This window comes from Bartonella sp. B17 (genome assembly GCF_053795755.1).
Genome location: NZ_CP200032.1, coordinates 1365274 through 1422944 on the forward strand (window position 1 = coordinate 1365274; position 57671 = coordinate 1422944).

Below are 57671 nucleotides of genomic sequence, written 5' to 3' on the forward strand. Positions count from 1 at the left end.
ATATTGCAAATTCTGTATGAGGTTATTTAAGCTTCTTAAACTTAGCTTTCTAACATACAAAAAAATTTTAACATACAACCCACTTTATAGATAATGAAAACAAATTTATCAAATTAAGTATCGTGACACACTTAACAAGATATCACATTAACTGCGAGACCTGCTTTACTTGTTTCTTTATAGCGCTCACTCATATCGTGTCCTGTTTGACGCATTGTTTCTATACAAGCATCCAAAGAAACAAAATGCTCTCCATTTCCGTATAACGCAAGAGAAGAAGCTGTCACTGCCTTAACTGCTCCCATTGCATTACGCTCAATACAAGGAACCTGCACAAGACCTGCAACTGGATCACATGTCATTCCCAAATGGTGTTCAAGAGCAATCTCTGCTGCATTTTCAATTTGAGCTGGTGTCCCACCCAATGCTGCTGTCAACCCTGCTGCTGCCATTGAAGATGCAGCTCCAACCTCTCCCTGACAACCAACCTCTGCACCAGAGATAGAAGCATTATGTTTTATGACACCACCAATGGCTGCTGCTGTTAACAAAAAAGTACGTATTCCTTCTCGATCTGAACCATCATTAAACTGAAGATAATAACGCAAAACAGCAGGTACAATACCAGCTGCACCATTTGTTGGCGCAGTAACAACACGACCACCCGCTGCATTCTCCTCATTCACTGCGATAGCGTAAACAGAAAGCCAGTCATTTGCCAAAAATGGATAATTATGATTCTTTTTTCGATTTTCTATAAGTTTATCATACAATTTTTTAGCACGCCTTTGAACATGCAATTCACCCGGCAATTCACCTTCTTTTGACAGTCCTCTATCAATGCAATTAGTCATAGCTGAAAAAATTTCATCAAGCCCATTATCAAGAGCAGAACGTTCCATCTTTGTCTCTTCGTTTATGCGCTTCATTTCAGCAATCGATAGCCCTGATTTTTCCGCCATCAATAGCATGTTCTTTGCAGAATCAAAAGGATAAGGCACCTCAGATACGTCTGGTTGTACATTACGATTTATAGTATTTAACTCATTCTCGGTTACAACAAAGCCACCGCCAATAGAATAATAAACTTGCCTTAAAAGAACATTTCCATCAGAATCAAGTCCTTCAAACGCAAGTCCATTAGCATGTCCAGATAAAGTGATTTTCTTTTCAAAAATAAGATCACTGTACAAATTAAATTGATAAGCAGGATGACCTTCTGGTTGTACCTTCTTTTCGCACTCAACCTTTTCCAACAGTAAACCTATGCGATCAGGATCCACAGTAGAGACCTTTTCTCCCAAAAGCCCTAATACAATGGCTCTATCTGTAGCATGACCAACTCCTGTAAAAGCCAATGAACCATAAAGATAGACACGTATACGAGAAACTTCCCCATGAGATGACTGAGAAAAATTTCGTGCAATAATCTCTTGCAAAAACATATTAGCAGCAGTCATTGGCCCCATCGTGTGCGAGCTGGAAGGGCCAATACCAATTTTAAAAAGTTCAAAAACGGATAGAAACACCAAACACCTCAAAATTAAATATAAACTTTGAGTATATGCTTTTTTATCACTTTTGTCTCACTTAAAATCAAACTGTTAGATAAATTAAAAAAATAACAGCAATAAATATAAATGTTGCTCGTCGTGCTACCAGCCAACATTTCTTTTCTATAATGCTTTCCATAGCCAACCTTTGAAAAACTAATAATGATCTTTGAATAATCATTATTTCAATGGGCTAAACGTAGTAAAATAAATATTAACATGCAATATTAAAATTAAATGGAAACAAAAAATTTTTACTTAATTATTTTTCGCAAAAAATGGAACTATTAAGACTTTATTCAATGATAAAAAGTACAGTTTTAATAAAATGTACAAAAATTTTCGATTGATTCACGTTCAGTTTCTATATTATTTTCTGGTGCGTTTACATCACGATAACCAAGTGACATACCACAAATAATCTGTCGGTCAGAAGGTATTGATAAAAGCGTATGGATTTGTTCGTAATAATCAGCAAAAGAAGCCTGAGGACAAGTATCTAACCCGAACCCACGTGCAGCTAACATAATGGTCTGCATAAACATACCTAAATCAAGCCAACTGCCAATTTCCATATCGCGATCCATTGTAAACAAAAACCCTACAGGTGCACCAAAAAATAAAAAATTCCGTGCCTTCTGACGAAGCATTTTTTCTTGTTCACCTTTTTGAATCCCAAGACTCTTATAAAGATCTAAACCTACTTTTTTACGTCGAGAAAGATAAGGTTCCCGCCACTCTCGTGGATAATAATGACGTTCCCGTTTTCCTTCCACTCCAGATAGTACTAATTGAGAAAGCTCTTGTCCTACTTTTTTCAATATTTTTCCCGTAAGAACAATCACTTGCCATGGTTGAATATTTGTTCCAGATGGAGAGCGTGCTGCAAGCTTCAAAATTTCTTCAATTGTTTCTTGTGGAACCGGTTTATCAATAAAAGCTCGAATTGACTTTCGTGATAAAATAGATTGAAAAACATTAATAGAAGAATTTTTCATTTTTTACTTTCTTTTATAGTTTGCTTTTTATTAATAGACTCAGTACGCAATTAAAAAATTTCACATTTTTTTCTCTGATCTACTTTTACAGAATAATTTATGTACTCCTCCTTCAATAGTACTGAGAATTAAAGATTGATAAGCCTATTCTTTAATGAAAAAAACAATCATTAATGATAAAAAATGAAATAAATTTAAAATTAGATTAATGGTTAATTTCCTAATTTAACTAAATTTTCAAAAAATTTTATCCATGTTTTGTATATCAGGTAGAAGACCATTACTATCGCGCTGTATTTTCTGTAAATAAATATTTTTTTATTAATCTTCGCACTTAATTTTTTTATTTATAATGGTCTATCTACGTATAAAATCATGTAACTTCTACACTATAAAGATACAAAAAGCTCCGTCTTGTTCATAATAATGTAAAGCTTGAGCAATAACTGATAATTTTTGCATCATCTCACTGATTGAGTAATATCAAAATATTTGATCATTCTATTCTTACAAGATGCACTATCACCAAAAGTGTGTATATCTTTTATAAAATCTTAATTGATACATTCTTCTCCCCCTTCATACATTTTGAAAGCAATGAAATTTTTTAGTATCATTGAAAAAGATTTTTTGTCATTTTATAAAAAATATTAACAAAAAAAATTTCTTTAATAGCTCACTCTCTTTTCTTACAGTAAATTAGTTAGTATATTTATTTTATATGTCTTCATATATTTAAAATAAATTTTTAATCTAACTGCATAAATGAAAAATTTTATACTTAAGCAAAAAATACTGATACCATAATAAATAAAACACAAATATAATAAAATGTTGAAAATACTTAAATCAAATAGCTTATTATTCTTATAAGAATGTTTTTCAAAAAATAGTTATTTTTGTATTTTATTATAGTTACCAAAACGTCTGAATTTTATATTCAGACGCTTTTTGTATTGTTTTACGCGTATTCAGATTATTCAGCAGCTGCACCAGTTGCCATATTTGTCAACATAATATTCGCCGTCTCGTTATTATTAGATTTGCACCGCTCATCTACAATTAAATCATCACGCACTGAAGCAATGCGGCGAATTTGAGCAATCGTACCACCTGTACCTGCAGGGATAAGACGACCAACAATAACATTTTCTTTAAGCCCTTGCAAAGTATCAATTTTTCCAGAAACAGCTGCCTCAGTAAGCACCCGAGTCGTCTCCTGAAACGATGCAGCAGAAATAAAGGATGGTGTTTGAAGAGATGCTTTTGTAATTCCAAGAAGGATAGGATTACCAGACGCAGGTTTTTTCCCTTCAGCAATCAAACTATCATTAATTTCATCTAATTCAATACGATCAACATGATCACCTGGAATATAACCAGAATCTCCAGATTCAGTAATTTCAACTTTTTGCAACATCTGACGGACAATCACTTCAATGTGCTTATCATTAATTAAAACACCCTGCAAACGATAAACTTCTTGAATTTCATTAACAAGATAAGATGCCAAAGCTTCAACACCCTTAATAGCCAAGATATCATGAGGTGCTGGATTACCATCAAGGATGTAATCTCCTTTTTCAATCTGATCACCTTCTTGAAAATGAAATAATTTTCCCTTTGGAATTAAATATTCTACTGGCTCCAGAGATTCATCATTTGGTTCAATGATAATACGACGCTTATTTTTATAGCCACGACCAAACCGTATCGTACCACTAACTTCGGCAATGATAGCATGATCTTTTGGACGTCGTGCTTCAAAAAGCTCAGCTACACGCGGCAGACCACCTGTAATATCTTTTGTTTTAGCACTTTCCATTGGTAAACGTGCAATAACATCACCCGCCTTCACATGAGCTCCAAGCTCTACAGAGAGAATGGTATCCACTGACATCATGTAACGCGCTTCTCCACCCTTATACAATTTGGCTATAGTCTCACCTTTCTCATCCGTATGGATAACAATAGCTGGCTTTAACTCAGCACCACGTGGATTAGCGCGCCAATCAACCACCAAACGCTTTGTAATACCTGTAGATTCATCAGCTGTTTCAGTAACTGATAAACCATCAATCATATCTTCAAAACCTACATAGCCATCAACTTCAGTTAAAATTGGACGTGTATAAGGATCCCATTCTGCTATACGCTGACCACATTTAACAACATCACCATCATCAACAAAAATATGTGCACCATAGCTAATACGATGCACAATACACTCTTTTCCAGTTTCATCCTTAATAACAACAGCTACATTACGCCCCATAACAACCAAACGACCGTCTGAATTGCGAACAATATTGCGATTGCGAATCTCTACTGTACCTTCATAAGATGCTTCTAAATGAGATGAATCAACAACTTGCGCAGTTCCTCCTAAGTGAAAGGTACGCATAGTAAGCTGTGTTCCAGGTTCCCCAATAGACTGAGCCGCAATAACACCAACAGCCTCACCTTGATTAACTGGAGTCCCACGTGCTAAATCACGACCATAGCACTTAGCACAAACACCAAGGCGCGTTTCACATGTTAAAGCAGAACGGATCTGAACAGACTGAATTCCAGCTTTTTCAATTTCTGCAACATCCGCTTCCTCAATCATAGCACCACCTTCGAGAATAACTTCTCCAGAAATTGGATGCAAAATATCAATAAGAGCTGTACGACCAAGGATTCTCTGACCAAGTGACGCAACGATTTGTCCTGCATCGACAATCGGTTGAATGGTAAGACCCTTTGCAGTACCACAATCGACTGCTGAAATAATCGCATCTTGTGCAACATCAACAAGACGTCGCGTTAGATAACCAGAGTTAGCCGTTTTTAACGCAGTATCAGCAAGCCCTTTACGCGCACCATGAGTCGAGTTAAAATATTCGTTAACAGTTAGACCTTCCTTAAAATTTGAAATGATTGGTGTTTCAATAATTTCACCTGATGGTTTTGCCATCAGACCACGCATACCAGCCAACTGCTTCATCTGATTAGCAGAACCACGCGCACCGGAATGTGACATCATATAGATTGAATTCATTTGCCTCTGACGACCTGTTTTAGGATCAAATTCAACAGTCTGAATACGTTTCATCATCTCATACGCAACGCGATCAGTACATTTTCCCCAAGCATCTACAACCTTGTTATATTTTTCACCCTGCGTAATTAAACCATCGTTATATTGCTGCTCATACTCTTTAGCCAATGCTTCCGTTTCTGCAACTAAACGTGACTTGCTATCAGGAATAACCATGTCATCTTTACCGAATGAAATCCCAGCACGACAAGCATGAGAAAAGCCAAGTTGCATAATATGATCACAAAAAATAACTGTCTCTTTTTGCCCACAGTGTCTATAAACCTGATCAATCATTTTAGAAATGTTCTTTTTAGTCATTTCCTGATTAACAATATCAAAAGAGATATTTGGATTTTTCGGCAAAAGTTCACCAATAATCAAACGACCAGGAGTTGTATCATAAAGTTTAGAAACTTCTTTTCCATCTTTATCTACATTTTTAAAACGACCTTTAATTTTTGTATGAAGAGTTACCACCTTATTTTCTAAAGCATGATGCAACTCTCCCATATCGGCAAATGCCATCCCTTCACCCGGTTCTTTTTCAAAAACAATCGAAAGATAATAAAGACCAAGAACCATATCCTGTGAAGGAACAATAATTGGTGCCCCATTAGCTGGATGAAGAATGTTATTGGTTGACATCATCAAAACACGTGCTTCAAGCTGCGCCTCAAGAGAAAGCGGAACATGAACTGCCATCTGATCACCATCAAAATCTGCATTAAAAGCAGTACACACCAATGGATGAAGCTGTATAGCCTTTCCTTCAATCAAAACAGGCTCAAAAGCTTGAATTCCTAAACGGTGCAATGTTGGTGCACGATTCAATAAAACAGGATGCTCACGAATAACCTCATCCAAAATATCCCAAACTTCTGGATGCTCTTTTTCAACAAGCTTTTTTGCTTGCTTTACAGTTGATGAATAACCCTTTGCATCAAGGCGAGCATAAATAAATGGCTTAAATAATTCAAGCGCCATTTTTTTAGGGAGACCACATTGGTGCAATTTTAATTCAGGACCTGTAACAATAACAGAACGACCTGAATAATCGACACGCTTACCTAACAAATTCTGACGAAAACGCCCCTGCTTTCCTTTTAGCATATCCGAAAGAGATTTTAATGGACGCTTATTTGCTCCAGTAATCACACGTCCACGGCGACCGTTGTCAAATAATGCATCGACGGCCTCCTGTACCATACGCTTTTCATTCCGCACAATAATCCCAGGAGCACGTAATTCAATTAGTCGTTTCAATCGATTATTACGATTTATAACCCGCCGATAAAGATCATTTAAATCTGATGTTGCAAAACGTCCACCATCAAGCGGCACGAGTGGACGTAAATCCGGAGGAATAACCGGAATTGTTTTCATAATCATCCACTCTGGTTTATTGCCAGATTCAAGAAAATTTTCAACAATCTTGAGTCGTTTAATCAATTTTTTTTGTTTTAATTCTGAAGTTGTTTCAGATAACTCGACGCGCAAATCATCTGCGATTTTCTCTAACTCCATACCAGCTAAAAGCTCGTATATAGCCTCTGCACCGATCATAGCTGTAAACTGATCTTCTCCAAATTCATCAACAGCAAGCATATATTCTTCTTCAGAAAGAAGTTGGTGCAGCTTAAGAGAGGTCAACCCTGGCTCTGTTACAATATAATTTTCAAAATAAAGGACTCGTTCAATATCTTTTAGAGTCAAATCTAAAAGAGTGGAAATACGACCAGGTAAAGATTTAAGAAACCAAATATGAGCAACTGGTGCTGCAAGCTCAATGTGCCCCATACGCTCACGACGCACACGTGAAAGAGTAACTTCCACACCACATTTTTCACAGATAATGCCCTTATACTTCATGCGTTTATATTTGCCACATAGACATTCATAATCTTTAATTGGACCAAATATACGAGCACAGAAAAGCCCATCACGCTCTGGCTTAAAAGTCCGGTAATTAATAGTCTCAGGCTTCTTGATCTCACCGTACGACCAAGACAGAATCTTCTCAGGACTCGCAATTGAAATACGAATAGAGTCAAATGTCTGCGTTGGCGCCTGAGGATTGAAAAGATTCATGACCTCGTGGTTCATGCCGTTCTCCTTCAAAGATTCTTAAAACCTGTTGTAATAACTCTTTAATTTTATCACAGATCTTAATTTAAAACCTGTTTTTACTTTTTAAACCGTCTGCGTTATTTTAATAGAAATTTCTTTGTCTAGTCTTTCAAGACAATTAGAGCGCACTATTAATGCGCTCTATGAATTTACTGTTCTGTTGTATCAGATGATTCTCGTTGTGCAATAAGCTCACGCGCATCATCAAGTTCTACATTAAGAGCAAGTGAACGCATCTCTTTTACCAACACATTAAAGCTTTCGGGTATACCCGCCTCAAATGTATCGTCACCACGCACAATCGCCTCGTAAACTTTCGTTCGGCCTGCCACGTCATCCGATTTAACGGTCAACATCTCCTGCAAAGTATAGGCAGCACCATAAGCTTCAAGTGCCCAAACCTCCATCTCACCAAAACGTTGACCACCAAATTGTGCCTTACCACCTAATGGCTGTTGCGTAACAAGAGAATAAGGCCCTATCGAACGAGCATGAATCTTATCGTCAACTAGGTGATGCAATTTAAGCATGTAAATATACCCTACCGTCACCGGACGATCAAAAGGCTCTCCAGTACGGCCATCATAAAGCGTAACCTGTCCTGAACTATCCAAACCTGCATCTTCTAACATCATGTTAATATCAACTTCATGAGCTCCATCAAAAACAGGCGTCGCAACCGATACACCTTTTCTCATCTGCAACGCCAATTTATAAAGACTTTCATTGTCATACTGACGTACTGGCTCATTACGGTCGTTATCAGGAATGAAATCTTCTATACGCTGACGTAAAGGGAGGATGTCTCCAGTTTCTTGGTAAAAATCTACTAATTCACCAATTTTTTTTCCCATACCTGCACAGGCCCAACCAAGATGCGTTTCAAGAATTTGACCAACATTCATACGACTAGGCACACCAAGCGGATTCAATACGATATCAGCATGTGTTCCATCTTCAAGAAACGGCATATCTTCTATTGGAAGAATACGCGATACAACACCTTTGTTACCGTGACGTCCCGCCATTTTATCGCCTGGTTGAATTTTGCGCTTCACAGCCACAAAAACCTTTACCATTTTCATCACGCCGGGAGGCATTTCATCACCCCTTTGAACCTTTTCAACTTTGTCCATAAAACGGCGTTGCAATGCTTCTTTTGATTCATCATACTGTTTGCGTAAAGCCTCAATTTCATTCTGTAGCTTTTCGTCTTCAACAGCAAATTGCCACCATTGTGAACGTGGATAGTGCCCCATAACTACACTATCAAGCTTTTTATCCTTTGAAAATCCTTTTGGCCCCTCCACAGCAAACTTGCCTGTTAACATATCAGTAAGACGTGCATAAACATTACGGTCAAGAATTGACTGCTCATCATCACGATCTTTAGCCAAACGTTCAATTTCTTCACGCTCAATCGCCATCGCACGCTCATCTTTTCCAACACCATGACGATTAAAAACACGAACTTCAACAACAGTTCCAAAAGTCCCAGGAGGCATTCGCATAGAAGTATCACGAACATCTGAAGCTTTTTCCCCAAAAATCGCACGCAAAAGCTTTTCTTCCGGCGTCATGGGACTTTCACCTTTTGGTGTAATTTTACCAACCAAAATATCACCAGGTTGAACTTCAGCACCAATATAAATAATACCAGCTTCATCAAGATTCCTTAACGCCTCTTCCGCAACATTAGGAATATCGCGCGTAATTTCTTCTGGTCCAAGCTTTGTATCACGCGCAGCAACTTCGAATTCTTCAATATGAATTGAAGTAAAAACATCATCTGCAACTATGCGCTCAGAAAGCAAAATAGAATCTTCATAATTGTAACCATTCCAAGGCATAAATGCCACAAGAACATTCCACCCAAGAGCTAAATCACCAAGATCTGTAGATGGACCATCCGCAATAATATCACCCTTTTCTATTCGATCACCAACATGCACAAGAGGACGTTGATTAATGCAAGTAGATTGATTCGAACGCTGAAATTTTTGCAGACGATAAATATCAACACCAGATTTTGAAGGATCTAAATCCTCTGTAGCACGAATAACAATACGTGTTGCATCAACTTGATCAACAATACCACTACGCTTTGCAGCAATAGCAGCTCCCGAATCGCGTGCAACTATTGATTCCATACCTGTACCAACAAATGGAGCTTCGGCACGTACAAGTGGAACTGCCTGACGTTGCATGTTTGACCCCATCAAGGCACGATTCGCATCATCATTTTCTAAAAACGGAATAAGAGCAGCGGCTACTGAAACTAACTGTTTTGGGGAAACATCCATCAAATCAACAAGATCTCGCGGCGTCATCAAAACTTCACCTGCATGACGACAAACAACAAACTCTTCCGTAAAACGACCTTCTGCATCCAATGACGAATTAGCTTGCGCTACATAATGCTTTGCTTCTTCCATAGCAGAAAGATAAATAACTTCTGTTGTTACCTTACCATCAATAATTTTGCGGTATGGACTTTCAATAAAACCGTATTTATTGACCCGTGCAAACGTTGCCAAAGAATTAATCAGACCAATATTAGGACCTTCAGGTGTTTCAATCGGACAAATACGACCGTAATGCGTAGGGTGTACGTCACGAACTTCAAAACCTGCACGCTCTCTGGTCAAACCACCCGGACCAAGAGCTGAAAGACGACGCTTATGGGTAATTTCCGATAGTGGATTGGTTTGATCCATAAACTGTGATAATTGCGAAGAACCGAAAAATTCACGAACAGCTGCTGCTGCAGGTTTAGCATTAATCAAATCTTGTGGCATAACTGTGTCAATTTCAACCGATGACATGCGTTCTTTTATCGCACGCTCCATGCGAAGCAAACCAATGCGATATTGATTTTCCATCAATTCCCCGACCGATCGAACGCGACGATTGCCAAGATTATCAATATCATCGATCTCACCACGACCATCACGCAACTCAACCAACATTTTAACAACAGCAAGAATATCCTCTTGACGTAAAACACGCACTGTATCTGGACAATCAAGCTCCATACGCAAATTCATCTTAACACGCCCAACAGCTGAAAGATCATAACGCTCCGGATCAAAAAATAATGAATGGAACATAGCTTCTGCTGTATCCATTGTCGGTGGTTCACCTGGACGCATCACTCTATAAATATCAAATAATGCATCTTGCCGGCTCTCATTTTTGTCTACTTTTAAAGTATTACGAATATACGCTCCAACATTCATGTGATCGATATCAAGAATGTTAATTTGATCAGCTTTAACATCGAACAAAATCTTTAATGTCTTTTCATCAATTTCATCACCAGCTTCAAGATAAATTTCACCCGTCTGATAATTAACTATATCTTCCGCTAAATAAGACCCTAACAAATCATCTTCACTGATTTTAACCGCTTTTAGACCTTTTTCTGCCAAAGACTTTGCAGTACGAACCGTTAACTTTTTACCAGCCTCAGCAACAACTTCACCGTTATCTGCGTCAATAAGATCAGAAATAAGCGTTATTCCTTTAAAACGATCAACCGAATAAGGAATGCGCCATCCATCTCCATCCCTCTCATAAGTAATTTTATTATAAAAAGTTGACAAAATATCTGATGCATCCATGCCTAATGCCATCAAAAGACTCGTAACTGGAATCTTACGCCGTCTATCAATACGAGCATAAATAATATCTTTAGCATCAAATTCAATATCAAGCCAAGATCCACGATATGGAATCACACGTGCAGCAAAAAGCAACTTTCCTGATGAATGCGATTTTCCTTTATCATGATCAAAAAAGACGCCTGGAGAACGATGCATCTGTGAAACAATGACACGCTCAGTACCATTAATGATAAAAGTCCCATTTGTCGTCATTAAAGGCATGTCGCCCATATAAACGCCCTGCTCTTTAATGTCTTTAATATCCTTTGAACCAGTATCTTCATCTACATCAAAAACAATTAAGCGTAATATAACCTTTAATGGTGCCGCATAAGTTAAATCGCGCTGACGGCATTCTTCAACATCAAATTTTGGTAAATCAAATTCATAGCCAACAAATTCAAGCATGGCCGTACCAGAAAAATCTGAAATAGGAAATACTGATTTAAAAACAGCTTGTAAGCCTTCATTTGGACGCCCACCTTTCGGTTCCTCAATCATGAGAAACTGATCGTATGACGCTTTTTGAACCTCAATAAGATTCGGCATCTCTGCTACTTCAGGGATTTTACCAAAAAACTTGCGTACACGCTTACGACCATTGAATTGAGATGTCATCGCTAGGGTTTGAGCCATCGTCGCTCCTCGATCTTTACTCTTCAAGGTAGACTAAACCTTGAAAGCCTTACATCATTAACCTGCATATGCAGACCTGTTCACTTGACACCCGATAATGAGCATCACTAAATTATCCCATTAACCACCAGCCATTTACTTAGGCTTAAAGATAAGGGATATAAAAATAAAATCACATTCACCACAATCATTAAACTATTGATGAAAGAATTTTATCTATCTCCTTCTTTTTTTTTTCAAAAAAGAAAGAAATTGGCGAACATAAATGCTCGCCAATAAATTTAAATTTATTTAAGTTCAACTTTAGCACCAGCAGCTTCAAGTTGAGATTTAATTTTTTCTGCTTCATCTTTAGAAGCACCCTCTTTAATAGGCTTAGGCGCTCCTTCAACAAGATCTTTAGCCTCTTTAAGACCAAGCCCTGTAAGAGCACGGACTTCCTTAATAACATTAATCTTTTGAGCGCCACCTTCAACAAGAATAACATCAAATTCTGTTTTTTCTTCAACAGCTGGGGCAGCAGCACCACCAACAGCAGCAACTGCAACAGGAGCAGCTGCTGAAACTCCCCATTTTTCCTCAAGCAACTTAGAAAGCTCCGCAGCTTCCAAAAGAGTTAAATTAGAAAGGTCTTCTACGATCTTCGCTAGATCAGCCATTTTTAAATTCCTTCAATTAAAAAGTTTTAACCACAGTTTAAATTTATTCAAAAAATAGAAAAACATTAAGGCCTTTCCATCAATATGAATACAAAACAACCTTAAGCAGCCTTGCCCTCCTGAGCATATGTACCAATAACACGTGCAACTTGGCTAGCAGGTGCATTAACAACCTGAGCAATACGAGTTGCAGGAGTAGAAACCATACCCACGAGTCTTGCTCGCAATTCATTCAATGAAGGCAATGAAGCCAAAGACTTCACAGCATCTACACTCAAATTGACTGCCCCCATCGAACCGCCAAGAATGACAAATCGATCATTATTTTTTGCAAAATCAACAGCAACTTTTGGTGCTGTAACTGGATCTTCTGAATAAGCAATAAGAGTCTGTCCAGTAAACAAATTCATTATTGATTCAGATTCCGTGCCCTGAAGAGCGATTTTAGCAAGACGGTTTTTGGCTACCTTAACAGCACCACCAGCTTCATTCATTTTTGAACGAAGATCGTTCATCTGCGAAACTGTCAAACCAGAATAATGCGCAACAACAACAGAACCCGACTTTCTAAAAGCCTCATTCAGCCATGTAACAAATTCGCGTTTTTCCGCTCTATTCACTTGTCTCTCTCCATTTAACAGATTTATTAAAATAAATCTGTTGGTTACCTTTGATAGTACAAATATTTATACTATCGATGAGGATCCTGTCCCCTTTTTCACGCATAGCGATCAAAGGTAACCTTGGCTCAAACTTTTTAAGTCTTTTAACTCTACAGTTTTTACCCCAGTCTCATGCAGGCTTTTATATTAAGATACTCAATGTATCACCCACAATCTCGGACAGGATATCCGGATTTTTCTTCCGGTATAACCTAAGCTCAACAAAGCTTAGATAACAAAATACCGATAAAAATCGATACCCTAAATAAAATTTTGATATTCATACACCAAAAACAAACTTATAAACCAAACTCATACTTACTCTGAACGAATCGTTGCAGGATCAACTTTAATTCCAACCCCCATCGTTGAAGAAACCGCAACACGCTTAATATATTCACCTTTTGCACCTTGCGGCTTAGCTTTAACAACCGCATTAGCAAAAGCTTTAATATTTTCTACTATTTTCTCAACTCCAAAAGAAGCCTTACCTATACCAGCGTGCACGATACCAGCTTTTTCTACCCGAAATTCAACAGCGCCACCTTTAGAAGCTTTAACAGCACCGGAAACATCAAGTGTCACAGTGCCAACTTTTGGATTCGGCATCAAACTCCGTGGACCGAGAATTTTACCAAGACGACCGACTAAAGGCATCATATCAGGCGTTGCAATGCACCGATCAAAATCAATCACACCATTATTAATGCTTTCAAATAAATCTTCAGCTCCCACAACATCTGCACCAGCATCCTCAGCTTCTTTAGCTTTATCCCCACGTGCAAAAACAGCAACACGAACATTTCTCCCAGTTCCATTAGGCAAATGAACAACACCTCGAACCATTTGATCTGCATGACGAGGATCAACACCTAAGTTCATTGAGACCTCAATTGTCTCATCAAACTTCGCAACTGCACGCTCTTTAACCATAGAAACAGCATCTACCAAAGCATAAAGCTTATTAAACTCAATACCTTTACGAATATTTTTTATTCTCTTTGCTACTTTCACCATAACATTAGCCCACCACTTCTAAACCCATAGAGCGAGCAGAGCCTTCAACCATACGCATCGCCGCCTCAATGTCATTTGCATTAAGATCTTTCATCTTTATTTCTGCAATCGAATGAATTTTATCACGAGAAATGCTCCCTACAGAAACTTTCCCTGGTTCCTTTGAACCAGATTTTAAATTTGCTTCCTTTTTTAATAAAAACGATACTGGAGGAGTTTTTAAAGAAAACGTAAAAGATTTATCTTGATAATAAGTAATAATAACAGGTATCGGTGCACCTTTTTCCATTTCTTGCGTTGCCGCATTAAACGCTTTACAAAACTCCATAATATTAATACCACGCTGACCAAGAGCTGGACCAATCGGTGGAGATGGGGTAGCAGCCCCTGCAGGAACCTGCAATTTTAACTGACCTATACTTTTTTTTGCCATAATAATCCGCCTTCAATTTAACAGTATACTGACAACTGATCTTGCCAGCTACCTGTAGCAGTTGTGTGGTCTGGATCATAAAGCCGACAAAAGCCAAAAATCACCTCCCACTGATTACTTAAAGTGACTAACCCACTCTAAACCTAATCAAAGTTTTTCAACCTGACTAAACTCCAAATCAACAGGTGTAGGACGTCCAAAAATTAATACCTCGACTTTAAGACGAGAACGCTCTTCCTCAACCTCTTGAACAATACCATTGAATGAGACAAATGGCCCATCAGCAACTCGAACTTGCTCACCGACCTCAAATAACACAGAAGATTTCGGAGATTCTACACCTTCCTGAACTTGTTTAAGAATTTGCTCAGCTTCCCGATCAGAAATTGGAACAGGACGTGAATCCGAACCTAAAAAACCCGTTACTTTAGGAGTATTTTTAATGAGATGGTAAACCTCATCTGTCAACTCAGCACGAATAAGAACATAACCAGGAAAAAATTTACGCTCAGTATCAACTTTACGACCACGACGTATTTCAACAACGCGCTCAGTTGGAACAAAGATCTTTTCAAATAGATGATCAAATCCTTTTTGCTTAGCCTCTTTACTGATAGCTTCCGCTACCTTCTTTTCGAAATTTGAATACGCCTGAACGATATACCAACGAGCAACCACAATCACACTTCCCTGCACTATCAACTAAAAAGATATTTCAGAAGATCAATACTCCACCACACACTAAAATGCATAACCTGATCTACGACAAAAAAGAATACTGAAGCCAATGCAGCAACCAATAATACCATAACAGTAGAAATCACCGTCTCACGACGCGTGGGCCACTTCACTTTAGCTACTTCTGTATAAACCTGTTTTAAAAAGGTAATTGGATTGGTTTTAAATGCCATCAGTCACACTATATTCTTTTTAGCCCTGTTATGATTAATACAATAAAATGAACGCAATGAAAACGTAAAAAACGATCTTAAACCTCATGTGGCTCTCTTATTTTTCTACTCAATAACGATTCACGCACAAAAAAACAAGCCCCATACGAAAAAAAGCAAAGAAGGCAGTTAATGCCCACCTTCTTATTAGCAAAATTCATACTTCATTCTTGGCAGGGGCAGCAGGACTTGAACCCGCGACCTGCGGTTTTGGAGACCGCCGCTCTACCAACTGAGCTATACCCCTATCTTTAATGATCTAAAATAGCTCCTCAACAATCATTATTTATTCAATAATTTTAGAAACGATACCTGCACCAACAGTACGGCCACCTTCACGAATAGCAAAACGAAGCTTTTCTTCCATTGCAATCGGAACAATCAAAGAAACATCCATAGCGACGTTATCACCAGGCATAACCATTTCAATTCCTTCTGGAAGCGAAACAATACCTGTCACATCCGTAGTGCGAAAATAAAACTGTGGGCGATAATTCGTGAAAAAAGGCGTGTGACGGCCACCTTCATCTTTCGTTAAAATATAAGCCTCGGCTTTAAACTTAGTATGCGGGGTAACCGAACCGGGTTTTGCCAAAACTTGACCACGTTCAACACCTTCACGATCAACACCACGAAGAAGCGCACCTATATTATCACCTGCTTGCCCTTGATCCAAAAGTTTGCGGAACATCTCAACCCCTGTAACCGTCGTTTTAGAAGTTGGACGAATTCCAATAATCTCAATTTCTTCACCAACTTTTATAACACCACGCTCAACACGACCGGTGACAACTGTTCCACGACCAGAAATTGAAAAAACATCTTCAATCGGCATCAAAAATGGCTGATCAACTGGACGCTCAGGAGTTGGGATATAATTATCAACCTCACTCATTAAAAGGCGAACTGCATCTTCACCAATGCTTTTATCTGTATCTTCAAGAGCTGCCAATGCAGAACCTTTAACGATTGGTATATCATCTCCTGGGAAATCATACTTTGATAAGAGCTCACGGACTTCAAGCTCAACAAGCTCCAAAAGCTCAGCATCATCAACCTGATCAACCTTATTAAGGAAAACAACAATTGCAGGAACACCAACCTGACGTGCTAACAAAATATGCTCACGCGTTTGAGGCATTGGACCATCAGCTGCAGAAACAACCAAAATCGCACCATCCATCTGAGCAGCGCCCGTAATCATGTTCTTAACATAATCCGCGTGCCCTGGACAATCAACGTGTGCATAGTGCCGATTTTCCGTTTCATATTCAACATGCGCTGTAGAAATGGTGATTCCGCGCGCACGTTCTTCTGGCGCCGCATCAATTTGATCATAGGCTCGAAATTCACCAAAATACTTCGTAATCGCTGCCGTTAATGAAGTCTTCCCATGATCAACGTGACCAATCGTACCGATATTAACATGCGGCTTCGTACGTTCAAATTTGCTCTTTGCCATCGCTGTCAATCTCTTGTTTATAGCGCCATAAGGAACAGGCTTACATAACTCAAATTAACCGAACTAATACATAAATTCGATAATAAAAACTGTTAGACGAAAAAATCTCGCCAAATTTATGATAGAACACCCGTTGACCATGTTCATTCATACAATTGTCAACAACTCACTAAAGCTATCAACAACTCACTGGAGCGGGTAGCGGGAATCGAACCCGCATATTCAGCTTGGAAGGCTGCTGCTCTACCATTGAGCTATACCCGCACGTTCATTTCACATGTTATCTTTTGATGCATGGTGGAGGGGGTTGGATTCGAACCAACGTAGCATACGCAACGGATTTACAGTCCGCCCCCTTTAACCACTCGGGCACCCCTCCATTACATCAACAAAACTGTGCGACGAAACATCATCCACAACCATTTTTGACCACCTAATCAATACTGGCTGCGAAGCGGTTATGACGGTTAGTATCGTATCTGTCAACAAGATAAATACAATTTTGCGCAATTTTTTAAAGAATAATTAAAATTATAATTTTTTATCCACTTTATATTGTTAACAAGCTATAAAAAGGTATGAAAGAAAAAATATCTAAAGATTCTCATTACGCTCGTTTACGTCGAAGATACCGCAATACAAAAAATTCATTATCTTCGTCTACAACACATTTGAAACAAAAAAACTTTCCCTTAAAACAAGGAGTAATTTTTCTTTATGGTATTCACGCGGTTTATGCAGCTTTAAAAAATCAAAAAAGAGTTTTTAAACGCCTCTATGCCACACAAAATGCTTTAAAACGATTAAGCATATCAGAATCGGATTTGTCCTGTCCCATTACTTTATGCTTACCAAAACAACTCGATGAACTTGTTGGAAATGATGCAGTTCATCAAGGTGCTGTTTTAGAGGCTGAACCCCTAAAATCATACCGGTTATCTGAATTAACAAATACAGATCTTGTTATTGTAATGGATCAAATTACCGATCCGCATAATGTCGGGGCTATTATGCGTTCTGCAGTTGCGTTTAAAGCTGGGGCACTCATCACCACTTGTCGCCATTCACCCCAAGAAAATGGTGCTCTTGCTAAAGCAGCTTCTGGAGCTTTGGAACTGATTGATTATATCACTGTAAAAAACCTTGCCGGAGCACTTCAAGAACTCCATAAAGCAGGCTTTATCAGTTTTGGACTCGATTCAGAAGGTGACCTACCGTTAGAAACAGCGCTAACAGGACAAAAAATTGCTCTTGTTTTAGGAGCAGAAGGAAAAGGCTTACGCAAAAAAACACGTGAAACTGTTTGCGCATTAACACGCCTTGATATGCCTGGGAGTATAAAATCATTAAACGTCTCAAATGCAGCAACAATAGCGCTTTATGCAGCTCATAAATATCTTAGATCATAATTTTCACTTTGCCTTTTGCCTTGCGATATATCAAAAAAACCAACTAATAGAAAACCTGAAAAAAGCCCGCCAATATGCGCCTCCCATGCTATTAAAATCTTATTTTCTTCAAACAAAGAAGAGGAAATACCTATGATAAAATTACTAATCAGCCACACACTAACATAAACAAGTACAGTCCTCGAACAAAGCGCTTTTCTAATAGATAACAAAGAGCCGAAACGTCTTCTATTTTGTACATTTCTATCAAAGTGGACAAAGGAAAAATCATACCGTGCAAAAGCTCCCATCATTCCAAAAACCACACCTGATGCTCCTACAAGCGGCATCGCACTATCTTGATTAAATACAAGATAAGTTAACGCAGAAATAACCGCCGTCACTACCCAAAAAATTAAAAAACGTAAACCACCAAAATGGCTTACCAAAGGAGAACCAAAAATCAAAAACCAAATCATGTTAATAGCAATATGTTCAAAATTACTGTGCATGAATGAATAACTGACAATGGTATAACAAAACCCTAAAGGATCGGTCTTGAACAACACTGGTATAAATGAAAAAAATTCAAAGCTTTCAATATAAAGCTGATAAGGAAAAAAATATTGAAGAATGAAATAAATACAAAAACAAAATACGATCAAAACAACTATAATAAATGGAATATTCAATAATGATTCTTTAGGTCGTTTTGGCAACAATGGGCTATTATCGTATTGGTGATCAACATTTCTCATTGTTGAGAATCTCATATTCTTTATAAAATTAATAATTTTTGTATAAAATAGACGTGCAAATTTTAATAATAAAAATTTTTACACTTAACATTCTTTTAGTTTCTATTCCCAAATATTGAATGATTTTATATAAAAATATTTATGACCTATACAAAGTACAAAAAGAGAAATATCGAAAACATTATTCACAAAGTTACTATATCATAGATACCATAGCAAACTCAAATTGATATCATGCAAATCAGACAAAATTTTTATTATATTAATAGTATAGATCTTATTGCTAATACCTTTAATCTACCTTTCAATTAAAATGAAAAAGCAACTTGCCATTAAATAAAAAACTTAATATCTATTTATATATTCTATGTATAATAATGATAATTATAGTTTATAAATCTAGCATTTAACACTCTTATAAAACCTATTAACAAGTGCAAAATAAATGATTTACTTACAAAATAAAAAGTAACAACGTTAAGCGCTTATTTAATTTTAGCATTTTATTTTTACAACTTTAAGAAACAATTTTAAAAGTTTATTTGCAATCTTTTAACCAGACATCATAAATAGGGTGTTCTACAGCATTTAAGCCAGGACTATCTGCAAACATCCAACCTGTAAAAATACGCCGCACTTTTTTATCTAATGTTATCTCATTAACTTCAACAAAACCAGTTGTATGAGTTGGCTCATCTTTAGAACTTGTATAACATGCTCGTGGTGTCACTTGTAAAGCTCCATATTGGTAAACTTCACCAAGAGAGACTTCAAAACGAGTAGTCTGACCACTAATTTTATCAAGACCTGCAAAAACAGCAATTCCATTACTAATACGCTCAGCCTTCACTTCATTAACGAAAGACAAAGCTATTATTCCTATAAAACAAGCACAATAAATGTGCCTTAATCTTGGCATGATAAAAGAATTCATAACATCAAATCAATTGTGTCTAAAAAAATAGTTTTTATTATAGCTTATAGCAAAATAAAAAAATACATTCACCCGCTTAATCAAAATACCTTATGCTTTCGGTGACCATGCATCATAATCTTCATGCACATAAAAACGTTCACCGTCGTGAGCAATAGATCCCTTTGGTCTATAAGCTGCACTCGTCCCTGTCATATTTGCAACATGAGGTTTCTCCCATTCATATGATTGGTAATTTTCCTGCATGGGTGATATATCACAACGATGATGAATCCAACCATGCCATCCTGGTGGAATAGTAGAAGCCTCAGAGTAATCTTTATAAATCACCCAACGGCGCGGATAACCGTCTTTATGATAGCCTCCTTCATAATAAACATTCCCAAACTGATCTTCCCCTATACGCTTACCTTTGCACCAAGTAAAGAAGCGTGTATTGATGGTATTGCCATTCCACCATGTAAAGACTTGCTTTAAAAAACCAGCCATCCTCTATTCCATTTCTTAGATACCCGTAAAATAAACCTATTATAATGCTTAAAATTTGTAAAAACAAAAAGTATTAGTAAATTTGCGAATGATCCTGATTAACAAAAACTCTTAATTCTTATTTCTCAGCTAAAAAGAAAATATCATATTTATGAATTTTTCTTTATCTCATAATTAATCTATGCCAAGCTTCATCTTAACCAATTCATTAACAATTTGAGGATTTGCCTTACCACCTGTTGCTTTCATCACTTGTCCAACAAACCAACCAGCTAATGCAGGCTTTTGTTTTGCTTGCGCAGCTTTATCAGAATTATTGGCAATAATTTCATCAACAGCTTTCTCAATAGCTTTTGTATTGGTTACCTGTTTCATATTGCGCTCTTCTACAATTTGATGCGGATCTCCCCCCTCATCCCAAATAATCTCAAAGAGATCTTTAGCAATTTTTCCAGAAACAGTTCCTTCTTTTATAAGATCAATAATAACCCCTAATTGACTTGGCGTCACTGGTGCATCCTTAATCTCACGGTTATTTTTATTTAAGGCACCCAAAAGATCATTAATCACCCAATTAGCCACTATTTTCCCATCACGCCCACATGCAACCTCTTCAAAATAATCAGCAATAGCTTTTTCTGTCACAAGAATGGAAGCATCATACGCTGTTAACCCCATCTCATGAATAAAACGCATTTTCCTTTCATCAGGCAATTCTGGTAATTCCACCGCCAAAGCGTCCACAAACGCTTGATCAAATTCTAATGGCAAAAGATCAGGATCAGGAAAATAACGATAATCATGCGCTTCTTCCTTTGAACGCATCGATCGCGTTTCACCTTTAGCAGCATCAAAAAGTCGAGTCTCTTGATCTATTACACCACCATCCTCTAAAATCGAAATTTGACGACGCGCTTCATAATCAATCGCTTGACCAATGAATCGAATAGAATTAACATTTTTAATTTCACAGCGCGTGCCAAATTTTCCACCAGGACGACGAACTGATACATTAACATCTGCACGCATGGAACCTTCATCCATATTACCATCACAGGTACCCAAATAGCGAACAATTGTACGTAACTTTGTCATATAAGCTTTAGCTTCATCAGATGAACGCATATCTGGTTTAGATACAATTTCCATAAGAGCAACACCAGAACGATTAAGATCTACAAAAGACATAGTTGAGTGCTGATCATGCATTAATTTTCCAGCATCTTGCTCAAGATGCAACCTTTCAATTCCAACTTCAATGTCTTCAAACTGACCCTTTGAATCTGGACCAACAGATATGATAATCTTCCCCTCACCTACAATTGGATATTGAAATTGCGAAATTTGGTATCCCTGCGGTAAATCTGGATAAAAATAATTTTTACGATCAAAAACAGATCTTAGGTTAATTTTAGCCTTTAAACCTAAACCAGTGCGAACTGCTTGACGTACACATTCCTGATTAATAATGGGTAACATTCCCGGCATAGCAGCATCAACGAGCGACACATTATTGTTTGGCTCAGCACCAAATTTTGTCGATGCGCCTGAAAAAAGCTTTGAATTTGATATGATCTGCGCATGAACCTCCATGCCAATGATGACTTCCCAATCACCTGTAGTTCCAGAAATAAAACGCTTAGAATCAGGAATACGCGTATCAATGATTTTCATTGCCAATCCACTATCAATATAAAAAACATACCCGATGGCTAATCTAAAAACACAACAAGTGCAAGCCTAGAATATAATTAATATAAAAGCCCGACTTTATCGAGCTTATTTTATTGGCATAAATATTAATTTTTTTTAGACGCTTTCTTTTTGGCTGAAGCTTTTTCTGCACTTTTTTCTTTTACTGTAGATTTTTTCTTTGCTGGTTTTGCTTCCGTTAAATCTAATTCAGCTTGCTCTTTCATCAATTCTTCAACTGTCACTTCTTTATCTATAACTTTTATCCGTGCCAGCAAATGATCAATAACCTTTTCTTCAAAAATTGGAGCACGTAAATTTGCAACAGCCTCTGGAGTATTACGAAAAAACTCCATAATCTCCTTCTCCTGTCCAGGATACTGTCTAACCTGATCAAAAACTGCCGCCCTTAACTCATCCTCACTTACTTTAATGCCAACCCTCATTCCAATTTCAGAAAGCACCAAGCCAAGGCGGACACGACGCTGTGCAAGCGCACGGTATTCTTCCCGTGCTTGCTCTTCCGTAACACCTTCGTCTTCAAAACTTTTACCAGCCTTTGTTAAATCATTATTAACCTGAGCCCATATATTGTTAAATTCAATTTCCAAAAGTCCTTCAGGAATTTCAAAGCTATAATCAGTATCTAAAGCATCAAGAATTTGACGCTTAATTTTTTGACGCGTCATTGAACCATACTGACTCTCAATTTGCTCACGAACAACTTCTCGTAAACGATCCAAAGATTCTAAGCCAAGTTTTTTGGCTGCTTCATCATCAATTTTCAATTCATCTGGCTTAGAAACAGCTTTAACAGTTATATCAAACTCTGCATCTTTACCAGCTAAATGTACAGCACCGTAATCATTTGGAAATTTAACAGAAATTGTTTTGGTATCGCCTGCTTTTACACCAACCAACTGCTCCTCAAAACCAGGGATAAATTGCTTTGATCCTAAAATCAGTTGCGCATCATTATCTGCGCCACCTTCAAATGGAGCACCTTCAATTTTGCCCAGATAATCTATCGTAATACGATCACCCTCTTCAGAAGAAGAGTCTTTTAGAGAATAATTACGCGTGGAAGAAAGAACGCGTTTCACCTGCTCATCAACTTCTTCTTCAGGAATGGTTGCAATCTCACGAATAATCTCAATATGCTCAAAATCTTTAATTTCAAAATTTGGTAAAATCTCATATTTTAAACTGAAAACAAAATCGACTTTACCATCCAGAACCTTTTCATTTTCATCTATATCGATTTGCGGCTGCATTGCTGAACGTTCATTACGGTCAGCTAAAATAGAGCGGGGAGCATCACTGACAATCTCATTAAGAATTTCTGCCATAAAAGACTTGCCGTACATTTTGCGCAAGTGTCCAGCAGGCACTTTACCAGGACGAAAGCCATTAATCCTGACCTTACCCTTAGTATCATCCAACCGTTCATTCAATTTTTTTTCTAAATCTCTCGCCGGAACCACGATCTTAATTTCGCGCTTCAGTCCTTCATTAAGCGTCTCGGTAACCTGCATCAAACAACCTTCATATTTTAAAAGGAGAGGGATAACCCCACTCTAACAATAATAACATTTTCAACACTATAAGCGTTAAATCACTATAACACAGATTTCAAAATACGTAGAAATCTGTAATATCAAAAAAATTTGTTTTGGTGCGGATGGAGGGACTCGAACCCCCACGGTTTCCCGCCAGAACCTAAATCTGGTGCGTCTACCAATTTCGCCACATCCGCTCAATTTTACAAACCAATAATCTCATGTAAGCGGCGTTTCTATATCATTAATTAAAGAAAAAAAGCAAACAAATATATTTAAAAATCTCAATATCCGTTTTTCTTACAAAGAAAAAAACAAAATCTATGCTTTTCAGACGGAGTAACTTTCGCTAAAAGCAGATTATGTCAAACACATTTAATATCCCAATTCATATCATCGGTGGTGGTCTTGCAGGCTGTGAAGCAAGTTGGCAAATTGCCCAATTAGGGATTCCTGTTATTTTGCATGAAATGCGGCCACAAAAAAAGAATGATGCACATAAAACAGATAAGCTTGCAGAACTCGTTTGTTCTAATTCGCTTCGTTCTGACGATTCATCAACAAATGCTGTAGGCCTTCTACATGCAGAAATGCGATTAGCAAAATCCCTGATCATGAAGACTGCAGATGCTAATAAAGTACCTGCCGGAGGTGCACTTGCAGTTGATCGCGATGAATTCTCAAAAACCGTTACAGCTACACTTGAAAGTCATCCTCTTATAACTATAAAACGTGAAGAAATTCAAGAAATTCCTGAAGATTGGCATCACATTATCATTGCAACGGGGCCCCTTACCTCACCAGCACTAGCTCAAACAATACAAGCAATAACTGGGACAGAAGCGCTTTCTTTTTTTGATGCTATCGCGCCTATTATCCATACTGAAAGTATCAATATGGACATCTGCTGGTATCAATCACGTTATGATAAAATCGGCCCTGAAGGAACAGGAAAAGATTACATTAATTGTCCTCTTGATAAAAGACAATATGAAGCATTTATTCAAGCATTAAAAAGTGCGAAAAAGATAGAATTCCGCGATTTTGAAAAAGTACCCTATTTTGATGGATGCTTGCCAATCGAAGTTATGGCTGAGCGCGGACTTGAAACCTTAAGACATGGTCCCATGAAACCCATGGGGTTAACGAATGCTCACAATCCCGAAATTAAAAGCTACGCTGTTGTTCAATTGCGTCAAGACAATAAACTTGGAACCCTTTATAATATGGTAGGTTTTCAAACAAAACTGAAATACGGTGAACAAATTCGCATTTTTAGAATGATTCCCGGTCTTGAAAAAGCAGAATTTGCACGCCTTGGTGGGCTTCACCGCAATACTTATCTTAACTCACCAGTGCTTCTTGATAAAACTCTTCGTTTAAAACAAAGGCCTAAATTGCGTTTTGCTGGACAAATTACGGGTTGTGAAGGTTATGTAGAATCATCCGCAATAGGGCTTCTCGCTGGGCGTTTTGCTGCTGCTGAATATAACCATAACTGCCCCTCTTTACCACCACCAACTACAGCATTTGGAGCTCTTTTAGGCCATATCACTGGTGGTCATATCGTAATTGAAGAAACAGAAAGACGATCGTTTCAACCAATGAATATCAATTTTGGACTTTTTCCACCAATTGTTTCTATTAATAACTCAAAAAAAGGCTCATCGAATAAAGAAAAAAAATTAGAAAAAAAACAAGCTATAACAACCAGAGCTCTCACTGATTGTCTTCAATGGTTAACAAATGGAGAAAAAAACACCTAACCAATCGTCACTTTCATTTTTTTATGAAATATATATCGCTCATTTTTTGTTTAATAGCTGAATATCGTAATATAACAAAAGGAACTCTAAAACTTTTATAATGTTAGTATAATGCTGGATATTTTTAATCAACAAACATTAAATACAATATAATTATATTGAAGCACCTATTAAGCAATATAAAAATTTCAAAAACCTCTGTTGGTGTTAAAAAAGAGATATAAAGTACACTTCAAACCTTAAAAAAACTAATAACGATGTGAAATATACTGCGATAGTAACAACCATTACATATATACTAAATATACATCCATACAAACAATATTAACACAACATCAGCACTTTGATCATAATTTATCCCCCCCCCTCAACCCAAAATAAAAGTACCGTTACCACCACAAGCATAGTAAAAGCAAAAATCCTATTTACAATCTACATTCTTCTCTACAGCTAAATAGTTTATAAAGTACTGAGATAAACATATTCACATACAAAACATATAATAAAAACCCTAGAATACCCTCCTGAAAGTACTCATGAAATTTATGCAAGCACACGCTGAAAAATTTATAGAGACATCTCTGAAAAAACCCGCTTATCAATAAATCGGGTTTTTTTAGTGCAACTTAAATTACTTTTTATTAACAGCTTCTTTAAGACTTTTTCCTGCAGAAAATTTAGGTACTGAACGCGCAGGAATCTCAATTTCAGCACCAGTTGAAGGATTACGCCCTTTTGTAGCAGCACGATGAGAAACTTCAAAAGAACCAAAACCTGGAAGACGAACATCATCTCCGGAAGCCAAAGCTTCTGTTATAGAAGCAATAAAAGCATCAACCATAGAACCAGCTTGCGCTTTCGAAATACCTGCCTTTTCAGCAACGGAGTTAACTAATTCACTTTTATTCATTGAACATTTCCTTTCCCTATATTATCAGGTGATATAATCCAACCAATCATTGATTAGTTTATTTAAAAGTACAACAAACAGAAGTCTTATTTTTATCCAAAACACTGTTTTCTTAGTAAAAATCATAGTTATTCACGGAATTTTTCATTTTTTTCACAATAAAAAAACAAAAAATACGAAACAGTCTCTGCAATTTTAAAAATACAGCTACAAACTTAAATCAATGAGCAATCTGCATTCCTCCATTGTCATTCTCTGTCTTGACAGTAGCAGTCACAGTATGAGGTTCTGTCCATTCAATCGCTTCAGGAAAACGAACCAAAGCATGTTTGAGAACTTCACTCACATGATTTACCGGAATAATTTCCATATTATTTTTTACATCATCGGGAATATCGATTAAATCTTTTGCATTTTCTTCAGGAATAAGCACTTTCTTTATTCCTCCCCGAAGAGCTGCAAGAAGTTTTTCCTTTAACCCACCAATTGGCAAAACACGTCCGCGTAAAGTAATCTCTCCAGTCATCGCAATATCTTTGTGCACAGCAATCCCTGTTAATATCGAAACAATTGCCGTAACCATTGCAATCCCAGCAGATGGTCCATCTTTTGGTGTAGCACCTTCTGGAACATGAACATGAATATCACGTTTTTCAAAAATCGGCGGCTCAATACCAAAATCAATCGCACGAAAGCGCACATAAGATGCAGCTGCAGAAATTGATTCTTTCATAATATCACGCAAGTTCCCAGTAACCGTCATCTTACCCTTGCCTGGCATCATAACACCCTCGATAGTCAGCAATTCTCCACCCACCTCGGTCCATGCAAGCCCAGTAACAACACCAATCTGATTTTCGCCTTCAATTTGATTACAACGGTAACGCTTAACACCTAAAAAATCGCCAATATTATCTTCTGTAATCTTTACGGATTTTTGATGAGTCTTAAAAATTTTTGTAACCGACTTACGCGCCATTTTCATCAATTCACGCTCAAGATTACGGACACCTGCTTCACGTGTATAAAATTGAATAATTGACCTTATGGCATCATCGGATACACTAAATTCTCTCTTAGATAAACAATTATCCTTCAACGCCTTTGGTAAAAGATGCCGCTTAAAAATTTCTACCTTTTCACGTTCAGTGTAACCAGCAATACGAATAATTTCCATTCGATCCATTAACGGCCCTGGGATATTAAGTGTATTTGCTGTTGCAACAAACATGACATCAGAAAGATCGTATTCTACTTCTAAATAATGATCAACAAAAGTGCCATTCTGTTCAGGATCAAGTACTTCTAGTAAAGCTGAGGAAGGATCTCCACGAAAATCTTGTCCCATTTTATCAATTTCATCGAGCAAAAAAAGCGGATTAGACTTCTTAGCCTTTTTCATAGACTGAATAATTTTACCAGGCATAGACCCAATATAAGTTCGACGATGCCCACGAATTTCCGCTTCATCTCGCACCCCGCCTAATGATATACGGACATACTCACGACCTGTCGCTTTCGCAATAGAACGCGCAAGAGATGTTTTTCCGACACCTGGAGGCCCTAACAAACAAATAATAGGACCTTTTATTTTTGATGCTCGACTTTGTACCGCTAAATATTCAACAATCCGCTCTTTAACTTTTTCAAGACCAAAATGCTCGTTATCCATAACTTTTTCAGCAAAACTCAAATCATTTTTAATTTTTGATTTTTTATCCCAAGGTATTGCTAAAAGCCAATCAAGGTAATTACGCACAACGGTTGCCTCTGCAGACATAGGAGACATATTGCGTAATTTTTTTAGTTCTGCGGTAGCCTTTTCACGTGCTTCTTTTGAAAATTTGGTCTTTGTGATACGTTCTTCTAATTCAGATAATTCATCACGACTATCATCACTCGCTCCTAACTCCTTCTGAATAGCCTTCATCTGTTCATTAAGATAATATTCCCGTTGATTCTTTTCCATTTGCCGTTTAACATGCGAACGGATACGCTTTTCAACCTGCAAAACAGAAATCTCTCCCTCCATGAAGGATAGAATGCGTTTAAGACGATCGCGTATAGGCAATAAAGCCAACATTTCCTGTTTTTCTGAAAGTTTAGTCACCAAATGTGAAGCAATCGTATCAGCAAGCTTAGAGGGATCATCGATCTGACTAATCGCATTGACAACTTCAGGAGAGATTTTCTTATTAAGCTTTACATAATTTTCAAAATAAGCAATCACAGAGCGAGAAAGAGCTTTAATCTCAACGATATTTTCCTGAAATTCTTCTGGAATAATTGCAAAAGCTTGATGATAATCTTCATTTTCAGTAAATTGATTAATTTTTGCACGCGCGGTTCCTTCAACCAAAACCTTTACGGTTCCATCAGGAAGCTTTAAAAACTGAAGAACATTAGCAAATGTACCAATATCATAAATATCTTCTGACTTTGGATCATCATCAGAAGCATTTTTCTGCGTAACCAACAATATCTGTTTATCAGATTCCATCGCCTTCTCAAGGGCACGAATTGATTTCTCTCGTCCCACAAAAAGCGGCACAATCATATGCGGGAAGACAACAATATCGCGAAGAGGCAAAACAGCATAAAGCTCTTCTCTTACCTCACTCGTCTTTTCATCAATATATTGCATAACTCTCCTTTCTGGAGCCTATGATCTATCCACTACACAAGCCCGCCTTTATAAAATCCTCCAGTCTTTTACAACGCATGAAATGATAACTGCAAGCATATAAATCAAATACTCTATGTCTGTAATATCCCAAAACATCCACTCTTAATGATACTGTTGTTATTTTCGTTATTTTCATACCGAACAATGTTATGCTGATACGTTTTCCTTATCTTCCACACGTTCTGAATATAGGTAAAGAGGACGCGCTTTTCCATCAACAACATCACTTGAAATTACCACTTTTTGAACACCTTCAAGAGCCGGTAACTCAAACATAGTTTCAAGAAGTATTTTTTCCATAATAGAACGTAAACCGCGTGCACCAGTTTTCCGTTCAATAGCCTTCTTAGCAATAACCCGTAAAGCATCTTCGTGAAATGTCAATTCAACATTTTCCATTTCAAAAAGACGCTGATATTGCTTCACCAACGCATTTTTTGGCTGTGATAAAATTTGAACAAGCGCATTAACATCCAAATCCTCTAGGGTAGCAACAATAGGAAGGCGACCAATAAATTCTGGTATCAAACCAAATTTTATAAGATCTTCAGGCTCTAAATCACGAAAAATCTCACCTACACAACGCTCATCAGGAGCCTTAACAGTAGCGGCAAAACCAATAGAAGTTTTTTCACCACGTCCAGAAATAATCCGTTCCAAACCAGCAAAAGCACCTCCACAAATAAATAAAATATTTGTTGTATCAACCTGAAGAAATTCTTGCTGCGGATGTTTACGCCCCCCCTGTGGAGGCACAGAAGCAATTGTCCCTTCCATAATTTTTAATAATGCTTGTTGAACACCTTCCCCTGAAACATCTCTTGTAATGGAAGGATTATCTGCTTTACGAGAGATCTTATCAACCTCATCAATATACACAATGCCACGCTGTGCACGCTCAACATTGTAATCTGCAGCTTGAAGAAGTTTCAAAATAATATTTTCAACATCTTCACCAACATAACCTGCTTCAGTCAACGTAGTCGCATCAGCCATAGTAAAAGGTACATCGATAATACGTGCCAATGTCTGTGCTAAATATGTTTTACCACATCCCGTTGGACCAACAAGAAGAATATTGGATTTTGCCAATTCAATATCATTGCTCTTAGACTGATGCGCAAGCCGCTTATAGTGATTATGGACAGCAACAGAAAGAACGCGCTTTGCATGCCGCTGACCAATAACGTAATCATCAAGAACTGTTATAATTTCCTGTGGAGTAGGAACACCATCACGTGCCTTAATCCCAGAAGATTTATTTTCTTCACGAATAATATCCATGCAAAGCTCTACGCATTCATCACAAATGAACACAGTAGGCCCCGCAATGAGCTTACGCACTTCATGCTGACTTTTGCCGCAGAATGAGCAATAGAGAGTATTTTTTGATTCGCTCCCGCTATTGCCAATTTTGCTCATTTTACTTTCCTTTCACCACGGTATATGAAGACTTCATCTGTTCAAAGGAAGTTTTTCATCATACCAACTATAAAGACATATACAAAACCACGCGTCGCGCATCACAATAGTTTAGGTATTTTCTATTATTTTACGATATCCTTACAAAACTCTTTATTTAAAGTAGCTCTTTTTTATAAAAAATCTTAATCTTTTTCTTCTTTTTCAGTCTCTGCACGATATTGTATAACATCATCAACTAAGCCAAATTGCTTTGCTTCTTCTGCTGTCATAAAATGATCACGATCGAGAGTTTTTTCAATAATTTCATAATCTTGACCTGTATGTTGAACATAAATTTCATTTAAACGTTGCTTCATTTTTATGATATCTTGCGCATGCCGTTCAATATCTGAAGCCTGACCTTGAAAACCACCTGATGGCTGATGTACCATAATACGTGCATTTGGCAATGTAAAACGGTGACCTTTTGCTCCAGCTGTTAAAAGCAATGATCCCATAGACGCTGCCTGTCCCATGCAAAGTGTAGAAACAGGAGGACGAATAAACTGCATGGTGTCATAAATTGCCATACCAGATGTCACTACACCACCTGGTGAGTTAATATAAATACTAATTTCTTTCTTAGGATTTTCCGCTTCCAAAAAAAGCAATTGCGCGCACACAAGCATCGCCATACCGTCTTCAACAGGACCATTAATAAAAATAATCCGCTCTTTTAAAAGACGAGAAAAAATATCATAAGCCCGCTCGCCACGATTAGTCTGTTCAACCACCATAGGAACAAGACTTAATGCTGTTTTCATTGAATCACTCATATTTTCACTTTCACTAATATAATAATCGCTTTTATGCATTCAATGCCTTTAACCACAGGCTAACATGACTCTCTTATGCAAACCACAATCAAAACTATTTAAACAAAATTAAAATTCCATTTGTTAAAATAACAATAACGATCATACCTAAACAAATCGTAAGTACCAAAACTATAAAGCACTGCTCAACGGATAAAAATTTTCTTTTTGAAATCTTTAAGTGATCTTTACCTTTCTGTGTATATAAAATCTCAACAAACGTGAACTCGCGAACACTACAACGCAAAAACTGTATTTAACTTTTTACTTAATTCAACAACAATAAACTTTTTTATTTTATAAAAATAAAGTTGATTAATCACACAATACCACTATTGCCAATATTTAAATTCCAAAGTCTCCCAATAAAACCAGTATTTTTTTTCTTTAATCAAAATAGTTTCCAAATACGACATTTACATTTTAGCTAATTAAAAACGATCTCTTACCCACCTCATAACTATCAAACAACCTTTATAATAAGATTATAGGATGGCAAATCAAATGTAGAAGCTTTCTTTTTATAGAACATTTTTTCGCAAACCACATTTTATTCATGTCTATATGAAATTGCTTAACTAGGTAAATATCTGTATCCGATCAATCACTTTACCTATATTTTATCAATATAATATGAAAAAAAATCCAAAAACTGAACAATTATCCTATTGACCATACAGAATTTGACACCAAAGAAACAAACCATCAAATTTGATAAAACTAATTCGGATTTACGCACTTCACTACAAATAAAACATGATTAATTTCATTATAACTAACTGAAAAATTTAATATTTTACTCTCTTATAACCATTAGATAAATAAAATTTCTCGATTCATCTTAATTGTTTACGATAATGTATCAAGATTACAAGTTATATATTAGAAATATTCTAAACTTACTCTAAATAATTGTTCAACATCACGAACACTATCAGCAAGAGCAAAAATGACTATCCGATCACCAGATAAAATGCGTGTATCCGCCGAAAGCTGTATTATAGTTTTATTACGATAAATCGCACCAATCCTTAAACCACCTGACAAGTCAAGCTCCGACAATGTTTTACCAACCAATGAAGATGTTTGCATTACTTCAGCCTCAATAATCTCTGCCTGACCATTAAAAACTGAGTGAACAACACGAATACGCCCACGGCGCATTTGTTGCAAAATTTTTGATATAGTAACACTATGAGGATTAAGATATGCATCTACACCAACTGCTCGACTAAATTCTTGGTAAGCAACATTATTAATCAACACCATATTAGCTCTACAACCCAATCTTTTAGCAATAATAGCACTTAAAAGATTAACCTGATCTTGATTAGTCAACGCAATCATTAAATCAGCCTGACCAATTCTAGCCTCTTGAAGGATCACTGGATCTAATACATTACCGTATAAAACCGTCGTTTTTTCGAGTTGATCGGCAATTGTTAACGCTCTCTCCCTTTGCAATTCTATAACTTTTAACTTTGATTTATGTACTCGTTGTTCAATAGCCTGAGCAACATAAAGACCAATATGACCACCCCCTGCAATAATCATGCGATGCGCATCCTGTTCTTTATGACCAAAAAGTCCAACCGCACGGCGCATCTGATCACGGGCTGCAACAAGATAGGTCACATCCCCAACACGTAATTGTGTCTCTGAGTGAGCAATCAATAATTCTGATCCACGTTTTATAGCAGTAACCGTTGTGCAAAGATCTGGAAAAAGCTCTGTTAACTGACGCAAAGGAGTATTAATAACTGGACAATCTTCCATACACTCTAAGGCTAACGCAACAATATCATCATTGCAAAAATAAAGAACATCTATTGCACCAGGTAAAGCAATACGACGCAAAACCATTTCACCAACTTCAACTTCTGGCGAAATAACCATATCAATGGGTATATTTTCTCTGGAAAAAAGAATTTTATAATACGATTCTAAATAAGATTGTGAACGAATACGCGCTATTTTTGTTGGAATATTAAACAATGAGTGCGCCACCTGACAAGCCACCATATTGACTTCATCCAACAAAGTCACCGCAATCAACATATCAGCTTTATCTGCGCCTGCAGCTAAAAGTACTTCAGGATGTGAACCGTGGCCAATAAAACTTCTAACATCCAATGTCTCACTAATTTTTTCAACTAATCTCGCTTCAATATCAATAACGGTAACATCATGATTTTCAGCAGCAAGACGTTCTGCTATTCCATAACCGACCTGTCCTGCTCCACAAATAATAACACGCATAACTTACTAAACTCCGAGCGCCTTAAGTTTACGATGCAAGGCAGAACGTTCCATGCCGATAAACTCAGCTGTACGCGATATATTTCCACCCAAGCGCCCAATTTGCGCTACTAAATACTTCTTTTCAAATAATTCTCGTGCTTCACGCAACGGCAAATCCATTATATTTTCATCTGCATCCATTTGAAGGCGAGGTAAAGAATCACTCATTTCTGGAGGAAGCAACTGTGCTGTTATTGGATCATCACCATCACGTACAAGAATAAGAAGACGCTCAATATTGTTGCGTAACTGTCTTACATTACCTGGCCAAGCATGCGTTTGCAAAATAGCTATAACATCATCACTGATTTCGCGCGGCTTAATACCAACCTGCTGAGATATTACTTTAACAAAATGGCGCACAAGCTCTGGAATATCCTCACGACGCGCAGAAAGTGGTGGAACTGCAACAGGAACAACAGAAAGACGATGAAAAAGATCTTCTCTAAAACATCCGTCAGCAATAAGATTTTCAAGATTTTGCGCTGTTGAAGAAATTACACGGACATCCACTTTAACACGCTTTGTACCACCAACTCTTTCAAATGTCTGACCCGTCAAAACTCGGAGCATCTTACCTTGCGTCTCACGTGACATATCAGCAACTTCATCAAGATATAAGGTTCCTCCATGAGCTTCTTCTAATGCACCTATCTTGCGTTCTCCTCCCTCCATTTCATTTCCAAACAATTCGATTTCCATTCTTTCTGGAGTAATCGTTGCTGCATTTATTGCAACAAATGGTCCATTTGAACGCGCCGAAAGCGCATGAATAGTACGCGCCACCATCTCTTTACCAGCACCTGAAGGACCAGTAATCATAATACGGCTATTGGTTGGTGCTACTTTTTCTATGATTTGACGCAAATTTTTCATAGCAGATGATGTGCCAAGCAATTCTGGTGTCTCACTTGAACGTTTGCGTAATTCTAAAAGTTCACGTTTTAATTTTGAATTTTCAAGAGTTCGTTCAGCAACCAATACAAGCCTATCAGCTTTAAAAGGTTTCTCAATAAAATCATATGCACCTCGTTTTATAGCAGAAACTGCTGTTTCAATATTACCATGACCAGAAATCATAACCACTGGAAGAGAGGGATATCGCATTTTGATTTCATCAAGTAACGCTAACCCGTCTAGACAACTTCCTTGTAACCAAACATCCAAAAAAATTAACTTAGGAATACGTTCACTAATTTGCGCTAGTGCTTCATCAGAATTACACGCAACACGTGTTTCATAGCCTTCATCATCTAAAATACCAGCAACAAGCTCACGAATATCCGCTTCATCATCAACAATTAAAATATCTGATACCATCTTATTCCCCTATTTTATAATCTGTGACTTGTGCAATGCTACCTTGCTCAACCACATATGCTGAAAATACTAAACGGATCATCGCGCCACGACCTTCATAAAAATTTTTCGGTGCATCATGTAATTCCATATAACCACCATGATCTTCAATTACTTTTCGTACAATAGCTAATCCGAGCCCCGTCCCCTTTTCTCGCGTTGTTATATAAGGTTCTAGTAATTTTTGCCGTTGTTCTTTTGGAAGACCTTTACCATTATCAATAACATCCACAACCAAGAAGCCTTCTTGGCGATAAGAACGAATCAAAATATGACCGCGAACACTCTCTTCTCGTATTGCGTCAATAGACTCGCTTGCATTTTTGATAACATTGCAAAAAGCCTGAACAATAAGACGATTATCAAACGCACCTATAAGCGGTACATTTCCTAAATCTTGTTCAAAATAAATATCATGTCGGGAAACTTCTATCAAGAAACATGCTTCATGTAAGAGTTCACGAATATCTAAAATGCGCATTCGCGGTTTAGGCATACGTGCAAAAGAAGAAAACTCATCAACCATGCGCCCAATATCTCCAACCTGCCGAATAATCGTCTCAATACACCGCTCAAAAACCTCTCTGTCCTGTATAATAGCTTTGGCATAACGTTTACGAATACGTTCAGCAGATAACTGAATAGGTGTTAGCGGATTTTTAATTTCGTGTGCAATACGGCGTGCTATATCTGCCCAAGCTGATGAACGTTGTGCCTCAACAAGGTCTGTAATATCATCGATCGTTAAAACCCAAGATTGTCCATGCCCATCATTTTCTTCCATTGTAATTTGCACATTGCAAACACGTTCTTGTCCAGCAACACTTAAAGTAACTTGCTCACGATAATTTTTACGGCCTAATGAGCGTGCAAGCTTAAAAACTTGCCAAATTTCACCACTTAATGACAAAAGATTATGCCCAATAACCTGTTCAGAACGAATGCCAAACATTGCTTCAATAGACCGATTGATAATTGTAATGTAACCATTATCATCGATTCCAGCCACACCTGCTGTTACACCAGACAAAACAGCTTCAGAAAAACGTCGCCTTTCATCAATTTGATCACGAACCGCTATCAATTCATTACGCCGGCTCTTTAGTTCACTTACCATGTAATTGAAAGTTTTTGATAACTGTCCAATATCTCCATCCCTTGCGCGTACTGGCACAAAGATATCCATATTTCCAGATGCAACATCATCAGCTGCATTAATGAGAAGACGAATAGGACGCACCAAGCGTTCAGCAACAGCAATACCGGCCCAAATAGCCGATAAAAATAAACTAAAAAAAAGACATAGATAAAGCATGCCAAATGCAATTTGCGTTGGCAAACGGTTTTCATTTAAATCACGATAACGATCTGTATTGACCTCTGTTAAACGTAAAGCAGCTAAAACATCTTTATCAATATCACGAACCAAATACAAAAATGTATTTGGGATGTTGGTAAACATCAAAATAATGCCAAAATAATCATGAACCCCTGGTTGAAAAGAGAAAGGATTCGTTCTAGTTGCCCGTTCGATAAGGTTGGATGGTGGAATAGGCAGTTCATTCTCATCACCAAGATCACTCGACATAAAAACAGTCCCGCTCGAGCTTAACAAAAATGCACCACGCAAATTGCGTCCTGCCGCATGGCGTGTCAATTGCATCCGATATTCAGCTGGATTGCGCTCTAAAAGTTTTTTATTATCAAGTGCAAATGCCATAGTATAGGATAAATTTTTTAAATTTTGAAGCATTTCATCTGCATAAGCATTTGCCAAATCGATAGAAGAGCCCACAATTTGTTTTGTTGTTGTATCAAACCATCGGTCAAGTCCTAAATTAAGCGCAGGACCCGATACAAGAGCTACAGAAACAGCTGGCACCGTTGCAACAAGTGTAAATAGTGAAATAAGGCGCACATGTAGACGTGATCCAGCACGTCTTGACCGCCACGCACGAATAATTGGGATCATTTCATAAAGAACAATGATGGCAAGTCCCAAAACCCAAACACTATTAATCCCTATAAGGATAAGTGTTACAACTCTACTGGGAACAACAGGAGTTAATCCGATAAGAATGATAAATGAAACCGAAGCCGTTAACAAAGCTAATACAATAATTGTAATACCTAAAAATGTATACGCCTTACTTAAGCGATATTGTCCATCGTCATACGTATTTTTATCTTTGTTTTGAAGATTCGTCATGGATATTGTATTCATAATTAGCTTACGTTATTCTATTCCACTGTCCTCATATAACCCCTTGCGATAAAAATTGACAATACCAGTACTACGTTTTAAATGCAGCCATTTAATAAATAAAGAAAGAATTTTTATACTTCTCAAAATACTTTTAAAGTTTTTAAAAATACTTTTAAAGTAAAGTGCATTCAGTGATACTTTAATATAGGAGGTAAAATGCGATTAACCAAACAAACGAATTATTCCCTCCGAATGCTCATGTATTGTGCAGATAATCAAGAATCTTTAAATCGTATTCCAGAAATTGCCAAGGCACATGCCATTTCTGAGCTTTTTTTGTTTAAACTCCTTCAGCCACTTGTTAAAGCGGGTTTTGTACAAACAGTACGGGGACGTAATGGTGGTATTAAATTAGCAAAACCTGCAGAAGAAATTTCAGTAGCAGACATTGTGAAAGTAACAGAAGATAACTTTTCCATGGCAGAATGTTTTGATACTAAAGAACCTAACTGTCCATTGGTAGATTTTTGTAATTTAAATACCGCACTTAAAAAGGCACTAAATGCTTTTTTTGATGTATTATCAGTAACCTCTCTTGCTGATCTACAAAAGCCATCCTTTCGAAGTCAATTTAAAATTGATGACCACAAAACAATTCGCTGAAATAATATGAAAGGAAGTTTAGTATTTCTATTGCAACTATAATATTAGCCGCAGGACGCGGTGAGAGAGCAAAATCTTCACAAAAAATTCCAAAACAATACCGACTTTTAGGACAAGAGCCGGTTATTTGTCATACTGTACGTTGTTTTCTACAGCATCCAGAAATTACAAAAATCGTCTTAGTCATTCATCCAGAAGATCACAAAATCTGTGATCAAGCTATAGGTGGTTTTAAAGAGCATCTCATCATTGTTGAAGGAGGAGATACACGTCAAATATCCACTTTATATGGGCTTCATGCACTTAAAAATATTAAACCTCAATACGTTCATATCCATGATGGTGCACGCCCCTTTGTCGAAAAGAAACTTCTTGATAAAATCCATACCACCATAAATCACCAAGAAGGTGTTCTTCCTGTTCTTGCCGTCTCTGATACTCTTAAACGCATCAATCAAACACATCATGTTGTAGAAACAATCTCACGCACTAATGTTTACACTGCACAAACTCCACAGTGTTTTCCATTTGAACTCATTTTAACCGCCCATGAAGAAGCAAAACAAACTTGCAAAGAAAAATTCACTGATGATTCAGCAATTGCCGAATGGTTTGGTATCCCCATGCATACCATTCTTGGAGATCCTAACAATATAAAAATTACATGGAACGAAGATTTTAATAGTGCACACTTGTACCTCCAAAAAAAAATGCAAATATTCCCTGATATCCGTACCGGAAATGGCTATGATGTTCATTCTTTTGAAGAAGGAACCTCTGTTACACTATGTGGTATAAAAATTCCCTTTCATAAAAAGTTAAAGGGGCATTCAGATGCTGATGTTGCTCTTCATGCTTTAACAGATGCCCTTCTTGCTACTCGAGGTATAGGAGACATTGGCACACATTTTCCCCCCTCTGATCCTAAATGGAAAAATGCATCATCAGAAATTTTTTTACGTTATGCTCTTGATATTATTAAACAAGCAGACGGTCGCATTACTAATATTGATATCACACTGATAACTGAAAGTCCCCAAATTGGTCCTTATCGTCATGCAATGACAACAAATCTTATGAATATACTCGCAATTTCGCCAGATCGAATCTCTATAAAGGCAACAACAAATGAGAGACTCGGATTCATTGGTCGTGGAGAAGGCATTGCTGCTCTTGCGTCTGCTACTGTCCTTTATTCAAGAGGCATTTCCGAATGACATATTTTTGTAAAGAGCAAGCATATGCAGTCCTTGCAGCTTGTCGTAAAAAAGGTTTTCTTTTAACAACCGTTGAATCTTGCACAGGGGGTCTTATTGCTGCAAATCTCACTAGTATTGCAGGATCATCCGATGTATTTGATTGTGGATTTGTTGTTTATTCAAATGAATCTAAGACGCGCCTTGTTGGCGTATGTGCTAAGCTTATAAAAACATATGGTGCAGTTTCAAAAGAAGTTGCCATTGCAATGGCAGAAGGTGGACTAAAATATTCACAAGCTGAAATTGCAGTCTCTGTAACGGGAATTGCAGGCCCAAGGACAACATGTTCCAATAAGCCTGTCGGACTTGTGCATTTCGCAGTCGCTTATAAAAATCACGAAACTATACACACAGAGATGCACTTTAGAAATCTTAGTCGCAATGCTATCCGTTATGCAACTGTTCAAAATGCTTTCAAAATGATCTTGGTATCTCTTCAATAATATTCTTCAAATCTGATTTCTAGATTTCATTTTTCAAAATCACTATTTTCGATTTTTGAATAGTTTCTTAAAAAGTCATTCCTGATTTATCAGTAGGCTATTATTGCGCTACACAGTAATGGCTCAAAAATAAGCCTAATATTTCAGAATAAAATATTAACATTTGTATTCCAATAAATAAATAGTACGAGCATAACAGCGCAAATTATGAAACGTAATACTTATTATGCAACAAAATTAACTAAGTAAACTATGTTACTGAAGAGCCATAAATTTGATGAGCACGCATTTCAAAAGCATCGGTAAATTTATGGAATGCAACATCAAACATTGAGCCCATCACTATTCCAAGCATTTTGCTTTTAAATTCATAATCAATAAAAAACTCTACATTGCATGCATTTTTATTTTCAACGTTATGAAATGCCCAACGATTTTCAAGATATTTAAATGGACCATCAATATATTTAACTTCTATGAGATTTTCCTTCGGCTGAAGAAATACTTGAGTCGTAAAAGTCTCTCTGATAACCTTATAGCCAACTGTCATATCAGCGATAAGCAATGTTTTTTCCTCATGTTTTTTTCGAGAATGTATTGTTAGTGCCTCACACATCGGTAAAAATTCAGGATAACGTTCAATATCTGAGACAAGATCAAACATTTCATTTACAGTATAGGCAATTTGCCGATGTGTTGTAAAAGTCGGCATAGTTATCTCTGTAAAGCAAATTTTTCGTCACGCGCTTTTTGCAAAATTTTAAAATCATCTCCCGCATGATGCGATGAACGTGTTAGAGGATTGGAAGCCATATGCAAAAAACCCTTCACTTTACCAATTTTGGCAAAAGACTCAAATTCTTCAGGAGGCACAAAACGAATAACTGGATGGTGCTTTCGTGTAGGCTGCAAATACTGCCCAATTGTCATAAAGTCAACATCAGCAGAACGTAAATCATCCATTAATTGAAGAATTTCGTTTCGTTCTTCCCCAAGACCAACCATAATCCCTGATTTTGTAAAAATTGTTGGATCAAGTTCCTTAACACGCTGTAACAACCGAATTGAATGGAAATAGCGTGCTCCTGGTCGAACCTTTAAGTATTTAGATGGTACTGTTTCTAAATTATGATTAAAAACATCGGGCTTAGCATCTACAACAATCTCTAAAGCACCATCCTTATGGCGAAAATCAGGTGTAAGGACTTCAATTGTTGTTTTAGTAGCCTTCTGACGAATAGCGTGAATAACTTTTGCAAAATGCTGTGCACCACCATCAGCGAGATCATCGCGATCGACAGATGTAATCACGACATGTTTTAATTTCATCTGCGCAACAGCATCTGCCACACGTTCTGGCTCATCATCATCAACTGCAAGTGGAATACCCGTTGCAACGTTGCAAAAAGCACAAGCCCGCGTACATATTTCTCCCAGAATCATAAAACTAGCATGCCGCTGCCCCCAACACTCACCAATATTTGGACAGCCTGCTTCCTCACATACAGTCACTAATTTATTGGTGCGTACAATACTATATGTCTCTTTATATACTTGTGACGTTGGCGCTTTTACACGAATCCAATCCGGCTTTTTCTGAATAATCGTATCTGGGCGATGCGCCTTTTCAGGATGACGCAAACGCCTATTCGTAACTCTATCAACAACCGTAACCATTTAAGCCTCTGTCTTATAGATATGGAGTGCCAATGAAAAATCAAAAAAATACAAAATTTTTCACACAATGCAGCCACTAAGCATTTAAAACTTGACCATAAGCATCCAACACACTCTCTTTCATCATTTCCGATAATGTCGGATGCGGAAAGACAGTATGCATCAATTCTTCTTCGGTTGTCTCAAGATTCATAGCGATAACAAACCCTTGAATCAGTTCTGTTACTTCTGCCCCTACCATATGTGCACCGAGAAGTTGTCCTGTTTTTTTATCAAAAATGGTTTTAACTAATCCCTGATCTTCCCCCAAAGCAACAGCCTTTCCATTAGCTGAAAAAAAATAACGACCAACACGGATATCATAACCTGCATCTTTTGCAGCCACTTCTGAAAGTCCTACAGAAGCAACCTGTGGTGTACAATATGTACATCCTGGAATTTTCTTCTTATCAAGCGAATGAGTATTTTTCAATCCAGCAAGACGTTCAATACATATAACACCTTCTTCTTCCGCTTTATGTGCCAACATAGGGGGACCAGCTACGTCACCAATAGCATAAATGCCTTCCACACCTGTCCAACCCCATTCATCAGTTACAATGCACCCGCGATTGGTTTTTACATTTAATGCTTCTAATCCAAGATTTTCAATATTACCCTGAACCCCAACAGCCGAAATCAATCGATCAATTGTGATTTTTTGTATCTCACCCTTAACATCAATATACGCAGTAATAGAATCAGACTTTTTTTCAACTTTTGTTACTTTTGCTTCAGTAAAAATACGGATACCTTTTTTTTCCAGCTGTTTTCGGACAAATGTTGAAATTTCAGCATCTTCAGCTGGCATAATATGGGGCATCATTTCAACAACTGTTACCTCTGTTCCCATATCATGATAAAAAGAGGCAAATTCAATGCCAATTGCTCCAGAACCCATTACCAAAAGTGACTTTGGCATCGCACGCGGAATCATAGCCTCAAAATAGGTCCAAATAAGCTTTCCATCTGGCTCAATGTTGGGAAGAGAACGAGGACGTGCACCAGTTGCAATAATTATATGTTTTGCTTGGTAAGCCCCCTCTCCCAATGTTCCTTTAGGTACTGGGTTTTGTGGTTGCATAACCGGTTTGGATGATGGAAAAACCGTAATTTCTGCCAACTGATTTTCTTTTGCTGCCTTAGTAAGCTTTGCTTCTCCCCAAATGATATCAATTTTGTTTTTTTTCATCAAAAAATTAACACCAGCATTTAAACGCGCAGAGATCTCACGTGAACGAGCCACAACATCCTTAATATTTGCCTCAACTGAACCGTTAAACTTCAAACCATAATCTTCCGCATGTTCAGCAAAATGCTTCATTTCCGCTGAGCGTAAAAGTGCCTTTGTTGGAATGCACCCCCAATTTAAACAAATCCCACCTAAGTGCTCGCGCTCAACAATCGCAGTTTTGAAGCCACACTGCGCTGCACGAATCGCAGTTACATATCCGCCCGGCCCCGAGCCAATCACAATTACATCATAAAGATTTGCCACAGTCATTCCTCCATGGACATACAAAAACGGGCATGTACTCTTCAACTTTAAAACCAAGAAAAAACACAAAATTATCTCGCATCTCTCATTCTAAGCTTTACATAAATACTTTTACCAAATTAGAAGACGTAACAACACTACCATTCAAGCTTTTTAATCCGCTTTTATTATATTAAAACATACCACTACCACACAAAATTATGTGAAACACTTTTAAAATGCTTAAATCAACATCGATAATGGATTTTCAATCATTTTTTTAAATGTTTGAGCAAGCTCTGCTGCTAACGCGCCATCAACGGCACGATGATCCACAGAAAGTGTGACTGACATGACTGTTGCAATGGTTATTGCACCACTTTTAACAACTGCACGTTGTTCACCCGCCCCAATTGCAAAAATTGTCGCATGTGGTGGATTAAGAATAGCAGAAAAGTTTTTTACGCCATACATCCCCATATTTGAGATAGCCGTTGTACCTCCCTGATATTCCTCCATTTTTAGCTTACGTTCACGCGCACGCTTTATAAAATCTTTCATCTCATTTGAAATCACTGACAAAGATTTTTCTTCTGCATGGCGGATAACTGGCGTAATCAACCCATTCGAAACAGAAACAGCAACTCCAATGTCACAGTGTTTGTGATGAAGCATCCCTCCTTCAAGCCAAGATACATTAGCATCAGGAATAGCTTTTAAAGAAAGTGCCACAGCTTTAATAACCATATCATTAACTGAAACTTTATAAGCAGGTGTAGATCCTTCTTGCCTCTTAATTATCGGAGCTGCAGCATTTAGTTGCGTACGTAATGCCAATAATGCATCAAGTTCACAATCTACTGTTACGTAAAAATGTGGTACTTTTTGTTTTGATTCAACCAAACGTTTGGCAATTGTTGCACGCATATTATTATGGGGCGCAAATGTATATTCATCCTCTTTAAAGAGCTTCAATATCTGTCTGTCAGAAGAAACTGTAGCTATAAACTGTTCAGTTTGTGATGAAGAAGAAGCTTCCAAAACACCACCGCTCACAATTTTTTCTATATCACGCTTAATAATACGTCCATGCGGACCGCTACCAGAAATAAGAGATAAATCAAGACCTGCTTGAGCTGCTAATCGTCTCGCTAAAGGAGAAACAAAAAAACGCATAACCTTTTTATCTTGCTGTATTGATTGCTGAATTGGAGATAAATGAGATACCTGTGTTACTACTTTTGAATCTGTCCGCTTCATATTTTCTGATTCTTCGACAGCAAAAGAAGAAAGTTTTTTTTCTATAACTTTTGCAGCTTCAGTTACATCTTCGCCTTCTTCTGCTAAAACAGCAATTAAAGTATTAACCTTAACTCCCTGTGTTCCAGCAGGAACAATAATCTTAGCAACCGTTCCCTCATCAACAGCCTCAACTTCCATTGTTGCCTTATCTGTCTCAATTTCAGCAATAACATCACCAGAGGAAACCTTATCTCCCTCCTTAACATTCCACTTTGATAAGTTCCCCTCTTCCATCGTAGGAGAAAGCGCAGGCATCGTAATCTTAATGGGCATAGTGCTTTCCTCCGTTACACTTTATAAGTCACAGCCTTAACGGCTTCAAGAATTTCAGCAGCGCTGGGTAAAGTCAATTTTTCAAGATTAGCAGCATAAGGCATAGGAACATCTTTACTAGCAATCGTAGCAACCGGCGCATCAAGATAATCAAAAGCCTGCTGCATAACTCGCGTTGCTATTTCAGTTCCAACAGATGACTGAGGATATCCTTCCTCAATTGTCACTAAACGACCTGTCTTTTTGACTGAAGCAAGGATTGTCGGAAGATCCATCGGGCGAATGGTTCGTAAATCAATCAATTCTACATCAATACCAAGCTTTTCAATTTCTGGCAAGGCTTGAACAGCATAATGCACTCCAATCCCACACGCCACAATTGTAACATCTTTACCAGGTTTATGAATACGCGCCTTACCAATAGGCAAAACAAAATCATCTATTTTAGGAACATCAAACTGATGGCCATATAAAATCTCGTTTTCAAGAAAAATAACAGGATTGTCATCGCGAATAGCAGCTTTTAGCAAACCTTTTGCATCTGCAGCGTTATATGGCATAATAACTTTAAGACCTGGTACATGACTATACCAAGCCGCATAGCATTGAGAGTGCTGGGCACCAACACGCGCAGCCGCACCATTAGGACCACGAAAAACCATGGGAGCAGACATTTGACCACCAGACATATAACGGGTTTTTGCGGCAGAATTTATAATTTGATCGATCGCCTGCATAGCAAAATTAAATGTCATAAATTCAACAATGGGACGCAACCCGCCAAACGCTGCACCAACAGCTAACCCTGCAAAGCCGTGCTCTGTAATTGGTGTATCAATAACTCGGCGCGCGCCAAATTCTTCTAATAAACCTTGGCTAACTTTATAAGCACCTTGATACTCCGCGACTTCTTCCCCCATCAAAAAAACCATTTCATCACGCCGCATTTCTTCAGCCATAGCTTGATTAAGCGCTTCACGAACAGTCATTGTGACCATTTGTGTCCCTACAGGAATATCAGGATCAGCCATAATATTAAAAGCAGAGAGTGTAGGTATGGACGAAGAAAGAGATGAAAACCCTTTTCCAGATTTTTGAGGAAGATTTACAGCATCAGTAGCCTGTGAAATATTTTCAGCGTTTTCACCTTCTTCTAACAATACAGCAATGATACTGTTAACCTTTACGCCTTCAGAACCTTCAGGTACAAAAATTTTACCAATAATGCCTTCATCAACAGCTTCTACTTCCATCATTGCTTTATCAGTTTCAATCTCAGCAATCACATCACCAGAATTAACTTTATCACCTTCTTTTTTGAGCCATTTAGATAACTTACCTTCTTCCATCGTTGGCGAAAGTGCTGGCATCAAAACATTAATAGACATATTCGCTCCTTTCGCATTAAACTAAAACATCAGTATAGAGCTCAGAAGCATCTGGCTCTAAATCATTTTGCGCAAAATCTGCTGCATCAGTCACAACTGCCCGCACTTCTTTATCAATAGACTTTAAATCGTCTTCGCTTGCCCAACCCTGTTTTAGAATCCGACTTTTTACCTGATCAATCGGATCATGCTCTTCTTTTACTTTTTGGACTTCTTCCTTTGATCGATATTTTGCTGGATCAGACATGGAATGACCCCGATAACGATAGGTCTGCATATCAAGAATGATCGGCCCTTTGCCTGAACGCGCCCAAGAAATTGCTTCATCAGCAGCTCCCTTGACTACGCGCACATCCATACCATCAACAACAATACCTGGAATTTCAAAAGAAATACCCCGACGAGAAAAATCTGTCTCTGCAGATGCACGCGCAACTGATGTCCCCATAGCATACTGATTGTTTTCAATAATATAAACAACAGGAAGTTTCCAAAGCGAAGCCATATTAAAACTTTCGTAAACTTGTCCCTGATTTGCAGCGCCATCACCAAAATAAACCAATGTCACATTATCTTTGCCAAGATATTGATTCGAAAATGCCAAACCTGAACCAATAGGAACTTGCGCACCAACGATACCATGTCCACCGTAAAAATTCTTTTCTTTAGAGAACATGTGCATCGAACCACCTTTTCCCTTTGAAAAACCACCTTGACGTCCTGTTAACTCTGCCATTACGCCACGCGGACTCATGCCCACCGCCAACATATGACCATGATCACGATAAGATGTGATAACCTGATCGCCTTCTTTTGTTGCCTTCAATGTTCCAACAACAACAGCTTCTTGTCCTATATAGAGATGACAAAAACCACCAATAAGCCCCATTCCGTAAAGCTGCCCCGCTTTTTCTTCAAAACGACGAATCAAAAGCATTTTACGGTAAGCATCAATTTCCTCTTCTTTTGTAAAATTAGCGGTTTGAGCTATTTTTGTGGTATCTGATAATGCAGGATACGCTACCGACGCAGAATTTTTTTTAAACTGTTCTGCCATATTAAACTCCCTTTTATGATTAGTCAGAAATAACCTTTACGGACAAAAGTTACAAGCGTTATCACCAAGTTCAAATGATATCATAGGGTATTATTTTAAATTAAGCGATTTTTATTAATTTCTAATCAGCGAGCGGATTTAAAATTGTTAATTCATTTGGCTTAGAAAAATTTAAATTTTTTCTAATGTATTCATCTAGCATATCTTTCTCAATGTGCCCATCACGTAAAAGAGAGATACGCCTTTCCATGAACATACGCTCAGTTTCTACTTTATGAAGTTCTTCTTCTAATTCGATAATATGCTGATTAATCTCACTACGTGAGTACAATCCATATTCACCATGATAAATGTGATAACTAAAATAGCTCAAAACCCCCGCAGTTATAAGCGGTAATACAAAGCGCACCTTGGCCGATCTGCGTTTCTGCTTTGTCCACATAAAATAGCACAGTCTTTTTTAAACATTTTGAATCAAATATGCATATCTTTTATTAATACCTTCTTACTAAATACAAACACTCAAATAACTTACCCTCACCCTTTAACTTTTTTGCAACAAAACTAGAAAATTTTACTAATTAAATTATCAACCTGATAACTAATAAAAACGGAGCAAGCACTAAAATACCTGTTCCAACTTTACCAACTATAAAGCGATGAACTCCAAATACATCAGCAAATTACCAAATGAGCACGAGCATTATCTTTGCTTATTCTGATTGCACCTTGAATAACAGACAAATAAAACCATTAACATCACAATCATACGTAAAATCAACGGAATCATAAACAATCAGTGAAATTTTCTTAGCCAATCCCAAACTGCAAATAAATAACAATCTTCATTATTGTCTAACATGAAAGGATGCTCCTTGATTTTAATTACCTTCCATTTTTATTATCTATAAAATTTCATTCATAATCATTTAAATTTATAATTTTATATTCTACGTCCATTTTTATCCGAAAATCTTCCAGCCACAATGAGTATAAAATCAATAATCGCCCAAATTCCACTAACGACTAGCCCAACAATCGACAAGGATAAAACAAGCATTAAAATACCTGTCCCAATTTTGCCAACCATAAAGCGGTGAACGCCAAATACACCAGCAAACCAACAAATAAGCGCGAACATTATTCTTGATTGTTCCGAATACTGAAGTAATAATGGAAAAACAGAACTGACAGTATCACCTTCACACATAAAATCAATGGCATCACCAATTCTAGGTGGATTTTTTCCTAACCAATCCCAAGTTGCAAATTGATAACGTTTACCATCATCACCTGAAACGAGATAAGTTCCTTGATCTTGACTGATAATTACACCTCTCATTTTTATCACCTACAAAAATCACTGTCCATCTATTATATAAACAAAGGCCTGAACTAATAATTCTCTTAATTCGCGATTTTATTCCCACTTTTGTCAGAAAATTCTCCAATCGCAATAAGTATAAAATCAATAATCGCCCAAATTATACTAACAATCCCCCCAATAACCGACAAGGATAAAATAAGCATTAAAATACCCGTTCCAACTTTACCAACCATAAAGCGATGAACGCCTAATGCCCCCAAAAGAAAACAAACAAAAAGAAGCACTACTTTTGAATGTCCCGACTGTTTACTCTTCAATAATGGGAAAACAGAACTAATAACATCATCATTGCATACAAAATCAACGGTATCGCCAATCTTCGGTGAAGCTTTTCCTAACCAATCCAAAAGCGAAAATTTATAACGCTTACCATCATCACCTGAAACCAAATAAATTCCTTGATCTTGATCAATAACTATACCCTTCATTTTTATCCCCTATGCAATTTTTACTAAAAATATTCATTAAGCAATTAAATAATAATATAGAAATTAATGCTTTATACTTATAACCACTAACGATGAAAATGACCAACATAACGTGCTTGGTCTCCTAGCATTTCTTCAATGCGAATAAGCTGATTATATTTTGCCAATCTATCTGAGCGTGCAAGTGAACCAGTTTTAATTTGCCCACAATTTGTTGCAACCGCAAGATCAGCAATAAAAGCATCTTCCGTCTCACCTGAACGATGAGATACGATGGCACGATAACCTGCTTTATGAGCTGTTTCTACGGCATCAAGCGTCTCACTTAACGTGCCAATTTGATTAACTTTAATAAGGATAGAATTGGCAACACCCATTTTTATACCATCGCGCAAACGAGCCGAGCTTGTGACAAACAAATCATCACCAACAAGCTGACATTTTTTACCAATGGAATCAGTAAGCAACTTCCACCCCTCCCAATCATCCTCAGCCATCCCATCTTCAATTGTAATAATTGGATAAGCTTTAACAAGTTGAGCTAAATAATCTACCTGCTCTTGAACATCACGATACCTTCCTTCACCTTCATAAAAATATGAACCATTTTTATAAAATTCCGTTGAAGCACAATCTAAGCCAATAGCAATTTGCTCTCCTGGCTTATATCCACATGCTATTATAGATTCCATAATAAAATCAATTACTTGCTCAGCACTTTTCAATTGAGGTGCAAAACCACCTTCATCACCAACATTAGTATTATAACCTGCATCCTTTAAACGTTTTTTTAATGTATGAAAAACCTCAGCACCATAACGTACTGCTTCTTTCAGTGTAGGTGCTCCTACGGGAATAATCATAAATTCTTGAAAATCAATAGAGTTATCCGCATGGACGCCACCATTAATAATATTCATCATTGGTGTCGGAAGAACATGCGCTTGAGTACCACCAATATAACGATACAAAGGTAAATGCAACGATTCTGCTACCGCTTTTGCAACTGCCAATGAAACACCGAGAATAGCATTAGCACCCAGACGCTCTTTATTTGGCGTTCCATCCAAAGCGATCATCGCTTGATCAATGGCTATTTGATTCCTTGCATCTCGTCCACCTAGCTCCTCAAGAATTTCCCCATTTACTGCAGCAATCGCTTTTTCAACACCTTTACCTTGGTAGCGCATACCACCATCACGCAGCTCTACAGCTTCATGCCCCCCCGTTGACGCTCCAGAAGGAACAATAGCACGACCCAAAATGCCATTTTCTAAGTAAACATCAACTTCTACCGTTGGATTACCTCTACTATCAAGTACTTCACGCCCAATAATATCAACAATAACAGTCATGTAAATTTCCTTATCCAACGAAAATTCTGTTTCATCTTCAACTCCATAATGATGGAATATTCTTTAAATTGTGCATTCAATTTACTTTCTTAGATAAGCAATCAAATTTTATTAAAGTCTCAAGCAATCTTTGTAAATTATCAATTTTAACCATATTAGGCCCATCAGAAGGCGCATTGTCTGGATCTTGATGCGTTTCTAAAAAAATACCAGCAACTCCAACAGAGACAGCTGCACGCGCTAAAATTTCAACAAATTGACGCTGCCCACCAGATGAATTGCCTTGACCACCTGGCTCCTGAACAGAATGCGTTGCATCAAAAATTACAGGAGCACCAAATGAACGCAAAACAGGCAATGAACGCATGTCAGAAACAAGTCGATTATAACCGAATGAAGTTCCCCGCTCACAAAGCATAACATTAGGATTACCGCTTTGAGTAACTTTTTTTAAAACATTCTCCATATCCCATGGAGCTAAAAATTGACCTTTTTTAATATTGATAACACATCCCGTTTTAGCGGCTGCTACCAAAAGATCTGTTTGACGGCATAAAAAAGCAGGTATTTGCAAAACATCTACCGTTGAAGCAACAGCAATACACTGCTCTTCTGTATGCACATCAGTTAAAACTGGGCAACCAAATTCCTTTTTTAAATCAGAAAAGATAGCTATAGCTTTTTCAAGACCGATACCACGTGCAGCACTAAGAGACGTCCTATTGGCTTTATCGTAACTGGATTTATAAATGAACCCAATACCAACTTGATCTGCAATTGTCTTTATCCGACCAGCCATTTCAAACGCATGATCTCGACTTTCCATCTGACATGGACCCGCAATTAAGGCAAGAGGCGCTTCATTTGCAAAAATAACATTTCCAACTTTTACAACAGCATTTGGTTGAAACATTTTATTCCTCAAAAGCAAATAACAAAATTTATCAGTTAAACCAATCTACTTTGTTCTACAGTAGCTTCAATAAAAGAAGAAAAAAGTGGATGTGGATCAAATGGACGTGATTTTAGTTCTGGGTGATATTGAACACCAATAAACCATGGATGATCTGCATATTCTATCGTTTCTGGCAAAATACCATCTGGAGACATACCTGAAAGAATCAAACCACACTGCTCCAACGTGCTTTTATAATCAATATTCACCTCATAACGATGACGATGTCGCTCGTAAATCCTTGTCATCCCATAAATTTTAGCAATATGGCTACCTTCTTTTAATTCAGCAGCAAAAGAACCAAGACGCATTGTACCACCAAGATCTCCACATTTTGTACGTTTTTCTAAGACATCTCCTTTGAGCCATTCTGTCATTAAACCTACAATTGGATTCTTTATCTCAGTCTGGCAAAACTCACTAGAAGAAGCATTCTTAATATGTGCAATATTACGCGCAACTTCTATACAAGCCAATTGCATTCCAAAACAAATACCTAAAAAAGGAACTCTTTGCTCTCGCGCAAATCGAATCGCTTGAATTTTACCCTCTGCACCGCGCAATCCAAAAGCACCGGGAACTAAAATTCCATGGACTTTTTGTAAATAAGGCACCGGATCTTCTCTTTCCAAAAGCTCTGCATCAATCCAATCAATATTAACCTTCACTTTATTGGCTAATCCACCATGCATAATCGCTTCAGTAAGAGATTTATAAGCATCTTTCAGCCCTGTATATTTTCCAACAACTGCAATTATCACCTCTCCTTCAGGATGGTGAATCCGATACGTGATATCTCTCCAACGATCCATTTTCGGTTGAGGTGCTGTATCAATACCAAAAGCAGAAAGAACCTCTGAATCTAACCCTTCTTCATGATATGCTAAAGGAACATCATAAATTGTAGGCATATCTAATGCCTGAATAACTGCACTTTGACGAACATTACAAAAAAGAGATAATTTGCGCTGCTCTGTTTCTGGAATAGGTCGATCTGCACGCACCAATAAAATATCAGGGGCAATACCAATTGATTGTAGCTCTTTGACAGAATGCTGTGTCGGTTTGGTTTTCAATTCACCAGCTGAATGGATATAAGGCATTAATGTGAGATGTACACAAACAACACTATTCCTTGGCAATTCATTTCTAAGCTGACGAATTGCTTCAAGAAAAGGCATTGCTTCAATATCACCAACAGTTCCACCTATTTCACACAAAACAAAGTCAAACTCTTCATTTCCCGTAGTAATGAATTTCTTAATTTCATCCGTAACATGAGGAATAACCTGAACTGTTGCTCCTAAATAATCACCGCGTCGCTCTCGCTCAATAATGTTACGATAAATGCGTCCTGTTGTAATATTATCTTGGCTACTTGCAGAATATCCAGTAAAACGCTCATAATGCCCAAGATCGAGATCCGTTTCTGCACCATCGTCAGTCACAAAAACCTCGCCATGCTGATAAGGCGACATAGTGCCTGGATCAACATTTAAATAAGGATCAAGCTTGCGGAGCCGTACACGATATCCGCGAGCTTGTAATAACGCGGCTAACGCCGCTGCTGCGATGCCTTTCCCAAGGGAAGAAACCACACCACCAGTAATAAAAACATAACGTGCCATAGGCTTATGGTGATAAGCAGTTTGTTATGATTTTTCCAGTAAAAAATGCAGAAAAAAAAATTTTTTTCATAAAAATAAAAAAGGTGAAAAATCACCTTTTTAAAATCTATACTATTTTAAAAACTATCTTGTACTTTTATCACCAGATGTGTCAGATGGATTTTCAAGTAGCGGTGGAACTGGGCTTTCATCAGCAGGAATCATAGGCTTGTTTTGTTCCTGACTAGGAATCGGAACACTACCAAGCTGTTCAAGAATAGAAGGCTGAGACCCATTCTTCAATAACGGTGCAACTTCTGGATTAATTGGAATACGCTTAAGGATATCAGAACTGGAATTTGATATATTTCCAACTACAATGAGCCCAATGGATATTGCAAAAAAACAAAATGCTAAGATAGCAGTCAAACGCGTTAAAGCGTTTTTGGTACCACGAGTTCTCATGAGCCCTGAACCACTACTAACGCCAAGACCGCCACCTTCTGAAGGTTGAAGCAAGACAACACCAACCAAAGCAATGACAACCAAAAAATGAATAACAATGAGTACTGTTTGCATAAATCCTGCTCTTTAAATAATTATTTATGACTATTTTTACATATAAACTGCATATAATCCAAGAAAAAACAAAGATTCTTTCATTATAATCTACGATAAACATCACAAATATTTAAAAAATCAGTTGCTTTTAAACTTGCTTGACCTACTAAAGCACCATTAACGTGAGCAGTGCTTAAGATTTCAAATGCATTGGATGCTTTTACTGACCCACCATAAAGCAAACGCATCTTACACCCTTCATCGCCAAAACGAGCACGCACCTTATGACGAATAAAATCATGTGCTTCTGTAATATCAGCTGAAGTTGCTGCATTCCCCGTACCTATAGCCCACACAGGCTCATAAGCAACAATCATATTTTGGGCTGTTGCACCATCTGGTAAAGATTCTTCAAGCTGTCTCGTGAGAACATTCAACATTTTATTATCTCTGCGCTCTTCTAATGTTTCACCAATACAAACAAGCGCCACAAGACCAGCCCGCCATGCAGCTTGCACTTTAGCACAAACAATCGCATTACTTTCATTATAAACTATGCGACGTTCTGAATGCCCAATAATGACATGACTTGCTCCTGCATCTTTAAGCATAAAGGACGAAATATCTCCAGTATAAGGACCTCTATCATTAAAATGACAATTTTGCCCACCTAAAAGGAGATTTTCACTTCCCAGTGCATCAAAAGCACGCGATAAAAGCGTTGCTGGAATACAAATGAGGACTTCTAATAAACGGCCTAAATCAGAACTAACACCAGCAGCAATAGCGCGCAACTCTCCAAGAGATTCACTTGTTCCCTTCATTTTCCAATTTCCAGCAATCAAAGGCCTAATATTGGAAGACATATTTTTACCTCAAAAGTTATCACAACACGTTTTTTTCTTAAATATCAAATAAAAAAACGAAAGCAAGTCTTTAAAGCTTGCATCTTATATATCTTTATTGCAAATTTCATCACCATTTGATGATAATTGTACTAACTAGCAGATAGGACTAAACGATGCTTGACACCATAAGAAATGCTACAAATTCTTGGGTTTCTAGGTTTTTTCTTGCAATTTTGCTATTATGCTTCATTCTTTTATGGGGTATACCGCAGTTAAATACAAAGAGTGAAAGAGACCTTATAACTTCTGGAAAGTCTACAATAACTGTCAATGGTTATTATCTTGCACTTACTGATCAGAGCTCACGTTTAGCGCTTGCTTCTCACCTTGGACGAATGTTTACGCCAAATGAAATGCAACAATACCAAATCTCCGCTTTTGTTTTCAATCAGTTACAACAAAATGTACTTCTTGATGAACAAGCGCGCAAAATGAAAATTAGCCTTTCAAAAGATGCAATAGCTCGTACCATAAGCGCTGATAATATATTTCAAAAAAATGGAATCTTTAATCAAGATTTGTTTTTTAGCTATCTTCAGCAATTACATGTCAGCGAAAATAATTTTCTCGACTATTACGTCCAAAAAGAAAAGCGCAATCAACTCATTTCAGCTTCACTGTCCGGCATGAAAGCGCCAAACCTTTTTTATAAAGCGCTTGCTCTTTATCGAGAGGAAACCCGTATCGCCGATTACCTGATTATCGATCTAAAAGAGAAGGAAGCAATTGTTCCTCAAAATCAAGAAATATTGCAAAAGTGGTTTGAGACTCATAAGAGTGAATTTCGTGTTCCAGAATACCGCATCGTTTCTTTACTATCTATGAAGCTTGCTGAATTTATAAAACCAAAAAATATTTCAACAGATGAAGTTAAGACTTATTATACTCAGAATTCTTTGCGTTTTACTACTCCTGAAAAGCGTATCATTGAAGAATTACGATTCTCTACACGGGAAGCTGCAGATCATGCAGCAAAAAAAATAGCTGATGGACTAAGTTTTGATGATTTGGTCAAAGCTGAAAAAAAGACTCTCAATGATATAAAAAAGGGACCTTTAGCAAAAAGTGAACTTCCAAATTATTTAGCATCTGAGATTTTTGAACTCAAACAAGGACAAGTTAGCGCTGTAATCAATGATTTAAAAGGACCTGTAATTATTCGTGTCACGCATATAATACCTCCAAGCCCAATTCCATTTGAAAAAGCAGAAAAAAATATTCGCCAAATGCTTGCTCAAAATCATGCTACAGATTATCTACGTAATAGTTATACGGAAATTGAGAATGCTCGCTTTGAAGGAGCCTCTTTTGAAGAGCTTGCTGATAAATATAAGCTGTCTTTACATACAATCACTCTTGATGAAACAGGAAAAACAATTGAAGATACAATACTCACAGATTTGCCTCAAAAAGACATTTTACTAAAATCCATTTATCAAGCAAACGAAGGATCTGATTTTGCTCCACTTCCTCTTCAAGAAGATGGATACCTTTGGTATAAGGTAGATAAGATCATTCCAGCTCGTAACAAAACATTCGAAGAAGCTAAGCAAAATGTTATTACCCAATGGAAACGCGAAGAGATTCAACGTCTTCTCGATAAGAAAGCTGAAGATTTTCTCAAACAACTTTCTGAAGGAAAAAATCTTGTTTTTCTTGCCAATAAATTTGATATCATAAAACAAACAACCCCCCCCCTCCGTCGTCAAGACTCATTTGAGATCTTTGGATCTGAAGGCATTAAAGCATTATTTTCGGGTTCCAAAGGTCATTATGGCATAGTAAAAAACCCTGCCGCAACAAATCGCGTTATTTATCAAGTAAAAGAGGTCATCACACCTAAAAACATTACAGAACACACCCTCTCACCTGATATTCGTACTAAGATAGATGCAATGATAAGAGAAGATCTCCTATTAGAAATGCTAAAAGTTGCAAATAAAGAACATCCTATAAAAATTAATAATGCTAATTATAATCAAATCTTCAATACTGCTCAGTAAAAATGTTATAGATGATTTTAAATATTTATTTAATAAAGCTGTGATCAACATTTCCCTTATCATAAAAGGAAAAACTTTTTTCTGATACTTGAATGGGTATTATCTATGTAAGTAATTAATATCTATGTAAGTAATTAATTTTTTTAATTGTGCAATCTATGAAGAATCGTAAATAAAATCAGAAAATAGTTTATCCATTCAACATATTAAGGAATGTTACCTATCAAAATTGTTTTTTTTAAATAAAGTATAGACTCATGATCAATTCGCAGCATAAATGCAAATTTTGCTGTAGCGAATGGAGATTTTTTCATCAAAATAGAGTTATATCTCATCAAAAAGAGAATACACTATCTGTATTTTATCTAAAAATTAGCTAATGTATTGTACAAATCTGGCCTTATATTTGCATTTTTATAATTAGTTACTAGCGCATCTTATCACAGAAAAGGCACAATACAAATTAAGAAATATATATAATTTTTAAAATGATAAGTTAAATTATTAACAATTTTTAAATCATTTTATCAACTTATCAGCATTTCTCAAAATAACTACGAAACAAATTTAAATCATAATATCATTTTTATCCTCAATACAGAAAGCCCACCTACATTTCTAATGTTTTCTTATTTTTAATTACACTCTTTTATCCTTTATAATATTCTGGGAAAAGTTTTTCCCATCGCAGCCTTTGTTATCAGCCAATAGCGGCGGAGTAATGGTAAAGTTGCACTTTCCTGAAAAACTGCAGCCCCCAACTGTGTTGCTTTTTGAAGAGATGCTGGCAGAATTACCAATGGAAGAAATGCTGGTTTAAGTGTTTTAGGCAAAGTAATAGAATGCTCACAAAACTTAATATAGTGATTTCGTGATAGCGCTACCATAGCATCAATAATATAGCGCTTTTGTTCATCATTGATATAATCAGACTCCAATTTTTCCCTATCCACTCCTACAGCTTTTAACATATCAGTAGGGAAATAACATTGATATTTTTGTCGCATAAATGATAAAAGACGCAACACACCGCTTAATTTTTGAGCAATTCCTCCATGTTTACAAGCATCTGTAAATTTTTGTGCAGCATCAAAATCTAATATCTGACAAGAGAGCTGTAAAATTATACTCGCTGTCTTACCACAATAAGATTCAAGATCATGAATAGTTGGTATAGGCTCATGATAAAGATCTAAGATATGCGCATCACAATACTGTAAAAAAGCCGACTTAGGCAAATTGAAAGAAGTAATTGCCATAAATAAATCATTCAAAATCGGATTGCTTTTGCTACTGTGCATCTCATTATTGTCTA

At 37.2% G+C, this 57671-nt stretch carries 44 protein-coding genes and 4 tRNA genes (1 of these 48 running past the window's edge); 6 read left to right on the plus strand and 42 right to left on the minus strand.

From position 1 onward, the window contains the following. Nucleotides 1–131: 131 nt before the first annotated feature. From V4B18_RS06130 to V4B18_RS06195, 14 genes are all read right to left on the minus strand, one after another. Nucleotides 132–1529 (minus strand): L-serine ammonia-lyase, encoded by a 1398-nt coding sequence (locus V4B18_RS06130; RefSeq protein ID WP_455475564.1) that lies wholly within the window; start codon nt 1527–1529, stop codon nt 132–134. A 344-nt stretch (nt 1530–1873) separates the two neighbouring features. Beyond that, nucleotides 1874–2551, minus strand: coding sequence for a nitroreductase (locus V4B18_RS06135; protein WP_455475565.1), 678 nt, complete (start codon nt 2549–2551; stop codon nt 1874–1876). A 976-nt stretch (nt 2552–3527) separates the two neighbouring features. Continuing rightward, complete coding sequence (gene rpoC, locus V4B18_RS06140) at nt 3528–7739, minus strand: DNA-directed RNA polymerase subunit beta' (RefSeq protein WP_455475566.1); 4212 nt, start codon at nt 7737–7739, stop codon at nt 3528–3530. A 173-nt stretch (nt 7740–7912) separates the two neighbouring features. After that, on the minus strand, nt 7913–12064 hold the full coding sequence (rpoB, locus tag V4B18_RS06145) for a DNA-directed RNA polymerase subunit beta (protein WP_455475567.1): 4152 nt from the start codon (nt 12062–12064) through the stop codon (nt 7913–7915). A gap of 287 nt (nt 12065–12351) precedes the next feature. Further along, on the minus strand, nt 12352–12723 hold the full coding sequence (rplL, locus tag V4B18_RS06150; RefSeq protein WP_455475568.1) for a 50S ribosomal protein L7/L12: 372 nt from the start codon (nt 12721–12723) through the stop codon (nt 12352–12354). Between the two features lie 101 nt (nt 12724–12824). After that, nucleotides 12825–13343 carry a 50S ribosomal protein L10 gene (gene rplJ / locus V4B18_RS06155; RefSeq protein ID WP_455475569.1) on the minus strand — a complete coding sequence of 173 codons (519 nt, stop codon included), beginning with the start codon at nt 13341–13343 and terminating at the stop codon, nt 12825–12827. Nucleotides 13344–13703: 360 nt separating this feature from the next. Next, nucleotides 13704–14402 (minus strand): 50S ribosomal protein L1, encoded by a 699-nt coding sequence (gene rplA / locus V4B18_RS06160; RefSeq protein ID WP_455475570.1) that lies wholly within the window; start codon nt 14400–14402, stop codon nt 13704–13706. A gap of 4 nt (nt 14403–14406) precedes the next feature. Then, nucleotides 14407–14835, minus strand: coding sequence for a 50S ribosomal protein L11 (rplK, locus tag V4B18_RS06165; protein WP_455475571.1), 429 nt, complete (start codon nt 14833–14835; stop codon nt 14407–14409). Nucleotides 14836–14982: 147 nt separating this feature from the next. Continuing rightward, nucleotides 14983–15513 carry a transcription termination/antitermination protein NusG gene (nusG, locus tag V4B18_RS06170; RefSeq protein ID WP_455475572.1) on the minus strand — a complete coding sequence of 177 codons (531 nt, stop codon included), beginning with the start codon at nt 15511–15513 and terminating at the stop codon, nt 14983–14985. Between the two features lie 20 nt (nt 15514–15533). After that, nucleotides 15534–15746, minus strand: a complete 213-nt coding sequence (secE, locus tag V4B18_RS06175) for a preprotein translocase subunit SecE (RefSeq protein WP_455475573.1) — start codon at nt 15744–15746, stop codon at nt 15534–15536. A gap of 210 nt (nt 15747–15956) precedes the next feature. Further along, nucleotides 15957–16032: transfer RNA gene (locus V4B18_RS06180), tRNA-Trp, on the minus strand. A 39-nt stretch (nt 16033–16071) separates the two neighbouring features. Beyond that, nucleotides 16072–17247 carry an elongation factor Tu gene (gene tuf, locus V4B18_RS06185; protein WP_455475209.1) on the minus strand — a complete coding sequence of 392 codons (1176 nt, stop codon included), beginning with the start codon at nt 17245–17247 and terminating at the stop codon, nt 16072–16074. 190 nt (nt 17248–17437) lie between these two features. Beyond that, nucleotides 17438–17511 (minus strand) — tRNA-Gly (locus V4B18_RS06190). A gap of 31 nt (nt 17512–17542) precedes the next feature. Next, a tRNA-Tyr gene (locus tag V4B18_RS06195) sits at nt 17543–17626 on the minus strand. A gap of 199 nt (nt 17627–17825) precedes the next feature. On the opposite strand from V4B18_RS06195, the gene V4B18_RS06200 reads away from it, so the two are divergent. Next, nucleotides 17826–18656 carry a TrmH family RNA methyltransferase gene (locus V4B18_RS06200; RefSeq protein WP_455475574.1) on the plus strand — a complete coding sequence of 277 codons (831 nt, stop codon included), beginning with the start codon at nt 17826–17828 and terminating at the stop codon, nt 18654–18656. On the opposite strand, the gene V4B18_RS06205 is transcribed toward V4B18_RS06200, so the two are convergent. From V4B18_RS06205 to V4B18_RS06230, 6 genes are all read right to left on the minus strand, one after another. Next, the gene (locus V4B18_RS06205) at nt 18635–19393 is read right to left on the minus strand and encodes a rhomboid family intramembrane serine protease (RefSeq protein WP_455475575.1); all 759 of its coding nucleotides are present in this window, start codon (nt 19391–19393) and stop codon (nt 18635–18637) included. The two genes, V4B18_RS06200 and V4B18_RS06205, sit on opposite strands and share 22 nt — an antisense overlap. Before the next feature lie 538 nt (nt 19394–19931). Beyond that, nucleotides 19932–20327 carry a DUF2155 domain-containing protein gene (locus tag V4B18_RS06210; protein ID WP_455475576.1) on the minus strand — a complete coding sequence of 132 codons (396 nt, stop codon included), beginning with the start codon at nt 20325–20327 and terminating at the stop codon, nt 19932–19934. Nucleotides 20328–20417: 90 nt separating this feature from the next. Then, complete coding sequence (locus V4B18_RS06215) at nt 20418–20816, minus strand: NADH:ubiquinone oxidoreductase subunit NDUFA12 (protein ID WP_455475577.1); 399 nt, start codon at nt 20814–20816, stop codon at nt 20418–20420. Nucleotides 20817–20990: 174 nt separating this feature from the next. Then, the gene (gatB, locus tag V4B18_RS06220; protein ID WP_455475578.1) at nt 20991–22490 is read right to left on the minus strand and encodes an Asp-tRNA(Asn)/Glu-tRNA(Gln) amidotransferase subunit GatB; all 1500 of its coding nucleotides are present in this window, start codon (nt 22488–22490) and stop codon (nt 20991–20993) included. Between the two features lie 125 nt (nt 22491–22615). Then, nucleotides 22616–24043, minus strand: a complete 1428-nt coding sequence (tig, locus tag V4B18_RS06225; RefSeq protein WP_455475579.1) for a trigger factor — start codon at nt 24041–24043, stop codon at nt 22616–22618. Between the two features lie 138 nt (nt 24044–24181). Continuing rightward, a tRNA-Leu gene (locus V4B18_RS06230) sits at nt 24182–24264 on the minus strand. 165 nt (nt 24265–24429) lie between these two features. Between V4B18_RS06230 and trmFO the strand changes: the two genes are divergently transcribed. Next, nucleotides 24430–25833: a methylenetetrahydrofolate--tRNA-(uracil(54)-C(5))-methyltransferase (FADH(2)-oxidizing) TrmFO gene (trmFO, locus tag V4B18_RS06235; protein ID WP_455475580.1), complete on the plus strand. Its 1404-nt coding sequence runs from the start codon at nt 24430–24432 to the stop codon at nt 25831–25833. Between the two features lie 631 nt (nt 25834–26464). Here the strand turns inward: trmFO and V4B18_RS06240 are convergent. The 7 genes from V4B18_RS06240 to V4B18_RS06270 all read right to left on the minus strand — a co-directional run bounded on the left by V4B18_RS06240 (nt 26465) and on the right by V4B18_RS06270 (nt 37592). Continuing rightward, nucleotides 26465–26743 (minus strand): HU family DNA-binding protein, encoded by a 279-nt coding sequence (locus V4B18_RS06240; protein ID WP_455475581.1) that lies wholly within the window; start codon nt 26741–26743, stop codon nt 26465–26467. A gap of 220 nt (nt 26744–26963) precedes the next feature. Further along, on the minus strand, nt 26964–29387 hold the full coding sequence (lon, locus tag V4B18_RS06245; protein WP_455475582.1) for an endopeptidase La: 2424 nt from the start codon (nt 29385–29387) through the stop codon (nt 26964–26966). Between the two features lie 189 nt (nt 29388–29576). After that, the gene (gene clpX, locus V4B18_RS06250) at nt 29577–30851 is read right to left on the minus strand and encodes an ATP-dependent Clp protease ATP-binding subunit ClpX (RefSeq protein ID WP_455475583.1); all 1275 of its coding nucleotides are present in this window, start codon (nt 30849–30851) and stop codon (nt 29577–29579) included. 185 nt (nt 30852–31036) lie between these two features. Then, nucleotides 31037–31669, minus strand: coding sequence for an ATP-dependent Clp endopeptidase proteolytic subunit ClpP (gene clpP / locus V4B18_RS06255; protein WP_455475584.1), 633 nt, complete (start codon nt 31667–31669; stop codon nt 31037–31039). 921 nt (nt 31670–32590) lie between these two features. Continuing rightward, nucleotides 32591–33967, minus strand: coding sequence for a Trk system potassium transporter TrkA (gene trkA / locus V4B18_RS06260; RefSeq protein ID WP_455475585.1), 1377 nt, complete (start codon nt 33965–33967; stop codon nt 32591–32593). A gap of 6 nt (nt 33968–33973) precedes the next feature. Next, complete coding sequence (gene ntrX / locus V4B18_RS06265) at nt 33974–35329, minus strand: nitrogen assimilation response regulator NtrX (protein ID WP_455475586.1); 1356 nt, start codon at nt 35327–35329, stop codon at nt 33974–33976. Nucleotide 35330: 1 nt separating this feature from the next. Next, nucleotides 35331–37592, minus strand: coding sequence for an ATP-binding protein (locus V4B18_RS06270; RefSeq protein WP_455475587.1), 2262 nt, complete (start codon nt 37590–37592; stop codon nt 35331–35333). A 198-nt stretch (nt 37593–37790) separates the two neighbouring features. On the opposite strand from V4B18_RS06270, the gene rirA reads away from it, so the two are divergent. Genes rirA through V4B18_RS06285 form a run of 3 tightly spaced genes read left to right on the plus strand, consistent with a single transcriptional unit; the run spans nt 37791 to nt 39939 of the window. Beyond that, on the plus strand, nt 37791–38237 hold the full coding sequence (rirA, locus tag V4B18_RS06275) for an iron-responsive transcriptional regulator RirA (protein WP_455475588.1): 447 nt from the start codon (nt 37791–37793) through the stop codon (nt 38235–38237). Nucleotides 38238–38260: 23 nt separating this feature from the next. Then, nucleotides 38261–39454 (plus strand): bifunctional 2-C-methyl-D-erythritol 4-phosphate cytidylyltransferase/2-C-methyl-D-erythritol 2,4-cyclodiphosphate synthase, encoded by a 1194-nt coding sequence (locus V4B18_RS06280; RefSeq protein ID WP_455476549.1) that lies wholly within the window; start codon nt 38261–38263, stop codon nt 39452–39454. Continuing rightward, entirely contained in the window at nt 39451–39939 is a 489-nt protein-coding gene (locus tag V4B18_RS06285) for a CinA family protein (protein ID WP_455475589.1), read from the plus strand. The genes V4B18_RS06280 and V4B18_RS06285 overlap by 4 nt, the downstream gene beginning before the upstream one ends. Before the next feature lie 250 nt (nt 39940–40189). On the opposite strand, the gene V4B18_RS06290 is transcribed toward V4B18_RS06285, so the two are convergent. The 14 genes from V4B18_RS06290 to tpiA all read right to left on the minus strand — a co-directional run bounded on the left by V4B18_RS06290 (nt 40190) and on the right by tpiA (nt 54311). Further along, nucleotides 40190–40651, minus strand: coding sequence for a type II toxin-antitoxin system RatA family toxin (locus V4B18_RS06290; RefSeq protein WP_455475590.1), 462 nt, complete (start codon nt 40649–40651; stop codon nt 40190–40192). A 2-nt stretch (nt 40652–40653) separates the two neighbouring features. Continuing rightward, nucleotides 40654–41616, minus strand: a complete 963-nt coding sequence (lipA, locus tag V4B18_RS06295) for a lipoyl synthase (RefSeq protein WP_455475591.1) — start codon at nt 41614–41616, stop codon at nt 40654–40656. 76 nt (nt 41617–41692) lie between these two features. After that, nucleotides 41693–43153, minus strand: coding sequence for a dihydrolipoyl dehydrogenase (gene lpdA / locus V4B18_RS06300; RefSeq protein ID WP_455475592.1), 1461 nt, complete (start codon nt 43151–43153; stop codon nt 41693–41695). A 222-nt stretch (nt 43154–43375) separates the two neighbouring features. Beyond that, nucleotides 43376–44707: a pyruvate dehydrogenase complex dihydrolipoamide acetyltransferase gene (locus V4B18_RS06305; protein WP_455475593.1), complete on the minus strand. Its 1332-nt coding sequence runs from the start codon at nt 44705–44707 to the stop codon at nt 43376–43378. A gap of 14 nt (nt 44708–44721) precedes the next feature. After that, the gene (locus tag V4B18_RS06310; protein WP_455475594.1) at nt 44722–46095 is read right to left on the minus strand and encodes a pyruvate dehydrogenase complex E1 component subunit beta; all 1374 of its coding nucleotides are present in this window, start codon (nt 46093–46095) and stop codon (nt 44722–44724) included. A 16-nt stretch (nt 46096–46111) separates the two neighbouring features. Continuing rightward, a complete protein-coding gene (gene pdhA, locus V4B18_RS06315) occupies nt 46112–47152 on the minus strand; it encodes a pyruvate dehydrogenase (acetyl-transferring) E1 component subunit alpha (RefSeq protein ID WP_455475595.1) in 1041 nt (346 codons plus the stop codon). A gap of 121 nt (nt 47153–47273) precedes the next feature. After that, the gene (locus V4B18_RS06320; RefSeq protein WP_455475596.1) at nt 47274–47594 is read right to left on the minus strand and encodes an FtsB family cell division protein; all 321 of its coding nucleotides are present in this window, start codon (nt 47592–47594) and stop codon (nt 47274–47276) included. A gap of 501 nt (nt 47595–48095) precedes the next feature. Beyond that, on the minus strand, nt 48096–48494 hold the full coding sequence (locus tag V4B18_RS06325) for a TM2 domain-containing protein (RefSeq protein WP_455475597.1): 399 nt from the start codon (nt 48492–48494) through the stop codon (nt 48096–48098). 65 nt (nt 48495–48559) lie between these two features. Further along, the gene (locus V4B18_RS06330) at nt 48560–48967 is read right to left on the minus strand and encodes a TM2 domain-containing protein (RefSeq protein WP_455475598.1); all 408 of its coding nucleotides are present in this window, start codon (nt 48965–48967) and stop codon (nt 48560–48562) included. A gap of 86 nt (nt 48968–49053) precedes the next feature. Continuing rightward, nucleotides 49054–50322, minus strand: a complete 1269-nt coding sequence (gene eno / locus V4B18_RS06335) for a phosphopyruvate hydratase (protein ID WP_455475599.1) — start codon at nt 50320–50322, stop codon at nt 49054–49056. Between the two features lie 76 nt (nt 50323–50398). Beyond that, nucleotides 50399–51235, minus strand: a complete 837-nt coding sequence (gene kdsA, locus V4B18_RS06340; RefSeq protein WP_455475600.1) for a 3-deoxy-8-phosphooctulonate synthase — start codon at nt 51233–51235, stop codon at nt 50399–50401. 35 nt (nt 51236–51270) lie between these two features. Beyond that, entirely contained in the window at nt 51271–52905 is a 1635-nt protein-coding gene (locus V4B18_RS06345) for a CTP synthase (RefSeq protein WP_455475601.1), read from the minus strand. Nucleotides 52906–53028: 123 nt separating this feature from the next. After that, nucleotides 53029–53463 carry a preprotein translocase subunit SecG gene (secG, locus tag V4B18_RS06350; RefSeq protein ID WP_455475602.1) on the minus strand — a complete coding sequence of 145 codons (435 nt, stop codon included), beginning with the start codon at nt 53461–53463 and terminating at the stop codon, nt 53029–53031. A gap of 83 nt (nt 53464–53546) precedes the next feature. Beyond that, nucleotides 53547–54311, minus strand: coding sequence for a triose-phosphate isomerase (gene tpiA / locus V4B18_RS06355; protein WP_455475603.1), 765 nt, complete (start codon nt 54309–54311; stop codon nt 53547–53549). 155 nt (nt 54312–54466) lie between these two features. Between tpiA and V4B18_RS06360 the strand changes: the two genes are divergently transcribed. Next, nucleotides 54467–56356, plus strand: coding sequence for a peptidyl-prolyl cis-trans isomerase (locus V4B18_RS06360; protein WP_455475604.1), 1890 nt, complete (start codon nt 54467–54469; stop codon nt 56354–56356). Nucleotides 56357–57012: 656 nt separating this feature from the next. On the opposite strand, the gene V4B18_RS06365 is transcribed toward V4B18_RS06360, so the two are convergent. Further along, nucleotides 57013–57671, minus strand: partial view of a phytoene/squalene synthase family protein gene (locus V4B18_RS06365; RefSeq protein WP_455475605.1) — the 3' portion only. 202 nt of this gene lie beyond the right edge of the window; the window shows 659 of its 861 coding nt (coding positions 203–861); the start codon falls outside the window, past its right edge; it ends in the stop codon at nt 57013–57015.

Excerpts from the sequence above, each read along its gene's own strand:
- V4B18_RS06135 (WP_455475565.1), bottom strand. The coding sequence starts at position 2,551 with ATGAAAAATTCTTCTATTAATGTTTTTCAATCTATTTTATCACGAAAG.
- rpoC (WP_455475566.1), bottom strand. The coding sequence starts at position 7,739 with ATGAACCACGAGGTCATGAATCTTTTCAATCCTCAGGCGCCAACGCAG.
- rpoB (WP_455475567.1), bottom strand. The coding sequence starts at position 12,064 with ATGGCTCAAACCCTAGCGATGACATCTCAATTCAATGGTCGTAAGCGT.
- rplL (WP_455475568.1), bottom strand. The coding sequence starts at position 12,723 with ATGGCTGATCTAGCGAAGATCGTAGAAGACCTTTCTAATTTAACTCTT.
- rplA (WP_455475570.1), bottom strand. The coding sequence starts at position 14,402 with ATGGTGAAAGTAGCAAAGAGAATAAAAAATATTCGTAAAGGTATTGAG.
- rplK (WP_455475571.1), bottom strand. The coding sequence starts at position 14,835 with ATGGCAAAAAAAAGTATAGGTCAGTTAAAATTGCAGGTTCCTGCAGGG.
- secE (WP_455475573.1), bottom strand. The coding sequence starts at position 15,746 with ATGGCATTTAAAACCAATCCAATTACCTTTTTAAAACAGGTTTATACA.
- tuf (WP_455475209.1), bottom strand. The coding sequence starts at position 17,247 with ATGGCAAAGAGCAAATTTGAACGTACGAAGCCGCATGTTAATATCGGT.
- V4B18_RS06200 (WP_455475574.1), top strand. The coding sequence starts at position 17,826 with ATGAAAGAAAAAATATCTAAAGATTCTCATTACGCTCGTTTACGTCGA.
- V4B18_RS06205 (WP_455475575.1), bottom strand. The coding sequence starts at position 19,393 with ATGAGAAATGTTGATCACCAATACGATAATAGCCCATTGTTGCCAAAA.
- V4B18_RS06210 (WP_455475576.1), bottom strand. The coding sequence starts at position 20,327 with ATGAATTCTTTTATCATGCCAAGATTAAGGCACATTTATTGTGCTTGT.
- V4B18_RS06215 (WP_455475577.1), bottom strand. The coding sequence starts at position 20,816 with ATGGCTGGTTTTTTAAAGCAAGTCTTTACATGGTGGAATGGCAATACC.
- gatB (WP_455475578.1), bottom strand. The coding sequence starts at position 22,490 with ATGAAAATCATTGATACGCGTATTCCTGATTCTAAGCGTTTTATTTCT.
- tig (WP_455475579.1), bottom strand. The coding sequence starts at position 24,043 with ATGCAGGTTACCGAGACGCTTAATGAAGGACTGAAGCGCGAAATTAAG.
- trmFO (WP_455475580.1), top strand. The coding sequence starts at position 24,430 with ATGTCAAACACATTTAATATCCCAATTCATATCATCGGTGGTGGTCTT.
- V4B18_RS06240 (WP_455475581.1), bottom strand. The coding sequence starts at position 26,743 with ATGAATAAAAGTGAATTAGTTAACTCCGTTGCTGAAAAGGCAGGTATT.
- lon (WP_455475582.1), bottom strand. The coding sequence starts at position 29,387 with ATGCAATATATTGATGAAAAGACGAGTGAGGTAAGAGAAGAGCTTTAT.
- clpX (WP_455475583.1), bottom strand. The coding sequence starts at position 30,851 with ATGAGCAAAATTGGCAATAGCGGGAGCGAATCAAAAAATACTCTCTAT.
- clpP (WP_455475584.1), bottom strand. The coding sequence starts at position 31,669 with ATGAGTGATTCAATGAAAACAGCATTAAGTCTTGTTCCTATGGTGGTT.
- trkA (WP_455475585.1), bottom strand. The coding sequence starts at position 33,967 with ATGCGTGTTATTATTTGTGGAGCAGGACAGGTCGGTTATGGAATAGCA.
- ntrX (WP_455475586.1), bottom strand. The coding sequence starts at position 35,329 with ATGGTATCAGATATTTTAATTGTTGATGATGAAGCGGATATTCGTGAG.
- V4B18_RS06270 (WP_455475587.1), bottom strand. The coding sequence starts at position 37,592 with ATGAATACAATATCCATGACGAATCTTCAAAACAAAGATAAAAATACG.
- rirA (WP_455475588.1), top strand. The coding sequence starts at position 37,791 with ATGCGATTAACCAAACAAACGAATTATTCCCTCCGAATGCTCATGTAT.
- V4B18_RS06285 (WP_455475589.1), top strand. The coding sequence starts at position 39,451 with ATGACATATTTTTGTAAAGAGCAAGCATATGCAGTCCTTGCAGCTTGT.
- V4B18_RS06290 (WP_455475590.1), bottom strand. The coding sequence starts at position 40,651 with ATGCCGACTTTTACAACACATCGGCAAATTGCCTATACTGTAAATGAA.
- lipA (WP_455475591.1), bottom strand. The coding sequence starts at position 41,616 with ATGGTTACGGTTGTTGATAGAGTTACGAATAGGCGTTTGCGTCATCCT.
- V4B18_RS06305 (WP_455475593.1), bottom strand. The coding sequence starts at position 44,707 with ATGCCCATTAAGATTACGATGCCTGCGCTTTCTCCTACGATGGAAGAG.
- V4B18_RS06310 (WP_455475594.1), bottom strand. The coding sequence starts at position 46,095 with ATGTCTATTAATGTTTTGATGCCAGCACTTTCGCCAACGATGGAAGAA.
- pdhA (WP_455475595.1), bottom strand. The coding sequence starts at position 47,152 with ATGGCAGAACAGTTTAAAAAAAATTCTGCGTCGGTAGCGTATCCTGCA.
- V4B18_RS06320 (WP_455475596.1), bottom strand. The coding sequence starts at position 47,594 with ATGTGGACAAAGCAGAAACGCAGATCGGCCAAGGTGCGCTTTGTATTA.
- V4B18_RS06325 (WP_455475597.1), bottom strand. The coding sequence starts at position 48,494 with ATGAGAGGTGTAATTATCAGTCAAGATCAAGGAACTTATCTCGTTTCA.
- V4B18_RS06330 (WP_455475598.1), bottom strand. The coding sequence starts at position 48,967 with ATGAAGGGTATAGTTATTGATCAAGATCAAGGAATTTATTTGGTTTCA.
- eno (WP_455475599.1), bottom strand. The coding sequence starts at position 50,322 with ATGACTGTTATTGTTGATATTATTGGGCGTGAAGTACTTGATAGTAGA.
- kdsA (WP_455475600.1), bottom strand. The coding sequence starts at position 51,235 with ATGTTTCAACCAAATGCTGTTGTAAAAGTTGGAAATGTTATTTTTGCA.
- V4B18_RS06345 (WP_455475601.1), bottom strand. The coding sequence starts at position 52,905 with ATGGCACGTTATGTTTTTATTACTGGTGGTGTGGTTTCTTCCCTTGGG.
- secG (WP_455475602.1), bottom strand. The coding sequence starts at position 53,463 with ATGCAAACAGTACTCATTGTTATTCATTTTTTGGTTGTCATTGCTTTG.
- tpiA (WP_455475603.1), bottom strand. The coding sequence starts at position 54,311 with ATGTCTTCCAATATTAGGCCTTTGATTGCTGGAAATTGGAAAATGAAG.
- V4B18_RS06360 (WP_455475604.1), top strand. The coding sequence starts at position 54,467 with ATGCTTGACACCATAAGAAATGCTACAAATTCTTGGGTTTCTAGGTTT.